A 57,671-nucleotide genomic window follows, 5' to 3' on the forward strand; every position below is an offset into this window, starting at 1 on the left:
TTCGCAAGAGATGCGATGGATGTCTGATGATTTGTAGTCATAAATTTTAGTCCCCACTTGTTTCTAAGTGGGGACTAAATTAAGGCTTATAGGATGAATTCAGAAGGTGTGTTCAGCGGACGCTTACGATATTACCTAGATGGTTTATTTCCTTCTGTTCCAAATGTACAAAATATAAAAATGCCCACAACATGTTACATGTGTGGGCTGAGGTCTTTTACTGCGTCATATTAACTTTGACGTTTTAATAAAAACTGCGTGATCTTGTGTAATTCTGCCGCATCTTCTGCAAAATAATCCAAAGCTTGAAGCGCTTGTGCATGTAATTCTTCTGCATAAGCTTGGGCTTGATCAAGACCCATTAGCGCAGGATATGTCGATTTATCCACTTGTTGATCTTTACCCGCTGTTTTACCCAATGCTTCAGTGTCAGCAATAATATCTAAAATATCATCTTGTACCTGAAAGGCTAAACCAATCGCAAGACCAAATTCACGGAGTTTAGGAATGGCTTGATCTGTGCCATTAAATATTGTCACTGCCGCCATCATGATTGCGGCAGAAATTAAAGCGCCGGTTTTATTTCGATGAATATTTTCCAGTTCATCCTGACTGACATGCTTGCCTTCCGCTTGTAAGTCTAGAACTTGTCCATTGACCATTTTTGAAGTTGCAGTCGCTAAAATTTGCATTTGCTTCAAGATGATCGGCGCTTCAACGGCTGGGCCTTGATCAAAGAGACGGCTGCCTAAAACTTCAAAAGCCATCGATTGTAAAATATCGCCAGCAAGTAAAGCCGTATCTTCACCAAAAGCCACATGACAGGTTGGTTGACCACGACGGAGTAAATCGTTGTCCATACACGGCAAATCATCGTGTGCCAATGAATAGCAATGAATAAATTCAATCGCCACAGCAGCACGGCGTACGGCTGCAAAATTGGTATTGGGTTTTAACGCTGCTGTTGCATAACAAAGTGCCGGTCGAACGCGTTTTCCACCCAACATCACAGCATGATACACCGCCCCTTTTAAGGGTTCTGGAATTGAAAATGCATCAAGCGCTGTCAGTAAATCCTGCTGAATACGCTGCTGCGCTTCTGTCAGGGCATGTGTGGAAACGTCTGTTAAAGAAGACACATTCACCTCAAATACTTTAAATATTTAACTGCTTCGTTCATTAGCAAATCGACTGCTAATGTTTTCTGTCATTTTGACCTGTTGCATCATACTGCTTTCTCAGATCTTTCTCTATGTTACGGCCTAAATCTATGTGTTTTTCCCACAGTCTGATGGTTTTTTAAATGTCGTTTCCTCAAATAGCGCCACATTTTGTCCATCATTAAAACAGGTACAATTTTTCGAGCCTTTCTTGGCTTGATATAAAGCCTGATCGGCACGTGTCAATGTTTCAAAAAATGACTCTGTACCATCCCACAAGGCCACTCCGCATGAAATACTCAGTTGTAAAGCCTTATCTGCATAATTCATCGAAGAAGCATAGATTTGCTCACAACATTGTTGTGCAATCGAACATGCAGTCGATATAGCCGTGCGTGGCAAAATCATTGCAAACTCTTCCCCACCCATGCGATATATTTGTGCATCTGCGTGTTGACTAATTTGCATCCTTAAAAGCTGCGCACTTTTTCTTAAAACTTCATCGCCAAACGCATGACCGTAGATATCATTGATTTGCTTAAAATTATCTAAGTCGAGCATCATCAAACAAATTTCATCGGCTTGTTCAACCGCGAAGCTTTTTTGCCACTGAGAAAGGTCTAAATCAAAACCTCGTTGATTTTTTATCCCTGTCAGATAATCAAAATAAACTTGTTGTTCGAGTTGTTGGTTATGTTTCAACAGCGATAATTCGAATTGCTTTAAATTTGTAATGTCCGCACAGCACAACAACACATGTTCCAAATCGCCACTTTGTTGAAACTTTGGTTTGAGCGTGAACCAATAATGCCGTTCGTTTTCACTATACATAAAGGGTTCAATGCTATCGTTCTCAAAACAGCGTAAATCAAACTCAGAACTTGTGGCTTTGGTCTTTTGCTGCATCTCAGACACGTGATTTAATACGATCTCTTGTAAGTCTGACTGAAATCGATGTTTAAATATTTGATTGGCGCATATCAGCTCAGCTGTCGCAGAAAATAACGCAGCAGGCATTGGCAACGCTTCTAATACAGCCAATTGTTCAGTAGGTATTTCCGATTTTATTAAGTCTTTTTTAAGCATGGTTTCGCTACTTTTTTCAGGGCAAAGCTACGCAAAATGCTAACAAAATTAATCTGACATAAATCACAGAAACTTCCTAATATTAAATGCAGTTCATATTATATAAAAATATATACCAATTCATGATTTGCTTATTCATATAAAAGATAAAGGCAAAAAAAAGCCCCTGCAAAGCAGAGGCTGATTTCAAATTAGATGTTAAATACTTAATCTAAACTATCCGCAGGAATACGCACCCAACCTTCCATTAAGACACGCGCACTTCGGCTCATTACGGCTTTTTTAACGACCCACTGACCATTTTCATAAATTGCTTGCGCACCTACACGTAGCGTCCCAGATGGATGTCCAAAACGTACAGCTTCTCGCTCCCCACCACCCGCGGCTAAGTTCACAAGTGTCCCCGGTATCGCAGCTGCTGTACCAATGGCAACTGCCGCTGTGCCCATCATGGCATGATGCAGTTTCCCCATCGACAAGGCACGAACCAATAAGTCCGTATCGTGTTCTGAAATTTGTTTAGAACTCGAAGATGTATAAGCTTTCGGTTTTGAAACAAATGCAATCTTTGGTGTATGTTGACGTTGCTCTGCTTCAGCAATATCTGAAATCAAACCCATTTGCTGCGCACCATAAGCACGGATTTTTTCAAAACGGGCCAATGCCTTAGCATCACCGTTGATCGCATCTTGCAGTTCAGTGCCGACATAACCAATATCTTCTGCATTTAAGAAAATCGTTGGAATACCTGCATTAATGAATGTTGCAGGGAAACTGCCTTCATCGGGTACGGTTAAGGTATCGACCAAATTCCCTGTAGGGAACATAGCGCCGCCATCTTCACCATCATCTGCGGGGTCTAAAAATTCAATTTGAACTTCGGCTGCTGGGAAGGTCACACCATCTAGTTCAAAATCACCGGTTTCTTGTACTGCACCATCAGTAATAGGTACATGCGCAATAATGGTTTTTTGAATATTGGCTTGCCAAATGCGAACCGTACACAAACCATTTTCAGGAATACGTGATGCCTCAACCAAACCATTTGAAATGGCAAATGCACCAACCGCTGCAGTTAAATTTCCGCAGTTACCACTCCAGTCGACAAATGCTTTATCAATTGACACTTGTCCAAATAGATAGTCGACATCATGCTCAGGCTGTGAACTTTTTGCCAAAATCACGGTTTTACTGGTACTTGAAGTCGCTCCACCCATCCCATCAATTTGTTTGCCATAAGGATCTGGACTGCCAATCACACGTAATAAAAGTTGGTCGCGAACTTTTCCAGCTTGTTGTGCTGCAAGGGGCAAATCATCTAGCTTGAAAAATACACCTTTACTTGTACCACCACGCATATAAGTCGCTGCAATTTTAATTTGGGGAGCAAAACTCATTTTTATTGAATCCTTAATCTTTATCATTGTGTTTTGGCAGAGCGTTCTTTTCTGCGCTTTTGCATCATACAATGTTTAATTGAAGTTTTAACAATCACATGACTTAAGTATAAAAAAACAACATTCGATACCTTTTCCATATAAAGCCAAGCATCAGAATTTCAATTAAAATAAAATTAATCTATTGATTCATAAATTTTTAATTCAGCATTTAAAACGAAAAATAGGTTATTAAACCTATAAATATTTTTCATAAATTTTGAGCTACTAGGCTATTCATTCTCTATACATTACAATTACCAAAATTAAACCATTCTCGGGAAGAGTAACTTGACTACCAATTCCTCCGAACTCAAGCGTGGCTTAAAGAATCGTCATATTCAATTGATTGCCATGGGTGGTGCAATTGGTACAGGCTTATTCTTGGGCTCAGCGCATGTGATTCAATCTGCTGGACCATCCATTATTCTTGGCTACGCCATTGGCGGTTTGATCGCCTTTCTAATTATGCGTCAGTTGGGTGAAATGATCGTCCATGAACCTGTAGCGGGTTCATTTAGCCATTTTGCATATAAATATTGGGGGAAATTTCCAGGTTTCTTAACAGGTTGGAACTACTGGATTCTCTATATTTTAGTGGCAATGACAGAACTCACCGCTGTTGCGAAATACATCAATTACTGGTGGCCTCATATTCCAGCGTGGGCATCTGTACTGTTCTTCTTCGTGATCATTACTTTAGTAAACTTAGGTAATGTGAAGTTTTATGGTGAATCTGAGTTTTGGCTGTCGATTATTAAAGTCACTGCAGTTATTTCGATGATCGTATTTGGTTTGTATTTGCTACTTACAGCAGATGCCAACTCTACAGCATCATTTACCAACTTATGGAGTCAGGGCGGCTTCTTCCCAAATGGTTTTGAAGGCTTATTCTTCATGCTAGCTTTCTTGATGTTCGCCTTCGGTGGTATTGAACTGATTGGTATGGCGGCAGCGGAAGCTGAAAATCCAAAAGAAACTATTCCTAAAGCGATTAACCAAGTTGTTTTTCGTATTTTGATTTTCTACGTGGGTTCTTTGACTATTCTATTATCACTTGTGCCATGGAATCAGCTTGAACTAGGTGGTTTAGACAAAAGTCCATTTGTGATGATCTTTAGCCAACTGGGTATTGATTGGGCTGCACATTTACTGAACTTCATTATTTTAACTGCAGCACTGTCTGTTTATAACAGCGGTATGTATGCCAATAGCCGTATGCTTTACAGCTTGGCGAAGCAAGGTAATGCTCCAAAAGTTTTCGCTAAAACCAACAAAAGTGGCGTGCCAATTCCAGCGGTATTACTTTCTGCAGTCCTGATTTTCGGTTGCGTACTCTTAAACTACTTCGTACCTGAAGATGCGCTGGGTCACTTAATGTATGTGGTGGTTGGTGCGCTTGTTCTGAACTGGGCGATGATTACCATGACTCACTTACAGTTCCGTCGTGCAAAACGTATTTTGAATTTTACAACGTCTTATCCTGCACTTTGGGCACCAGTCAGCAACTACATCGTTCTGATCTTTATTGCTTTAGTTCTCTTTATTATGTGGACTCAGGGCTTTATGGAATCTGTTCTAATGATCCCTGTTTGGATTACAGTCATGTTATTAATGTTTAACTATCTTAATCCCAAAGATTTGAGCGACATTGACCCCAATGAAGTTCATAAAGACTAAGTAATTTAAAAAGTTATTGTTTCGGCAATAACTTTTTTTTTAGCTAAAATAGGAGTACATTAGCCTCCGTCTTGCGCTCTTAGCTTAACTGGATAGAGCAGTTGCCTCCTAAGCGACCGACGTGGGTTCGAGTCCCGCAGAGCGCACAATTTCTGAGATATCCCTCCTCCCTGTATTTGTAATCCCCCATATACCAATAAATATAAAGAAAGAACCTTTCACACTAAAAACCCATCAATTACAGTTTTTAACTTAGTTATTGTTTTTACAAAGATTACTGTTCAAAGACTATTTTTAAGAACAGTTAAATAGCGCTTTAAAATGTGCTAACCACCTACCTCTCAATGCAAAAACGACACATAGTATGGTCCATAAGGCCAAAAAATCAATTTATGACTGCTCATATCAAAATTTTTTCAATTTTTTTCTAGGTTTAGAAAATAATGCGCTAAATGAAAATATTAAATAATAATCAAAATGTTATATATACTAATTAGTACTTTTACTCTAAAAATAGCAACTTTTAGCCATATTTTTCAATCTAGAGCATTTACTCTTATTTTAATTGTGCTATTTTTGTCACATGGAGTAACAATTAAGCCTAAGAGTATTAAGAAGTTTTCCATAACGAATATATGCAGTAACCATAAAAATCAAATTCGTATCTCAAGGAATGACGAAGAATGAAATTAAAAACTTTAGCTACAGCCATGATTCTTGCTTCAGTTCCAATGACAGGTGCTTTTGCAGCAGCACTAGATCGTTCAGGACAATCTATTTCTGCATTTTTACAACCAGGGAACTATTTTGAAGCAGGTATTTCGGTTTTAGATCCGAATGTTTCAGGGAAGATGAACAGCACTGCACCTGCTAGCAACCCAACATTAGGAGCTCTTGCTAATACATCACTAGATGACATGGCGGGTGATTACTATTTTCCACACGCAGCATTAAAATTACAGCTAACTGATAATTTTTCTTTTGGTTTACTATATGATCAACCTTTTGGTGCAGAAGCTAAATATAGTGCAACAGATCAAACACTACCAGTTGCAGGTAACCCTGGCGCATTCCAATTAATGGGCGAAACAACGGAAGTCGAAGTTAACACTCAAAATATCTCGATGATATTAGGTTTTCAACCAATTGAAAATTTTAACATATACGGCGGTGGTGTTTATCAAACAGTAAAAGGTGATGTTCAACTACGCGGTATTGCATATGGAGCAAACCAAGCTCTCGGTTTATATAATGCAAATATGAAAGAAGATAGTGCCGTTGGTTGGTTAGCAGGAGTAGCGTACCAAATCCCAGAAATTGCTTTAAAAGCATCTATTACTTACCGTTCTGAGATTGATCACGAAGCTGCAACCACTGAAACTGGAAGCAGTGCTCTACTAGGCGGTGCTTTTTCAACGCGTGCTGACACTAAGATCACCACACCGCAGTCTGTTAACCTTGATTTTCAAACTGGTATCATGGCCGACACTGTCGCATTTGCAAATGTACGTTGGGTAGATTGGTCAAATTTTGCAATTCGCCCAACCGCTTTTGGTAAAGCATCTGAAACATTAGGTGCCCTTGGTCGTGGTCCTGTTGGTGGATTTGACCTTGTTGCTTATTCTGACGATCAAATCAATGCTACAGTTGGTATAGGTCGTAAATTGAGTGAACAATGGGCTGGTAACGTTTCTGTAGGTTGGGATTCTGGTGCAGGCAACCCTGTATCAACACTTGGTCCTACTGAAGGCTACTGGAACGTTGGCTTAGGTTTACAATTCAGCCCAGCGCCTAACTACTTTATCGCAGGTGGTGTTAAATACTTCATGTTAGGTGATGCTGAAGCACAACCTGCATCAATGTTTGGTACAAATGAATCAGTAGCATCATTTGAAGATAACGATGCTTGGGCATACGGTTTAAAAATCGGTTACCGCTTCTAATTTAAATATGATTCGGGCCATAGTTCGCTATGGCCCTAACTTTTTATTCTTTCCCTATCTTGTTTGATCAAACAATAAACATTTAAATTTACTAAAACATTTATCAAAAACTAAGCTTTTTACTCTAATTTTTCATTTAAAAATCATAAAGATAATTATCAATCACTAGAATAAATACTCTAGTCATGCTCATTTTTTAACTTCCCTAGTTCAATTTTAGAGTAGCAACTCTTATTTACTGTTTTTCTATTTATGTTACTTTCCACACATTGAAATAACATCAAAAGTTACAAACAGGGAAAAGTATGCGCTTAAATCACCTTAGCTACGCAATTTTACTTACCGCTTTACCAACAGCATCATTATTTGCAGCGGGTCTAGATCGTTCAGGTCAGTCTATTTCAGCATTCTTACAACCTGGTAACTATGCAGAAGCAGGTATCACTGTTCTAGATGCAGAAGTAAAGTCAAATGAACTTAATGTCGATGACATGGCGAAGTCATATTACTTCCCTTCCGCTGCTGTCAAAGTACAAGCGACTGACAAAATTTCACTAGGTTTAATTTACGACCAACCATACGGTGCAGAAGCTGAATATGATGCTGCATCGCAAGTATTTGGTAATGGTGCTCAAGGTACATCTGTAGATGTTAAAACTGAAAGCTTAACTGCCCTAATTGGTTACCAACCAAACGAAAATTGGAACTTTTATGCAGGTCCAGTTTGGCAAACTGTAGAAGCCAATATCAAACTACGTGGTGCTGCTTATGGTGGTAATGCCAAACTTGGTACTTATAACATCGAAATGGAACGTGAAGAAGCTTATGGCTGGTTAGCAGGTGTTGCTTATTCGATTCCTGAAATTGCATTAAAAGCGGCTATTACCTACCGCTCTGAAATTGAACATAATACAAAATCCAATGAAACTACGCTTCTACCGTATCCATCTTTAAGTGCGCTGACATCATCTGTTGATGCAACAACACCTCAATCAGTTAACTTAGATTTCCAAACAGGTATTGCTAAAGATACGCTAGCATTTGCCAATGTTCGTTGGGTACATTGGAGCCAGTTTGCGGTTAAACCAACTTTACTTGGTAACGTAAGTTCAATTCCAGCACCTCATGTCCGTCAAAATCTTATTGATTACTCAGACGACCAATGGTCAGCTAATGTTGGTGTAGGCCATAAATTTAACAGCAAATGGTCTGGTTCTGCATCTGTAGGTTACGATTCGGGTGCTGGCAACCCTATTACGACTTTAGGCCCTGTTGAAGGGAATTGGAATGTTGGTCTAGGTGGTCAATATAGTCCTGCTGAAAACTATTTCATCCAAGCAGGTGTTAAATACTTCTGGTTAGGTGATGCTACTGCTCAAACTGGTGGTAATCCAGTAGGTGAATTTGAAGATAACCATGCGCTTGGCTATGGTTTGAAAATAGGCTATCGCTTCTAAGTTGTTAGAACAGCTTTGCATTAAACAAGAAAGGGCGCATAAGCGCCCTTTTCTATAACCAGCTATACAGAATTAAGCTGGAATATCACGAACTGAAGCATTACGAATCGCTTCTTTTAATGCAGCATAGCCATGAATTGGTGGGAATTGTGGAAATTCTGCAATCACATTGTCAGGCGCATCAAATAAGAAACCCGCATCTGCTTCACCAAGCATCGTCGTATCGTTATAAGAATCACCTGCTGCAATCACCCGGAAGTTTAACCCATGCAATGCTTGAACGGCTTTACGCTTTTGATCAGGTTGACGAAGCTTATAAGCTGAGATCATACCATTTTCATCAGTTTCTAATTTGTGGCAGAAAATCGTTGGCCAACCAAGTTGCTGCATTAATGGATGTGCAAACTCATAGAAAGTATCTGAAAGAATAATCAATTGAAAATGAGTACGCACCCACTCTACAAACTCTTTTGCACCTTCAAATGGCCCCATATCTGCGATTACGTCTTGAATATCGTTTAAACCCAAACCGTGTTGTTTTAGGATATTTAAACGCTGAGTCATCAACACATCGTAATCTGGAATGTCACGAGTCGTTGCTTCAAGTTCTTTAATGCCTGTTTTTTTCGCAAAATTAATCCAAATTTCAGGTACTAAAACCCCTTCTAGATCTAAACAAACGACTTCCATGCACTCTACCCTCTGTTATGTGAAAAAAATTTTTCATTATCATAGCGGAAGAATAAAAAAATGCATTGTTCTTTTTTAAATCTATTTTTTTCATAAGTATCTATTTTTTAGTGATAAGTGTGTTTTAGCATTTCCATTAAAATAGTTCTGAAATAAATTAATATAGGTTTTAACGTTCCAAGCCTATAGCCAGGACATTCATGATTACCATCCCTACTATTGACCTTGTCGATGCACTTGCATCTGAATATGCAGATAAATCACCTTCTGAGATTATGAAACTTGCGCTTAGCCAGCAAGGTGAAGTTGCGATTTCCTTTTCTGGTGCAGAAGATGTTGTACTGATTGATCTTGCATCGAACTTAGGGATTCCATTTCGTGTATTTAGTTTAGATACCGGTCGCTTACACCCTGAAACTTACCAATTTTTAGATACTGTCCGTAAACATTATAAAATTGATATTGAAATCTGTTTCCCAGAAAGTGATGCCGTACAAAAACTGGTAACAGAAAAGGGCTTTTTTAGCTTCTATCAAGATGAACATAAAGAATGCTGTGGTATCCGTAAAGTACAACCTTTGCGTAAAAAACTAGCCACTTTAGATGGCTGGATCACAGGTCAACGTAAGGACCAAAGCCCTGGCACACGTAATGAAATTCCTGTGGTACAAGCAGACCCCGGTTTTTCAGGTCCGGGCAAGCAATTGATTAAGTATAATCCTTTGGCAAACTGGTCTAGCGCTGATGTATGGAACTATATCCGTCTAATGGAAATTCCATATAATCCACTACACGAACGAGGCTTTATCTCGATTGGCTGTGAGCCATGCACTCGTCCTGTTTTACCGAATCAACACGAACGTGAAGGTCGCTGGTGGTGGGAAGATGCAACCCATAAAGAATGCGGCTTACACGCAGGCAACATGAAAAAATAAAGATCACAAAACCACTGTATAGCAGTGGTTTTTTTCAACGCATCGATACACATAATTCCGTATCATTTCAACGTAAAAACGCTATACTGCAAACGACAATTTAATAATTCTAACAATGCTACTCATACATGAGCAGCTGTAGAAATTGCAGTGAGGCAATCAACGCTATGCGTCCATTACATCCTATTGATTTCATATTCTTAAATTTAGAGAAACGGCAACAACCAATGCATGTAGGTGGTCTATTTTTATTTCAGATCCCTGACAATGCACCAGATACTTTTATTCAAGATTTAGTCGCAGATATTCGTAATTCAGAATCCATTCCTATTCCTCCTTTTAACAATAAACTTAACGGCTTCTTTTGGGATGAAGACGAAGAGTTTGATTTAGATCATCACTTCCGCCATATCGCACTGCCGCATCCTGGTCGTATCCGTGAACTTTTGACTTATATTTCACAGGAACACAGTGCGCTGATTGACCGTGCAAAACCGCTTTGGACCTGCCACATTATTGAAGGCATTGAAGGCAATCGTTTTGCTATGTACTTCAAAATCCACCACGCGATGGTCGATGGCATTGCAGGTATGCGTTTAGTTGAAAAATCGCTTTCGCATGACCCAGATGCTAAAAGAATTGTGCCACCATGGTGTGTAGAAGGCCCTCGTGCAAAACGTCTGAAGCAGCCTAAAGCCAGTCGTATGAAAGGTCTGTTATCGACCATTAAGGGACAACTTGACTCAACTCCACGAGTTTTGTACGAACTGTCACAAACAGTAATGAAAGATATGGGGCGTAACCCAGATTATGTATCTAGCTTCCAAGCGCCGAGTTCAATATTAAACCAACGGGTTAGTTCTTCACGTCGTTTCGCTGCTCAGTCTTTTGAGTTTTCACGTTTGTCACATATTGCCAAGTCACTCGGCGTAACAATTAACGATATTGTGCTCGCAATTTGTTCAGGCGCATTACGTGAGTATTTAATTACACAAAATGCTTTACCTAAAAAGCCATTGATTGCCATGGTGCCTGCATCAGTTCGTACCGATGATTCAGATATGTCTAACCGTATTACCATGATTTTGGCGAACCTTGGAACCCATAAAGAGGATCCGCTAGAGCGCTTAAAAATTGTGCGTCGTAGTGTGCTCAATGCCAAAGAGCGCTTTAAACGAATGAACTCGAATCAAATCTTAAACTACAGTGCTTTTGTCTACAGTGCAGCAGGTTTAAATATTGCATCAGGCTTCATGCCAAAACGTCAGGCCTTTAACTTGGTCATTTCGAATGTTCCCGGCCCACAAGAGCCGTTATATTGGAATGGTGCACGTTTAGAAGCACTCTACCCAGCATCCATTGTTTTGGATGGTCAAGCGCTTAATATCACCATGACCAGCTATTTAGATAAGCTTGAAGTGGGTTTAACGGCATGTCGTAATGCGCTGCCAAAAATGCAAAATTTACTGACGCATTTGGAAGAAGAAATCCAACGATTTGAAACTATTGTGAACCAAGATTCCCCCAAAGTTACAGGCGGTTAGCTAACCGCCTGCTTCAAGATTTGGTATCAGTTCTGCATCAGATTGAACCATTCAAAAAGATAAAAACCCGTCTACATTGCAAAATCTAGACGGGTTTTTAGTATTTGAACTTTGATTGATTTTTTGGAGCAATTTATGTGTATAAGCTAAAATTTAGGTGAACAAATCCGTTGTTATTGTTTAATTATGACTTGTAGATACGAACTGATAATTAAGTTTATTTTCCATTATTTATAAAATTTTAGCGCATTAAAAAATTTTAGAATCGCGCGTTAGTGCTTTAACCCTCTAGATTACATTATTTATATTTCAATATTTAAGCTTTGATAGCTCGGCACTGTTTAAGTAACTGATGACAAGCAGAACGAATCATAGACGCTGTAATTTGAACTTCATTACCACGCTCATCCACGATATAACCTGAATGGATCGCTTTTGCTTCAACAACAGTTTTAAGACCACTTTTCATTACTGTTTTACTAACACCCATAGTACACCTCTTTTTGCTAAGCCATTTTCAAGTCCAATGCAGGAAAATGGCTTTGGCTATTTGATGTGTCTAGTATTCAAAATAACAGTTCAAAAGTAAAATCTCAGTTGTAACAAGTGTTTAACGATATTCTGTTACAATTTCAGCTCAGAATGATATCGTATTGCTCTTGCGTATATAAATTTTCCACTTGGAACTTGATCACACGGCTAATAAAGTGCTCTAAATCAGCTACCGCAGGTGCTTCAGCAGTTAACAATCGGTCAATCACCGACGGATGTGCCACCACGGTAAAACCACTTTGTGACTCATAAGCACGTGCATATCTCAAGATTTCACGGAAAATTTCATAGCAAACTGTTTCAGCCGTTTTCACATAACCACGCCCCTGACAGGTCGGGCAAGAATCACAAAGTAGATGCTCTAAAGATTCACGGGTGCGTTTCCGAGTCATTTCCACCAAACCCAGCTCAGAAACTTGAGTGATCTTGGTTTTTGCATGATCGCGCTCGAGCATTTTCTCAAACTGGCTCATCACTTCTTCTCGATGATGTGCTTCTTGCATATCAATGAAGTCAATAATGATAATCCCGCCCAAGTTACGTAGTCGAAGCTGACGTGCAATGACCTGTGTGGCTTCCATATTGGTTTTAAACACAGTGTCTTCAAGCGAACGACCACCTACGTAGGAGCCAGTATTGACATCAATCGTGGTCATGGCTTCAGTTTGATCGATCATCAGATAGCCGCCAGACTTAAGTGCTACACGTGTCTGTAAGGCTTTCTGAATATCTTCTTCGACATTGTACAAGTCAAAAATTGGACGCTCACCTGGATAATGCAGTAAGCGATTTTGCATACTCGGTACAAATTCTTGGACAAACTCTTGCAATTTGCCATGTACTTCGCGTGAGTCGACCTGAATTTTAGACGTTTCTTCGTTGGCTAAATCACGGATGACGCGTTGCGGTAAAGGTAGCTCTTCAAAAATCAAAGATGGTACGACAATACTGCGTTGTTTACGTTGTATGTATTCCCACAGTTTTGCTAAATAGGCCATGTCCTGCGCAATTTCACATTCAGGAATACCTTCGGCAGCAGTACGAACGATGACTGAACCCGGTAAGTTGTGTTCCTTTTGAATGCGTTCAATCATGCTACGCAAGCGATCTCGTTCTTCTTCAGACTCAATGCGCTGAGAAACACCGGTATGACTGCCATATGGCATTAAAACAAGGTAACGAGAAGGAATAGAAAGATCAGTTGATAGTCGTGCACCTTTGGTACCCAACATATCTTTCATGACTTGTACGGTGAGTACTTGCCCTGGTTGTAACAGCTCAAAAACATTCGGGGTTGGTTGATTGCGCTGCCAGACCATATCATTGATATGTAAAAAAGCCGTTCTCGACAATCCAATATCAATAAAAGCAGCCTGCATACCCGGAAGCACGCGAACAACTTTCCCTTTATAAATATTGCCCACTAACCCACGCTTCACGGTGCGCTCAACAAATAATTCATTGACCGTACCGTTTTGAATCAACGCCACCCGACATTCCATCGGTGTGACGTTAATCAACAACTCGTCAGACATATCAAAACTCAAAACATTATAAAAATTCTTGTGTTGCAGCAGTTAATTTAATGCCTTAACTGTCTGTAATAACTGTACGGTTTCATGCAAAGGCAGCCCAACAACATTGCTGTAGCTCCCTTCAATACAAGGAATATAGCGCGCAGCAATTCCTTGAATAGCATAGGCTCCCGCCTTGCCGATTGGTTCACCTGTTGCCCAATAGCTTTCCATGTCAGCTAGACTCAGCGTTTGAAATTCAACCTGTGTACGCACTACTATACTGTATATTTGATCTTTTGTACTGACACAAACACCTGAAAACACATCATGTTTTCTTCCAGAGATCATTTCCCACATAGAAAAAGCATGTGCTTTCGACGCTGGTTTTCCTAAAATGTGCTCATCTACGCCTAAACTAGTATCCGCGGCAATAACGATAGCATCAGGGAATTGTTGTTGTACTGCGCAAGCTTTGGCACGTGCTAAACGCTCTACATAATCCGCTATAGGTTCTCCTTCCAACACGGACTCATCAATATCTGGACTGAAAATTTCAAATTCCAGACCTAATTGTTGCATTAGTTCGCGTCGTCGAGGAGAACTCGAAGCTAAAATTATATGCGCCATTTTCTCAGGAAGTAATACATGATTGGCCAAATGATTAAGCTAGTAACAATTGGCTGCCAATGGCGAGCAAATGAAAACTGTGCCCCACCCATCACTTGAACAATCCACACAAACAGTAAATGCGCGAAAATTGCCATTGCAGCAATAATCCATAAATTACCAAATGTGAGGATACGACGTTCACGGGTCAAAAAGCGTGTCACAAATGCAATGACCACAAAACTCAGTGCGTTCATGCCAAATGGCGCATCAGTCAATAAGTCCGTAAAGAGACCTGTGGCAAATGCAAACCAAACACCGCACCATGTCGGCTGACAGAGGACCCAAAATAGCATGATCATCATCATGAATAATGGGCGCCAACCCGATAGGTCATAAGAAAGCGGATACACCATCAGCACGGATGCCAAAATGATGGAAAAGATAATTGGAAATAATGGGTCGCGCTCTGTATGACGACTAAGCTTAGCGAGTGACATGCGGTTGCTCCATCGCTAAAGAATCGGAAAATAGCACAACCACATGATGACCACCTGCCAATTGGGCAGCAGGATTGATATCAATTTGGGCAAATTCACCACTATTGTGACGACTGACTTTCGAGACTGTACCCACCAAATATCCTGCTGGGAAATGTGCCCCTAGCCCTGAGCTATAGACTTTTTCACCGACTTTGATATTGGCACTGGTTGGTACGTATTCCATTTTAAGTCGACCTAAGTCACCTGTACCCGTAACGATTGCGCGCATACCGGTATGCTCCATCCGCACGGATAAAGAGTGCTCTTTGTCTGAGAGCAACATGACACGACTACTATGCGGGTAAACATTGATAATTTGCCCCATAATACCCTTGTCATCGAGTACAGTTTGTCCCACTTTAAGCTGACTGCTGGCTCCACGATTAATCACAATAATATGACGTAAGGGATCAGCATCGGTACCAATGACTTCGGCAATCTCCATACGACCATCAATAATGAGTGGTGTATCGAGCAGGCCACGCAGTCGAGTATTTTCAGCAGAAAGTTCAGATAGTTTCTGTAAACGGACTTGAGCCTGAATTAACTCTGCTTGCATCGCGGTATTTTCACGACGTAATTGAGCTTCAGACTTGGTTTGTTGATTCAGCCATTCTCGCGATAACACTGGATAGCTTGCAAGGGCATAAATTGGATTATATGCCGCATACAAGACGTCTCTGGCCGGTTGGATTACATGTGGCATGCGCCAATCAAAGAAAAGCACCACCAAGCATGTAATCACCGCAATGATAAATGAGCGAAAAGATGGCGGTTGTCTTGAAAACAGTTGCGTTTGCACCCGCCGAGTCCTTTTCTTAGCCTACAAATAACATGTCATGATTAGGGTTATCGAAGAATTCGAGAACCTTACCGCCACCACGTGTAACACATGATAGTGGATCTTCTGCAACCACCACAGGAAGACCTGTCTCTTTTGCAAGAAGCTTATCAAGATTGCGAAGTAATGCACCACCACCAGTCAACACAATACCGCGTTCTGCGATGTCTGAAGACAACTCAGGTGGCGTTTGCTCTAGTGCAGATTTAACCGCAGCCACGATGTTTTGCAGTGGATCAGAAATCGCTTGAGTCACTTCATCAGAAGTGACAGTAATCGCACGAGGTACACCTTCAGCCAAGTTCCGACCACGGACTTCGATTTCCAAAGGTTTTGCACCTTCTTCTGGAAGCGCCATACCAACTTCTTTTTTGATGTTTTCTGCAGTGGTTTCACCAATCACACAACCATGTGCTTTACGCACGTAGTTTATGATTTGCTCATCAAATACATCACCACCGATACGTAGTGAGTCTGCATAGACACAACCTTGAAGTGAAATGATCGCGATTTCAGTTGTACCACCACCAACATCGACAACCATCGAACCACAAGCTTGCTCAACAGGCATACCTGCACCAATTGCAGCAGCCATTGGCTCTTCAATTAAGCGAACTTCACGTGCACCTGCATTGTATACAGCTTCACGGATTGCACGGCGTTCCACCAACGTCGATTTACATGGCACACACACCACGACACGTGGTGCAGGTTGGAATAAACGCTTTTCATACCCTTTGGTAATAAAACGATTCAACATGGTTTCAGTGACTTCAAAGTCTGCAATCACCCCATCTTTCATCGGACGGATGGCAGAAATATTGGCTGGTGTACGACCTAGCATTTGCTTCGCGTCAAGACCGACCGCAGCAACGATTTTTTCTGAGCCACTATGACGGATCGCCACAACCGTCGGCTCATTTAAAATGATGCCTCGTCCTGGCGCATAAATAAGTGTATTTGCAGTGCCTAAATCAATGGCAAGATCCGGCGAAAACAAGCCAATTAGTCGTTTTAGAATCACGGGGACGTTCTCAGTTAAACTTTTATATGGACGCAAGGTGGCAACTTTAACTAAATGTGATGATTTGAACAAGTCAATCGCTTATTATAAGCCACGATATTTTGAATTTTTTTAATACTGATTAGGTAATGTTATGTCTACATCGGATGCACAGCATTCTGCAGATCTAAATGCACAAACAGTTTCAGCGATTGCCCATCTGGCTCGATTGTCGCTAGATGAAGCGCAATCTGCTGACTATGCTCAAAGTTTAAATAAAATTTTAGGCATGATGGAAACCCTGAAAGGCATCGATACTGACGGTGTTGAACCACTAAAAAGTCCATTCGACAATCCACAGCCCTTACGTGAAGACGTGGTATCTGAGACCAATCATCGCGAAGCATATCAAGCAGTTGCTCCTGCAGTACAGGATGGCTTGTACCTTGTTCCGCGTGTGATTGAATAATTTTTATTCAGATCAACATTTTTTCAAATTAAACGTAAAGAAATATTTCTCATGACAGATTTACATCGCTTATCAATTCGTGAATTGTCTGAAGGTTTGGCTGGCGCTAAATTTTCTTCACGCGAATTGACTGAACACTATTTAAAACGCATTGAAAAAATCGATGCTCAAGTCAAGTCATACGTGACCGTGACAGCTGAACAAGCACTTGCGCAAGCAGATGCGGCTGATGCTGCAATTAAAGCAGGCAATGCAACTGCGTTGACCGGTGTACCAATTGCACATAAAGATATTTTCTGTACCCAAGGCATTAAAACCACGGCTGGTTCTAAAATGCTGGACAATTTTATCTCTCCTTACGACGCAACCGTTGTAGCGAAAGGTAAAGCTGCGGGCCTCGTGACACTTGGTAAAGTGAACATGGACGAATTCGCCATGGGTTCGACCTCTGAAAACTCTTACTACGGCGCAACTGCAAACCCTTGGAATTTATCGCACGTTCCGGGCGGTTCTTCAGGCGGTTCTGCGGCAGCAGTAGCAGCTGACCTTGCTCCATTTGCAACAGGTACAGATACAGGCGGTTCAATCCGTCAGCCTGCATCTTTCTGTGGTTTGACAGGTCTTAAACCAACGTATGGTCGTGTTTCTCGTTTCGGTATGATTGCGTATGCATCTTCTTTAGACCAAGGCGGCCCGATGGCACGTTCGGCTGAAGACTGTGCTTACCTCATGAACGTGATGGCAGGTCATGATGCGAAAGATTCAACTTCGGTTGAAAAAGACGTCGATAACTATGTAGCGAACCTCAACAACACTTCAGTAAAAGGCTTACGCATTGGTATTCCTAAACAGTACTTTAACGTTGCTGGTTTAGATGCAGACGTAAAAGCACGCGTTGAAGAGTCACTGAAAAAGTTAGAAGAAATGGGCGCAATCTTGGTTGAGATTGATTTGACCATGACTGATGCCTATGTTCCAACGTATTACCTGATTGCTCCTGCTGAAGCATCTTCAAACTTACAGCGTTTTGATGGTGTACGTTATGGTTACCGCTGTGAAAATCCTGTGGACTTAATGGACTTGTATAAACGTTCACGTTCAGAAGGTTTTGGTAAAGAAGTGCAGCAACGTATCTTGATTGGTACTTACGCGCTGTCTGCGGGTTACTACGATGCTTATTATGTGAAAGCACAAAAAGTACGTCGTTTAATTCAACAAGATTTCTTAAAAGCATTTGAGTCTGTAGACGTGATTGCTGCCCCTGCTGCACCTACAACGGCGTATAAGATTGGTGCAAACCTGTCTCCAGTTGAAATGTACTTGGGTGACATCTACACCATCGCGGTAAACCTTGCAGGCTTGCCTGCGATTAACGCGCCTGTTGGTTTTGACAAAGACAACTTACCTGTTGGCTTACAGTTGATTGGTAACTACTGGTCAGAATCTCAATTGTTGTCTGTGGTGCATCAGTACCAACAAGCAACCGATTGGCATACACAACGCGCTGCAATTGCTGAGGAGAATGCATAATGGCTAAGAACGCTGCGAAACCAAAATCTAACCTGATTGATGGTTGGGAAGTCGTTATTGGTATCGAGATTCACACTCAGCTTGCGACCAATACCAAAATTTTCTCAGGTTCATCTACCACATTTGGTCAAGACCCAAATACACAAGCTAGCCTTGTAGATTTGGCAATGCCGGGCGTATTGCCAGTATTGAACAAAGAAGTAGTTGATCTTGCGATTCGCTTTGGTTTGGGTATCGATGCTTACATCGACCAAGCTTCTGTATTTGCACGTAAAAACTATTTCTACCCTGACTCTCCAAAAGGCTACCAAATCAGCCAAATGGACAACCCGATTGTGGGCTTGGGTCATATCGACATCCAACTTGAAGATGGTACGGCTAAGCGCATTGGCGTAACCCGTGCTCACCTTGAGGAAGATGCAGGTAAATCGATCCATGACCAATTTGAAGGTCAATCTGGTATCGATTTAAACCGTGCAGGCACACCTTTACTTGAGATTGTCTCTGAACCTGATATGCGTTCGGTTGAAGAAGCAGTTGCCTACATTAAAGCGATTCACACTTTAGTGCGTTGGTTAGGCATTTCTGACGGTAACATGGCAGAAGGTTCGTTCCGTGCGGACTGTAACGTGTCACTACGTCGTCCGGGTCAACCATTTGGTACACGTTGTGAGCTTAAAAACCTCAACTCATTCCGTTTCATTGAACAAGCGATTAACGTTGAAATTGAACGTCAAATGGAAATCTTGGAATGGGATGGCACCATCGACCAAGAAACACGTTTGTTCGACCCTGTGAAGATGGAAACGCGTTCTATGCGTTCTAAAGAAGAAGCGAACGATTACCGCTACTTCCCAGACCCTGACTTGTTGCCTGTTGTGATTGCAGATGCGCAAATTGAAGCGGCACGTGCTGCCCTTCCTGAGCTTCCTGCTGCACGCCGTGCGCGCTTTGTGGCTGACTTTGGTGTAACTGAGTACGATGCTCACGTGCTTACGCTTACTCGTGAAATGTCAGAGTTTTATGAAGACGTGGTAAAAGCTGCGGGCGGTGCTGCACAAGGCAAAGTGGCTGCTAACTGGGTCATGGGCGAATTCTCAGGCGCTTTAAACAAAGCGGGCTTCGAGCTTCATGACTCTCCTGTATCTGCTGAAAAACTTGGCGGTATGATCGCGCGTATTGTGGACAACACCATTAACGGTAAGATTGCAAAGCAAGTGTTCGGCTTTATGTGGGAAGAAGGCAAAACTGCGGACGAGATTATTGCTGAAAAAGGCTTGAAACAGGAAACTGATACAGGCGCGATTGAAGCGATTATTAAAGACGTACTTGCTGCTAACGAGAAGATGGTTGAAGAGTATAAATCTGGTAAAGAGAAAGCCTTTAACGGTCTTGTTGGTCAAGTGATGAAAGCAGCAAAAGGTAAAGCAAACCCTGCGCAAGTAAATGAATTAATGAAGAAGTTGATTGGTTGATTTATTCGCTAATTAATTGATTTCATGTTATAAAAACCTCACTTAATGTGGGGTTTTTCATTTAGAGAATATAATGGCTGTAAAAACAATTTTTAATATTTCAGAAGAAAAAACAACAAAATTAGCAGTTTTAATTGATGCCGATAATGCTTCGGCAAAAGATATTGAAAATATTTTGAATGAACTGACAAAATACGGAGAAGCTACAGTTAAAAGAATTTATGGTAACTTCGTTAATCAAAATGGAAACTGGAAACAGGCCATTAATAGTCTAGCGATTAAACCCATGCAGCAATTTGCTTATACCACAGGTAAAAATGCGACCGATGGTTTTATGATTATTGACGCAATGGATTTACTATACACAGGAAGATTTGATGGGTTTTGTTTAGTATCAAGTGATAGTGATTTCACAGCTTTAGCTATTCGTATTAAAGAACAAGGAGCAACTGTTTACGGTTTTGGCAAGAAACAAACACCCGAAGCCTTTAGAAATGCTTGTTCACATTTCACCTATGTTGAAAACTTAAGTAATTACGAAGAACCACCTGTCAAAGAAACTCCAACCCAAGAAGTTAAAAAAGAAAATATCGCTAAAGAAGTACCAAAACAGCAGCTTAAAACAGAATCACAAACTCCCCTGCCTTTAAATATTATTAAGCAAGTTTTTGATAACCATGATACTGAATGGATTCCTGCATCTTCATTTACATCACAATGGAAATTACTACAAAATGATTTTGACCCAAGAAATTATGGATTTAAAAAAGTTGTAGACTTAATAAAAGATCATTCTGATATTTTTGAATATGAAGAACGAATTTTGGAAAATGGCCACAAGCAAATATATATTAAACTTAAATGAAAAAAGTATCCTCCATCGCAAAACTCGAAGACTTAGGACGCATTCAACTTTCCAAGTCCTTCTTTATGCGCGACTTTCTCTATAGTGAAATCGCCAATTGGTACGGTGTACCCAACGTCCCTGACCATCCTGATATTGCCATTCGTACGGGCTCGAAACTCTGCGAAGAACTACTTGAACCACTGCAAGAAAAGTTTGGACGTATTGCCACTCGTTCAGCTTACCGTTCACCAAGCGTGAACCAACTCGGCAATGAAAAAGGACATAATTGCGCAAGTAATGAGAAAAACTTTGCCAGTCATATTTGGGACTATCCCGATGCTAAAGGCTACGGTGCAACGGCATGTATCGTCATTCCATCATTTTTAAAACTTTATGAAAAAGACCAAAGCAATTGGCAACAACTCGCCTATTGGATTCATAACCATCTGAACTATAGCCATTTGCAATTTTTCCCAAAACTCTGTGCTTTTAACATTGGCTGGCATGAACAACCCGCACGGGAAATTTATAGTTATATCCAACCGAAAGGCTATTTGCTGCGAGGTGAAGCGGTGAATGAGGGATTTGAGAAATTTTATCCTGATCTGATTTAATTTTTTAAGTTTCCCTCTACCCCCGCCTTCTCCCAGTGGGAGAAGGTGCTTCCATTGCTAATTTAATACCGTTATGGATTGTTACTTACCTCTCCATTTAGTAGATGAACAGCACTGCTGCACAAGGGAGAGGTAAATATTTAACTTTTTAAAGCTATGTGAAAAACACCAAAGTCATTAATAATTGATAGCATCTAGCCTACTAAACTCATCATAATTTGAACTATAACCATCTATAACTTTTATAAATCCAGATAAAAATATACAACTAAAGAATTTACAGCCTGCTTAAAACTGTCATTTCAATATGCTAAGGTAAATGAAAAATTGATATAAATCATATTTCAACAGAGGGTTACATCATGTCAAAACAAATTCTTATGCTCGTGGGCGACTATGCTGAAGACTACGAAACAATGGTACCTTTTCAATTTTTAGTTGGTCTTGGTTATACCGTTCATGCCGTTTGCCCTGACAAAAAAGCCGGTGACAACATTGCCACAGCGATTCATGATTTTGAAGGTGAACAAACCTATAGCGAAAAACGCGGTCATAACTTTGCCATTAACTATGACTTTGATGCAGTTAACTCAGATAACTATGTCGGCTTAGTGATTCCGGGTGGTCGTGCACCTGAATATTTACGTATGAATACACGTGTGATTGAAATCGTACGCGAATTTGACGCAGCGAAAAAACCGATTGCAGCGGTTTGTCATGGTGCGCAAATTTTGGCAGCAGCCGATGTACTGAAAGGCCGTACATGTTCCGCTTATCCTGCATGTGCCGCCGAAGTTAAACTGGCTGGTGGTCAATATGCAGATATTGCAGTCACGGATGCAGTGACCGATGGTCATTTAGTTACTGCACCTGCATGGCCTGCTCATCCTGCATGGATGGCCCAGTTTGTTAAAGCATTAGGCGCAACGATTACCATTTAATGCTCTAGCCACCAAACTAAAGCAAATTGGATCATCATCCATTTAAGTTGAATCCATAAAAATGCTCCTTGTATAAAAGGAGCATTTTTTATTTACTCAAAATAAAATTAACGAACCACGCCCAACTTGTTCCAAAGCTCTGGCGTTAAAAATTTGGTCACCAATTTATTTAAATCTACATAACGCAGTATGCCCTGTAACTGTTGTTTAATTTCAGGTTTTTTTAAAATTTCATCGCCTGTAATACTACCAAGTTCTTGAAAACTTTCGCCTACAGCCTGTAGACCGTCGGCTTTAATTACAGCCTGCGTTTGCGTAGAACATTGCTCCACCAAAATTCGCTGCATCACTTGAGCTAGATTTTTATCGAGTTGCGTTTTTTGCGCATCACTGACATTACTGTATTGTTTTAAATCTGGATGCGCTGCCAATGCTGAAAAAGTCCATTGTAAAACTGCTGTTTTATCCGCCGCAGTGGTCGATTTCACTAAACATTGACTGAGCTGATCGACCGTCGGACTCGCCAAACTCACCTGAGTCGTCCCGAGCATCATGAGCGTCAATACAGCCAAACCTGCTGGTCGGGAAAAACGTAGATGTATTTTTTTAGATAAACCGTAAGCCATAGACCAAACTCCCAAAACTTAAGTCACCTTTGTATCATGAAGTGCTGTATTTGCTGTTTGGTCTGTGTAACTCAACTATTCATTTTTGCTAGTCGGTGCATAGATGAGAGGATGAATCGTTGGCCTTCTATTCCAATACCAATAAAAATGTCCATGGGTATCGAGCAAACTATGGGTGGTCAATGTCGATTTATTGCTATCCCCTCGCCAACATGCAAGTGCTGCATTACGGTTATTATGTAGGTCAATAAACTCAGGATTCAAATATTTTGGTTTCGCAGGAATGTATAAAGCATCTCCCGGATTGACCCATAAATCTGCCAAGTAGATCTTGCCTAGATTTGGAAAATAGCGTCCTACTGAGATGACGAGTGGCAATTGATCCCGATCGGTCGCGCTAAATATATGCGGAAAATCATGGTGTTCTAAATCAGTAGCCACATAAGGAAATAAGGTTTTTCCACTACAGTCAGGCTTACCGCCATCTAGATAGGCAAAACAATGACCTGCCATCATGCCGTATTCATATTGAATCTCTGACAGTCGTTTTTGATTTGAATGAATCTGAATCGCTTCACCTGCCTGAACTAAGGTGATACCAAAAGCTGCAGCGGTTTCTCTGGTCGCAACCAATGGCATAAACTCGAAGTGTTGCCCTTCAAATTCAAGCTCCGTTTGCTCCCCCCAATTGGTAATTTTAGTCGAAATTTCGGAAGGCACATCGTAGGGATTTCCCATCGTCATTTTCGCATTGGTGGCTGACTCGGTAATTAAATGAATTCCTGCCCCAAGTGATGCTAAATATGTTGGATGCCCACGATCATTCAAAAAGAAGGGTGTTTGCTCGATATTGACTGTAATCTCTGTTAATTCTCGGTCAAATAATGGTGCATTAAAATAAGTTTCATTTACTGAACTCATGGTTTTTCCTTATTATTTTTTAAAATTTTATCTGAGTACATCATTGGATCAGGATAAAAGCTTATTTCCCCAAATGGCTTTTATCCTGTTGAAGTTTATTTCATACGATTCAACATATTTTTTGCCCCTGCGTGGTTATAGTTGGTCGCTAAGTTTTGTAGGATGCCTTTTGCTCTTGCATTGGCGTTTGGATAACTTTTGCTATATGCAGGCACTGAGGTTAAGCATTTTGCAACGAGCATACCTGATTCAGCATAGGCTCTATTGGCATTTGCACCATTTAATTTGCCATAGCTATAAGCGCGCTGTGCATTATTACAAGCGGTGACTTGGTTTTTTCCGGCATTCAGATCGCGTCGTGCATTCACATATAAGCGCATTTGTATCTGCTGAGATGTTTCAGCAACTGGTTTCACTATAGGTTTGTTTTCAGGCTCTTTGGCTTTGGTTTCTTTTTTAGTCTCTACTTCTTTTTTTGCTTCATCTTTCGCATTGCTTTTTGTTGTCGTTACTTTTGCTTTGCTTGGTGTGGCTTTTTTAGCTACAGTTTCTTCTTGTTTATTATAGTTTTTGCGACGTTCTTCGGGTCCAATAATTGCTGTATACAAACTCACTAAGCGGGTTTCAGAACGGTCATTTGATTTACGCTCTGAAACGGGTTCAATAGCAACCATCCAACGTTGTCCATCTGCCTGACTACACTGAAACACACCTGTGCTCTGTTTTATACTGCTATAGGTCGCTAATAATTTACGACTCCATGCATTTTTGACTTGGTTCAAATTGCTTTTATTCAGTTGAATAAATTTGCCATTTTTGGCTTGGCAGTAACTGCTCATATTTTGCTTGGGTATGAGCGATTCTGCTTCCATATTTTTCTTTTGTGGTCCCCAATCATAGACGTATTCTTTCGCCTTGCCATTTGCGCTATTAAGCCCTTTTTGATTGATCACTTCTTGTGGTGATGCATAATGATTAAATGAATTTGGGTTTAAACTCTGCATGGTGGTACAACCATGTAATGCAAATCCAATACTCCCCACCCATAAAATTGCCTTTAAATTCACAGCAAAAATCTCAAAAATTTCACCCTTAAAAAATAGCGTAATTTAGTGCCTTTCACAATTTTATAATCTTGATTTTATTTATTATTTTTAAAAATTTAATCACTAAAATCGCATACGTTTGAGATCTATACATATGTTGTTCATTTTAATTTGATGAATTTCACATTTTATTTAAGTGTATTTGTTTATCCTTGGTGAACGGTCATCATCGTTCCCTTTTAGGTTATTTCGCAAGCATTTATGTATCGCTATGTGCTTATCAAATCTGTCATCAGAACAAGCCTCTATTATTAATCATGATATAAAACTAGGCTTATCTAGGATTCGAGCGACAATATGGAATCGAGTAAAAAAAACAGCTCATCTAAAAATGTTAATCTATTGATTTTATTTGAATATATTAACTTAAAATTAAAGCCATAAAAAAACCTGCATTTTATTGCAGGTTTTTTTATGACTTTATAAACTCAATTGTTAATTTTTTCTTCAAATGCTCTTAAGCGCTTATAAATAGACATTAATTCGATAATGGTTGTCCATGAGGAAATCAGGTATTGGAAAGAATCACGTACACGCCCAAAGACATTTAAAATTTGCATTAATATACCGAGCGTAATTGTTCCCGCAGCAATACTTGGAAACAAAATAAAATATCCATAAATATTATCCAGTTGCATGTACCAAATACGAACCAGATTGAAATAAGCGTAGTGGAAATACAGTCTAAAATAATTAAAACGAACTTTAGTAAATAATTCTTTTAATGTGAAAGGGTCTGCTCGATCTGCATGATCTTCACCATAAACTAACTCTTTACGATATGCCGCTTCGACTTTTTGATTATTAAACTCCAAACCCGGTAGTTTATAACCCACCAGCATTAAAATAACCGTCCCTAAAACCGCCCAAAGGACTGCCGCCCAAACCAATGCATAGGCGATTTCCCCCACGACAGGTAATTTCTTTACATGTGTTGATAAAGTTAGCAGCACAGGTAGAAATGCAATTAAGGTCATCACCGATTCAACTAAGCTAACCCCAAGTCCTTCTGTGGTTTTTGCAAAGCGCATCGTGTCTTCTTGAATACGCTGTGAGGCACCTTCGATGGTTCTCAGTTTTTCCCAATGCGCAGTATAAAAGTCATTCATTGCAGTACGCCAACGAAAAACATAATGACTGACGAAAAACAGGTTCAATACAGCCAGTGTGACATACACCATGGCCACATAGAGAAAAGTCAGTATCTCAGAATATAGCATCGTCACTTCGCCCCCACCACCTGAAAGCATTTTCTGGATCAGGTCATAGAATGGGTTATACCAAGCATTGATCACGACATTACATTCCACACTAAACCAAACATTAAATAGAATAAGTGCGGTTCCCCACACTGACCATCGCTGCCAAGGATTATCTGATTTGATCTTCCAAAAGGCTGCAAAAAGCGCCGTTGCTACAAAAAACCAAACATAGAACCATAAAAATTTGGGACTCCAAAATCGGCTGACAGCAATTGGCAACTCTGCAAGATGATAATTTGCAGGTAAACCGAACATCGTCCCCCAACTATGACCACCGCTATACCATAAGGCGATATTAATTATGAACCATATAAGGAATGATCCAAAAAACCATTTTGGATTTGGAAAAAAAGATTTAAACATTAGTCCTACATTTCCCTGAATCTTTGTTTTTAGTTTGAGTTGCTGATGATAAGTTTTATTTCATTAATTTTCTTGTTCAGATTGAATATTTAACGCTGTTTAATCTGAAATTTAACAATCAAATACAAGACGACACATCATTCTGTTAGCTTAAGCATGAAAACTGAAGTTCACCTTAAATTCATTATTAATCATGCCCTTTTGATGATCTGGTCATTGTTTGTGGAACAAAAGACGCATCTTAGGACATATAATTACAGTTAAAAAGTTTGTCATATTTTAAAATTATTTTTTGATATCAATAGATTAAAAACCATAATTTATTTAACCATTATTTAAACTTAAGTTATGGAATTCTCTAAAATATTTTCTGCGATGTAGCTCACGTCATTTACAAAACATGTTTCTTCACCAATAATATGCTAAGTTCAATTAACAACCTATGCTTGGGGAAGTAAAATGGAAAGTGCAATTGTTGAATTACTCAAACCAATTACATTAAATAAAGAAAATTGCAGTCCTTTGGTTTTTGAAACTGGTACCGTTCTAAAAGTGATTATGCAAACGCCAGAAGGCCTTTTGGTAAGTAATGATGACAAATTTAACTTTGTGATTTCATTGAAAGATAAGAATGAAGTTTGGCGCGAAATTTAATTTTCGCCTCACTTTGTGATTTGTTTTTAAATCATATTTATTCTAAGAAATTTAATCATACAATTATTGAATAAACAGGATAAGGTTCTTAAATTCCATAAAAAAAGAATCCTCCTTTTAAGCAAATATTTTTCATAACTTAGCTTAACGTTTAAATCCGTAAATCATATTTTTCTAAAATCGCATTGGTTTTCTGATGCAATCCCTCAAAATAGACTTTACTCACCAGTGCTGAAGGCTTGTTTTTTGGCAATGGACGAATTTCATGTGCGTGCGGAAAACGTTCAGTAAAATCAAATCGTTTAACCACTTTTTTAAACTCATCCATCACAAGATTTTCATCTTTACAAAAAACATCGTAGGCTTGCTGTTTTTCTGCATCCCAAAACTGCTTAAATGCATCTTGAACACTTTGACCATTCAGCATTCGTGGCATTTGTTCATCAATAAACTTCTGAATCAAATCCATTTTTTTATACATTTTTCGGTCATTACTGAGTAAAGATTGGAGTTGTTGCTGCTGTTTAGCCCTTTGAATCGAGGATGGTGGCGCAGCAGCAATCATATTTAATAATGTATAAATATAATCCTGATTTACATAATCACTAATAATAAAATCTAAAGCAAAATTCACGTCACGTAGCACTGAATTTTTTTCAACTGCTGTACCTTTATTTATTCTGTCATACAAATCTTTATATTTAGATTTATAGTCTTCAAGTTCTTGCGGCACTATAACTGCTTTATCAACATCAAAGTCTGTATACATTTTCAGTTGTGAATGTAGACGAATCACATCACGAAAAGCTTGAATAAACTGCAACTGCTGACTTTCGAGTTTTAGATCATCTACTGACTGACACTCAGGTGTTATTTTTCTTAATTCACTAACACACTTATTAAATTCTGCTAATTGTTGATCCAACGGTGGCACAATCACTTGCTCAAAATTTTGGTCGTCTGCAAAAGTAGAAAGAGCTTTATCTGTTGCCTGCTTTAAATTTCTAAAACACACGACATTGCCAAAAGCTTTTGTTGGCTTATAAATACGGTTTGTACGCGAAAAAGCCTGAATTAAACCGTGATATTTTAAGTTCTTGTCGACATAAATCGTATTAAGTGGCAATGAGTCAAAACCTGTCAGGAACATATTCACCACCAACAGCAAATCAATTGGCGGACCTTTCAACTCCCCAACTTCTTTAGGTGGTTTAGGGACTTTGAAGTACTTAACGCGATCACCTAGATTTTTATAATATTCATAAAATCCTTCGTCACAGTTATAGCTAGTCAGATGGCGCGTATTAAATTCTGCAATGATCCGTTCAAGTTGCGCTTTACGCCCCATATCAACTTGACTCGGCTGTTCAAGTTCGTCTTCAGAAATCGTACCTGTTGTGGAGTCATTGGCGTCGTTTGTCGTGTCCTGCGCTCCAAAAGAAAAAATCGTACCAATCACTAAAGGGGTATAAATTTCTTCCTTCTTGTCCGCTTCTGCAACCAACTCTGCTTGGACTTTGGCAAATATTGCATAATATTGAAGCAGGACATCTACTGAGCTGACACAAAACATTGAACAAAATTCGCGTTTTGCCGTTTTTTTGTCATGATTTTTTAAAATATAACGTACAATTTTTTCTAAGCGCTCAGGGTTGTCATACAGCTCTTTAGTATCGATGCCTTGTATTTTTTCATCACCTGCATTCACCTGATGAGCGGTAAATTGTCCTACGTAATCAATTTGAAATGGTAAAACATTTTTATCTGCTATCGCATCGACAATCACATATTTATGCAATCGTTTAGGGAATAGATATTCTGTGGTGTATTTCACGCCACCAATGCTTTGACAGTTCACAGGAAAAATAGGCGTGCCTGTAAAACCGAACATTTGCGCCTGTTTAAAGAAGCGTTTGATATTTTGGTGAGTATCACCAAATTGACTGCGGTGGCATTCATCAAAAATAAATACGACTTTTTTATCTGCCAAATCAGCGATCAATTCTCTGAATTTAGGGAGTGTAATTGCGTTATTCAGCTTTTGAATGGTCGTCACGACCAATTTATCTGTGAGTATATTGCTTTCATTTTTTCGTGAGTTCAGCCGTTTACCGATGAGCTGCTCAACCAATGTTTTGGTGTTGGTCGTTTGGTCTACGCAGTCGGGAACAAAGGCATTGAACTCTTTAGTGGTTTGATTATCGAGGTCTTTTCGGTCCACGACAAAGATAACTTTTTCTATTTCAGGCAACTGACGCATGATTTCACTGGCTTTAAATGCCGTGAGGGTTTTACCCGAACCCGTTGTATGCCAAATATAAGCATGATCGGTTGAGGTTTTCACATGCTGAATCATGTTTTCAACTGCATAGACTTGATAAGGTCGTAGCACCATTAAGCATTCATTGGTTTGATGCTGAACGATGTATTTACTGATCATTTTCGTAATATGTGCTGCGTTTAAAAATACTTCGGTAAATTTACTCAAATCATTAATTGCTTTGTTGTTTTCATCTGCCCACGGAAATGTAAAATCAAACAATGGAGTGCCATGTGAATAATATAAGCAATTTACGCTGTTACTAATGACAAAGAGCTGGATGTATCCAAACAGACCTTGTCCAGATGTATAGGCGTCTTTACTGTAGTTATGCACTTGGTGAAACGCCTGTGCGATTTCTACGCCACTGCGTTTGAGTTCAACTTGTACTAAGGGAAAGCCGTTGATCAATAGCGTGACATCAAAACGGCTGGTTTCTGTACCGCTCTCACCGTATTGAACCGTCACTTGGTTAGTCACTTGAAAAATATTTTTTTCTGCATCATCACTTAAAAATCGCAGTGTTTGGGTCGTACCGTCATCATGTTTAAGCTGGTATGAACCACGCAATAGTTTGGCTTTGCCGAAAATCGTATGTTCACTGCTCAGGTAATTCCACACCTGTTCCCATTGCTCATGTGTGAGTGGTGCAGTCAGTGCATTAAATTTTTCTATTTGATTTTTTAAGTTTGCGAGTAAGGCTGCCTCGTTTCTGTACTGAACACGCTCGTACCCTAACGTTGTTAAGTGCGCTATAAATTGGTTTTCGAGTTCGAGTTCTTTTTGGGTCGACATTTATAATACTGCTCAGTTTTTAACTATTGGTATGTATATCTTTTGATTCTAATAGATTTATTATATTTTTCAATCTTTTAAATTCATCAAATAAACATCTAAACTGATGATACAGATCACTGTTTTTTCTTTTAGGAATCCTTCAGTACTTTCTTAAATAACTGATGTTACGCAGTAACATCAGAAGCGCCATTTGATTCAAATAAATGAACGATACGCGGTAACGTCATCCGCAAGTGTTTGAGACAGGACTACTTCTAATCAAAAATGTTTTTGCGATATTTATTGAATAATTTGACGGTAGTGAACGAGTTTTGCGGATGACAATGGTTTTGGGTACTTTTGCCGAAACAAAAGTACCTCCAGCCGAAGGCTAATCCCTTTATTCAAACCCTAGATGCAAGACTCCGTCGAATAGGCTTAAAAATCATTTTAAAAATGCGAAATTACTTTTATGTGCGTAACATCAGTTAAATAAAAAAATTCCCGCATTTGGATAAATGCAGGAATTTTATAAAACCATATAACAATCAGACAAACATTTGCTGTAATAAGCCTTTTTTCCACTGTTTAGTTTGTTCAATTTGCTGTGCTACACCTGCAATTTTTTGGTCAATAGCTGATAGGAAATTAGCGATTTTAGTTTGTTCTTCTAGGCAAGGAAATTTAATTTCCATTTTTGAAATCATATCCATTCGTACAGAATCGACAGAGTTCTTTGCTGACAACCTTTTGACCCGATCATAAAAATAATTAGAAAAATAAATGTAGAGATATTTACCAATCATCTTTTCAGAAAATCCATATAAACAATAAACTCGCTGATGAAAATCAAATTTTCCGTCAATATAATGGAAGTTTTTCCCAACTCCCACACCGTCACCAGATGTCAAAATTGCTTCCGTATCCATGCTAAATGAATTAATTCTTTCAACTGTTTGAGAGCGCACAAAAAAAGGATAACTACCGTCATCTACTTTATTCTGAGTATCTTTATTACCTGTAGTAATCTTACATACATCGCCAATACATGTACTCCCCCACTCCCCAAACTCACTCCCATCATCCGCTTTAAAACGAATCTGCTGGCTAAACAGCTTTTGCATCATGCCTTGTTTATATTGGCTCAGTAGTTCATGTTTTTGGCTCAGTTGACCAATCCTTTCATCCACCACGGAAAGGAAAGAAGCGATTTTGGTTTGTTCTTCAGCAGTTGGTAAATCAATCTTTAATTCTGCAAAATTTGATTGCCCAAGAGTTTTGTTTCGACCTGCACCACCTGGTGAAGCAAATTCTAAATAACTTTGCCCTTTATCTGTTATAAACATATAGCGTAAAAAATTAACATCAGATAAGCCATCTTTGGGTGCATACATTGGAAAACGATGTGAAGCAATTAATCCATTTTCTTTATCTGATGTAACAGCGATAGCTCTTTCCCAAGCGAATACAATGTTTACTACAAGAGCATTTGGCACTACCCAAAAAACTCTTTTATTACCAAGTTCTTTACCTGTTACTGACTCTTTATGAAAAATACCTTTACCATGGGAGCGAATTCCGATTTGTACATAATTTTGAGTACCTACCACATTAACTGGATTAGATATACGCTCAAGAAAAGAATCTAATCTTTTCTTGCTCCAATTCCCCTCAAACTCTTTAAACCGCAATTTAGGCGAAGCCATTACTTCACCTCCGCAAAAGGTGAATCAATGCCGAGTTCTGCACAAAACTTAGAAATTTCTGCATCAGTTTTTAGACTTTCAACCTCTAAGGCTTGAAGCTGTTTCGCTATTGCATCTAAATCAATTTCAGCTTCCGCTTCAAAAGTATCGACATAACGAGGAATATTCAAATTGAAATCATTGTCAGCAACTTCTTGCAGACTCGCTACATATGCATATTTTTCAATATTCTGACGGTTTTCAAATGCACCAACGATATTATCTAAATGCTCAGGTAAGAGCTTGTTTTGATTCTTTTGCTTTTCAAACTCATTGCTCGCATCAATAAATAAAATATTGTCGCTATGCTCACGGTTTTTCTTCAACACCAACACACAGGTTGGAATAGTCGTGCCATAGAAAATATTGGCAGGCAAACCAATAATCGTATCAATCACATTTAACTTTTCAATTAGATGCTTACGAATATGCCCTTCACTCGAACCACGGAACAAAACTCCATGCGGCAGTACAATCGCCAAAGTCCCATTTTCATCTAACTGATAAAGCATGTGCTGTAAAAACGCCATATCGGCCTTAGAACTTGGAGCTAACTTGCCAAAATCACGGAAACGCGGATCGCTTAAGTATGACTCACTCGCAGACCACTTTGCCGAAAATGGTGGATTCGCTACAATCGCATCAAATTTCAGTTCCATATGCTGTGGACGTTTTAAAGTATCCTCCTGCTTAATTTCAAACTTTGAATAATGCACATCATGCAAAATCATGTTCATACGTGCCAAGTTATATGTCGTACGATTCATTTCTTGACCGTAAATCGCGTCCACATCGCCGACTTCACGCTTTACACGTAGCAATAAAGATCCTGAACCACAAGTCGGGTCATATACACTGCGTAGACGTTCTTTACCTAAGGTGACAAGTTTTGCAAGCAAAGTCGAAACCATTTGCGGTGTATAAAACTCACCTGCTTTTTTACCAGCACCTGAAGCAAATTCACCAATGAGAAATTCATAAGCATCGCCTAAAATATCAGACTCAGTATTCGACAGATCAAAATTAATATCGTCTAAATGTACGATCACACGGCTAATCAACTCATTACGGTCATCAGGCGTATTTCCTAACTTGGTCGAACTTAAATCCATGTCTTCAAACAAATGCGAAAAATCATCGGCCGCATCTGTACGCAATGTACTTTGCTCAATTGCCTTAAGGGTTTTAATTACATCATCCAAAATGTATTTTTTTGCTCGAGCCAATGTTGCCATACTATGGAACAATTCTTGTGGTGCTAAGAAATAGCCCATACTGGCAAGACATTCTTCACGAACAGCACTCAAATATGCTTGATTAATTTCAGTATCTTCAACCAATTCTGCAAACTTAATTTGATCAGGTGATAAAATTTCGTTGGCATTATTTTGAATTTTTTCAGACAAATATTTGTAGAAGATCAAGCCCAAAATGTAATCGCGGAATTCATCTGCCCCCATTTTACCACGCAAAGTATTGGCAATATTCCAGAGTTGTTTTTGCAGTTCTTGAAGCTGGACTTGAGTCATTGTTGTACCAAAAAATGTTTTTAATTAATCATAAAAAAAGCCGAACCCGAAGGTTCGACTTTTTTGAATTTTGGTGGAGATGGCGGGAGTTGAACCCGCGTCCGCCAGCACTACGCTCGAGAATACTACATGCTTAGATATCGTCTATTGATTTAGCTCTTTGTGACCCGACGAACAGGGTACAAATCGCGATCCTTTAAGATTTAGTACAAGACCCCAAGGCTTGATCTTATACGGACTTGTGTGCGTTCGCTTCAGTCGGGACCCCTAACCACAAGTATTCAGGGATGCGGACAAACTGCCCTTAGGCAGCTAGAGCGTAAGTTTCGTCGTTTGCGACTAAAATATGCAAATTTGATTTACGAGAGAAAATGCGCTCTCGACATGCATCTATGAGTTTCATCACCAGCGTCGAAGCCAGAAACATCCCCAAAGTAGCGTCATCATAGCATAACTGCAAAAAATTGCGATGCAATTTCGAAACAATTACACATTGATCTGCGCTTAATTACATAATTGCGTTAATATTTTATTTTTCAAGACCGCAAAAGAAAAATATATGAGCTATTTATTGGCACTCGATCAAGGAACGACTTCAAGTCGTGCGATCATTTTCAACGAACATGGACAAGTTCAAGCTACAGCTCAACGGGAAACCCACATTCAAACTCCACATTCAGGCTGGGTGGAACAAGATGCTCAAGAAATTTGGAGCTCTCAAATTGCCGTCGTGCAACAAGCGCTCGCCTCTGCTCGTATCCTTGCCAAAGACATCAAAGCCATTGGCCTGACCAATCAACGTGAGACCACTGTGGTTTGGGATAAACGCACAGGTCAACCACTTGCTCCTGCAATTGTTTGGCAAGACCGCCGTGCAACCGAGTGGTGTGGGCAACTAACTCAACAAAACCTCAATGACCTCATTCACAAAAAGACCGGTTTACGTATCGACCCCTATTTTAGTGCTGGGAAATTGGTCTGGTTATTAGAACACACTCAAGGTCTACGTGAACTCGCAGAGCAAGGTCATGTGGCTTTCGGCACGATTGACAGTTGGTTGGTGTGGAACCTGACACAAGGTGCAGAGCATGTGATTGAAGCCAGCAATGCCTCACGAACCATGCTAATGAACTTGCAGCAACAAGCTTGGGATGAAGAACTCTTAGAATTATTTGATATTCCTCTGTCAGTCCTTCCTAAAATCATTAGTTCAGATGAATATATTGCAGATACCGCTACAGGTTTACTTGGCGCAAACATTCCCATTACCGGCATTTTAGGTGATCAGCAATCTGCGCTATTTGGACAGTCATGCTTTGAAGCAGGAACAGCAAAAAACACCTATGGTACAGGCTGTTTCATGTTGTTTAATACCGGCACTGAAGTTCAATATAGCCATAATAAATTACTCTCAACACTTGCATGGCAAGCTCAAGGTCAAACCCATTATGCACTTGAAGGTAGTGTGTTTATGGCTGGCGCAATCGTGCAATGGCTGCGAGACGGTTTAGGGATTATTCAAAAAAGCAGTGATGTTGAAAAACTCGCGTGCCAAGTTGAACACACCGATGGCGTGGTTCTGGTTCCTGCCTTTACTGGGCTAGGCGCTCCGCATTGGGATAGTGATGCCCGTGCCCTCCTCTGTGGAATGTCACGTGGTACAAATAAATCCCACATAGCTCGTGCCGCCTTAGAGGCCATTGCCTTTCAAGTGTCGGATGTATTGACCGCCATGCAGTCAGACCTGTCTAGTCCACTTAAAGAACTCCGGGTCGATGGCGGTGCCAGTAGCAATGATATGCTGATGCAATTTCAGGCCGATATCTTAAATGTGCCTGTACTGCGTCCTAAACTTTTAGAATCAACTGCATGGGGTGCTGCCGCGATGGCTGGACTCAAAGCGGGTGTGTTTTCAAATCTTGATGAAATTGCCGCTTCATGGCAATTAGAACGTGCTTTTGAACCAAAAATGAATGCCGATCAACGTGAATTTCATTTGGCTCAGTGGCAATCTGCACTCAAACGGGCGCGCTCGGATCTTTGATTTTTTTCAATCAACGCCGTATGCAATAAAAAACCGCTCATTCGAGCGGTTTTTTTATGCTTGATGTTATTTAGTGTGCATGACCACCACCCACACCTGCTTTAGGTCGTGGACAGAGCCAAATGATCAGTGCAGCGAATATAAATATACCCGCCAGTACTAAAAACACATGATTGGCTGAAAGCGTTAAGGCTTCTTTATCCACCAAACTGGAGATATATCCCAAAGCAGCTTCTGAGCTCATTCCATTATTCACCAAGGTGTTTTGTACCTCAGTAACATGTAAATTACTGACCATTTCACTGCGTGCGACTTTGGTGTGATCATCCCAAATGGTTACTGCAATCGAGGCTCCAATTGCCCCTGCCATGGTTCTTAAGAAGTTCATCAAACCTGCCGCAGATGCCATGTCTTGTGGCAGTACAGATGCCAAGGCCATATTGGACAAAGGAATGAAGAAAAATGGAACGGCAAAACCTTGCAATATTTGCGGTAAAGCCAAAGCCATAAAGTCCGCATCCGTGGTCCAAAAGGCCCGCATAAGAGTTACTCCGCCCAAGATACTTAAACCAAAACTCGCCAAAGCACGTTGGTCGTATTTGGTTGCAAGCTTCGCAACAATTGGCGACATGGTCAGACTACCGACGCCCATCGTTGCGGTGAGATAGCCTGCCCACGTTGCGGTATAGCCCAAGTTGATCTGTAACCACTGCGGAATCAGGACAATACTGCCGAAGAAGGCACCAAAACCAAAGGCCAAAGCCAAGACCGAAATGGTAAAACTTCGGTACTTAAACAGCAGTATATTCACCACTGGATGCCGTTCAGTCAACTCCCAAATCGTGAAAACGATCAACCCGACAAATGCCGTCAGTGCCAACACCACGATAAATGGATGATTAAACCAATCTCGCTCATGGCCTAAGTCCAACATCAATTGCAAGGCACCGATCCACAACACCAACAGCAGTAAGCCACCGCGGTCTATTTTCAATTTCTGCGTTGGAGTTTCAGCCGTTTTCAGTAAGCGCATCGCTGCGATAGCACAACCGATCCCGACAGGAATATTGATAAAGAAAATCCAATGCCAAGATAAATTATCACTGATCGTACCACCCAAAATTGGACCTAAAATGGGACCAACGACGGTAGTCATTGCCCACATCCCCATGGCTTGGGATTGCTTTTCAGGAGGGAAAATGCGCATTAACAACGTTTGGCTCAGTGGCATAATCGGGCCACCAAACAAGCCTTGCCCAATTCGGCAAAACACCAACATTTCCAAACTGGTCGATAAACCACACAGTATCGAAAATACTGTAAAGCCAAACAGGCTGATCACAAAAACCCGTACAGAACCAAAGCGTCCAGCGAGCCAACCGGTTAATGGCACACAAATCGCTTCTGCCACAGCATAGGAGGTAATGACCCATGTCCCTTGGGATGCCGATACTGCAAGGCTACCGGTAATATGCGGCACAGATACATTGGCAATGGTCATGTCGAGCACAACCATAAAGTTCGCCAATGCCAAGACCAAGGCAGCGATAATCAGACGACCACCTTTTAGGTCAGTCATTTGCATTTGCTGATTCATAGGGAATTACTTCGATTTCAGGTCAATCGTCGCTTCCATAGACAGCCCCACACGGAGTGGGTGTTCTGCCAACTCTTTTGGATCTAAACGTATCCTCACAGGTAAACGCTGAACCACTTTAATCCAGTTTCCTGTGGCATTTTGTGCTGGAATCAAGGCAAATGCTGAACCTGTGCCACCAGAAAAACCAGTGACTATGCCATTAAATTTAACTTTGTCACCATACAGATCAGATGTCAGTTCAACTTTTTGACCCGCTTGCACCCCTGCCAATTGGCTTTCTTTAAAGTTGGCATCGACATATAACTGAGAGACTGGCACCACCATCATTAATGACGTTCCCGGTCCAATGCGTTGCCCAACTTGAATATTGCGACGTGTCACCACACCATCAAAGGGTGCTTTGATTTGTGTACGTTCTAAGTCCAACTGAGCTTGTTGTAGACGTGCTTGCGCAACTAAAACATCTGGGGTTGAATTTTCATTGCTGTCTTGAATTAATGCATCATTCGCCGCTTTATTACTTTGTGCCGCTTTTTGACTAGATTTGGCTTGAGCAAGTCCTGCTTGAGCCACATCAAAACTGGCTTTAGCCGTATTCACAGCACTCTGCGCTGTGCTTAATTCTTCTTTAGAAATCGCACCTGAAGCTGCCAATTGTTGACGACGTTGTAATTCATCTTGTGCTTTATTCAGATCGGCTTGTGCCTTCGCCACTTGTGCGCTTGCACTATGAATTGCATCATCACTGACAAAAATTTGTGAGTTTAAAGAACTACTATTCGCCGCAGTTTGTTTGTATTGGCGTTTTGCTTTAAGTAATTCAGCCTGTGCCTGAGCTAAGGCAATTTCAGCATCGCGCGCATCAATGCGAACAAGCACATCGCCTTTTTTCACTTGCTGCGTATCACTCACCAAAACATCTGCCACTTGCCCCGTGACCATCGAGGTAATCGACGCTGTTTCTGCACCGACATAGGCATTATCGGTACTGACGGAATGATTTAGAAATATTGACCAAATCAAATACATCACCAAAGCAATCACGATCAATACAGCCACTATACCAAGGCCTTTTTTTCTGCGTGCTTTTAATTCCTGATCGGTGGGCTGCTTTGTAGATGGGGTTTCTGGCAGGTTACTAACGGTATCTGTCATAGATTTGTCCTAAATCTAGCAGACTTGGTCATGGCATCATGAGCTTTGCAAAGCATGTCAACTTTGCTGTCAGATAATGGTGTCGTGAGAAAGTCTATCTTCTTCAATTTTCCGGCATTTTAAAGCTAAAAAATCATATCCTGAGAATAGAAAATGTAACTCGTCAGTCTTTTTTTCGTCGGCAACAGGATAAAATCATGCCCTGCTGCCAATACTGGACTTTATTTTTTCATTATTTTGAATGTGTTAACTTAAGAATGGCTTAATAGGCATACGATGCAATCGCTGTTGCAATCGCTTTACCTTCATCATTGACCATGGTCATACGCATGGTGCAGCCCTTACGACCTAAACGTAAGGTTTCAGCTCGTGCAACGAAATACTGTCCGCGTCCTGGCGCTAAATAATCCACACGCATATCGACGGTCGCTAAGCGAGATACCTTTTTACTCGTTTCTGCTAGATCTTCAGCTGTGGCCTTTTTATACAATTCTGCCATTGCAGAGATACCACCGATACTGTCGAGTAAAGTTGCCGCAACACCACCATGTAAAATTTGGAATGCGACATTTCCTATTAGATTACTGGCCATGTCCACACGTGCTTCGATCTGACCATCGATCACCGTCATTTTCATTGCATTGTGTACAAAAAATGGGGAGCTGTTAAATGCTTGAGCAATGTTATTTAATAAAGTATCGATTTCAATCTTCGAGTTTAGGTCAATATTACCGGTCCAACTCTTATTTACATCTGTCATAGCCTACTCGAATCGCTGTCATTGAATAAAAAAATAATACAGGGTGCGCCAAACCCTCATTATGCGTCTACAATAGTCAAAGTTTAATACTGATCAATGAGATTGTTATGACCTATACGTTCAATCGTCCAGCTTTTCCTGCCACTCGCATGCGTCGCATTCGTAAAAATGACCAGCTTCGCGCTATGGTGCGTGAAACTCAACTGACGACTGATCATCTCATTTATCCAGTATTTGTGTTGCCAGGCCAGCAACAAACTCAAGATATTCCAAGCATGCCAAACGTACAGCGTCTATCTGCTGACTTGTTACTAAAAAAGGCAGAACGTTTACTCGAATTGGGTGTTTCAAAATTAGCTTTGTTCCCAGTTACACCACAGGAAGATAAAAGTTTAACGGCTGAAGCAGCTTGGCATGAAGATGGCTTAGTCCAAAGCACCATCCGCTTATTAAAAAAAGAACTACCAGAAATGGTTCTCATCACTGATGGTGCGCTCGACCCATACACCACACATGGTCAAGACGGTATCATTGATGATACCGGCTATGTACTGAATGATGAAACCGTTGAATGCTTAATTAAACAAGCACTCAGCCATGCCGAAGCGGGTGCAGATGTGGTTGCACCCAGTGACATGATGGATGGTCGTATCGGTGCGATTCGCCAAGCGCTTGAAGCCAATGGCCATATCTATACCAATATCATGGCCTATTCTGCAAAATATGCGTCTAGCTTTTACGGTCCATTCCGTGATGCGGTAGGTTCTTCAAGCAACCTCAAAGGTGGCAATAAATACAATTACCAAATGGACATCGGTAACCGTGCAGAAGCTCTACATGAAATCGCACTCGATATTCAAGAAGGCGCCGACATGGTGATTGTAAAACCAGGTATGCCGTATTTAGACATCGTCCGTGAAGTTAAAGATAACTTCGGTGTTCCAACCTTTGTCTATCAAGTAAGTGGTGAATACGCCATGTTGGCAGGTGCCATTCAAAACGGTTGGTTGTCTGATAGCGTGATTATCGAGTCGCTTATGAGCTGCCGCCGTGCAGGTGCAGATGGGATCTGGACTTACTTTGCTGAAGATGCAGCACTCATGTTGAAAGACATGAAATAACCTGCAAAGCCTTCCTGAAATGGTGACGTTCAGGAAGGCTTTTTATATCTGTAAAAGTCAAAAACAGTCATGGAAGAAAAACTTCGGCATAGCTGAAGTTTAGATCAAACTTATACATTCATCGGTTAAAAGAACATGAATATTGCCATTATTGGGGCGGGTGTAAGTGGTTTACTCAGCGCATTGGAATTGGTTGAACGTGGTTGTACGGTGACGATTTTCGACCAACAACGCACAGGTTCTGCTGCATCATGGGCCGGTGGTGGCATCCTCTCCCCGATGTATCCTTGGCGATATCCCAATGAAGTCAATGCGCTCGCACGTTATGGCAAGCAGAGCTACCAAAAATGGAATGAAAAATTAAAACCTATGACTGGGATTGATTTTGAAATTCATGAAACTGGCATGTTGATTTTTGATGAAGATGATTTTGAAATCGGCTTAGATTATGCCTGTTTGCACCAAGATCCCATGCAACAGGCGGAATATTTACAATCCGAGCAAATTGAGCAGATTAATCCTCACATTTCAGCACGCTTTGCACATGGCATTTATTTTTCGCAATTAGCCAACATCCGTAATCCGCGACTTTTGCAGTCATTAACAGCTTATTTACAGCAGCATCCTAAAGTTCAGATTTATGAACATTGCCTGATCCACCAATTAAACCGTTCGGACAATCGTATCCAGTCCATCACCACCGCAGATGGCAAACAACATACAGCAGATCAATTCGTTATTGCCACAGGCGCTTGGTCAGCCGCGTGGAGTGAACAACTGGGCATTGAGATACCCGTACAACCTGTGCAGGGACAAATGCTTCTCTTTAAAACCCCGCAAAATTGGTTGCCGACCATGTGCATGAATAAAGTCATGTACTTGATTCCACGCCAAGACGGTCATGTGGTTTGCGGCTCAAGTATGCGCCAATGTGGCTTTGATACTCAGACCACAGATGCAACCTTGCAGCATATTCAAGAATCATGCTTTGACATGGTGCCAGAGCTTGCCAACTTTCCGATTGTGAAGTCTTGGGCTGGCCTGCGTCCATCTTCCCCTGAAGGGATTCCGTATATTGGGCAGATGCCAAATTACGACAATCTATGGGTAAATTTTGGGCATTTTAGAAATGGTTTATGCATGGGACCAGCTTCAGCTCAGTTATTGGCTGAACTTATGACTGGGGAAACGCCTTCATTCAATGCAGACCACTATAGTCCGAGTCGCCTTTTTCAAGATGCATTGTTAAGCGTCGAATAATGGTCAATCCGTCAAATTCAACTAAGCCAATAAATCCTGCAAGGCTTCTTTTAACGTCGGAAATTTAAACTCAAAGCCTTGCTGTAATAATGCGGCTGGCTGAACCAATTGACCATTTAAAATTAATTGCGATTGCTCACCCAATAAAATTTTAAAGATAGTTGCAGGCACATTGAGCCACGGCTTTTTGGCTAATTGACGTGCTGCAATCTGCGCAAACTGAGCCTGCGTCGTTTTTTCCGGCGCAACCAAATTGAAAATATGCGGATCGATTGGCGTGGGTTCAAGCAATGCATGTTTTTTCTCTGCTTGTTTCATTAAAAACAGCATACTTCGGATCACATCTTGTATATGTATCCACACAAAAGGCTGCCGACCGGAACCTATTTTGTTGACCAAATTGAGCTGAATCGGTCGCAGCATTTGCGGTAAGATTCCGCCACCTTCAGCCAAGACCACACCTAGTCGTGTGATAATGGTATTTTGTTCAGGAAATTGGCGTGTGACTTGCTCCCAACTTTGGCATAGCTCTGACATAAAAATGGCTTGTGGTGCAGCATTTTCATCGCACACTTTTGTCCATTGTTCTTCAATATCAATACCATAATAGCCAACAGCCGAACCTGAAATAATGCATTTCGGAAAAATTTTACGTTTACGTAAATATTGATACAGCGCTTCTGTGGTTTTGACCCGACTTTCTAATAATTGCTGTTTACGCGTCTCTGTCCAGCGACCTTTGCCGATACTTTCACCTGCAAGATTAATCACATAATCAATTCTGTCATGAGGAATTTGATCGAGCTGCTGTACCCAAGTTAAATGTGGTGATTTAGAAATACGCCCAGCCTTACGACTGAGCCCAATCACTTTATAATCCGCAGCTAAAAGTGCCTTGATGAGATGTGTGCCAATAAAACCGCTGCCACCCGTCAGCAGTACTGTGGGCTGATGCATAATTTGTTCTTATCTATATGAAATAATACTGTTATCTATAGAACAAGATCACCAGATGATCAAGCTTTATGCGCCAAACTTTTGAGAAGCCATCCGCTGTGCTTGCGGACCATAAAACCAATAGGTGATTAAATACAAAGGGATAGCCATCAGTAATAACATGATCACCATTAAACTCATAAACTGAGGATGTTGAACATAGAGCATTAAATTTTGCCAAATTTCAGGATCTTTTCTTGAAAAAATTGCGATACCCAAAAGTACAAAACCAAAATTATATAACCAAAAAATCAGGCTAAAACCTAGGGTAAATTTTTTACGTTCTGCCTGTGTCGGTGCTCTCTGATTTTTATTTAAAAACCGAAATAACACCACGATCATGGCAATCAGATAGGGTACGACCGTTAAAATACCACCCACACCCTGTGGCAATAATGCTGCGATCACACCGCAAATACAGGTCATGATTAAACAAATGAAAAAAAACAAGAAAAAATAACGTGTTAAAGACACCATGACCCTAACCCAAGAAGAAGTTGACACCTAGTATAAAAAAAAATGCATTTTTTTTCATTTTCATGTCAACCAATCTGTAATCAGCTACGTTATATAGGGTACAAGGTCTGTAGCAACCGATGATTTGGACGGCATCCACAATGTTTCGGTGACCTTTTTAAAAGCAATAAGTTTCATTTTGAATTTAAGTATGAACAGCAGCCATCACTTAAATTTGAAATCGATTTTTTGACCGACGATTTCATCATCACTCGAATCGTCGGTCTTTTATTTTGTGCCTTATGTATTCAGCATTTAATTTTTATATTCTACACCAAAAAAAATCAGCCGATAAAATATCGACTGACTAAAAACTTGCTGCAACTTTAAAATAAGTCACAACAGCAAAGCCATGTTATGCAGCACAATAGCGATTACGCCCCTGTCTTTTCGCTACATAAAGGTTTTTATCGACCTGATCCAAAAATTGCATTCGATTATCTAGATCTGATGGAATAATGGTTTTTACCCCCATGCTGAGTGTGACGAGTTCAGACACCGCTGAAGCTTTATGCGGTAATCGTGCAGCACGCACGGCCTCCATAATTCTATCGGCCATCACTGCTGCTGCTGCCTCATTGGTTTCTGGTAAAATCCAAGCAAATTCCTCACCACCAAAACGCGCGACTAAATCACGAGGTCGTGTACAACAAGATTCCAAACTTTTCGCAATTTGACGCAGACATGTATCCCCAATCACATGACCATTCAAGTCGTTGTATTGTTTAAAATAATCCAAATCGATCAGAATTAAACTCAGTGGCTTTTGTGTGCGTATCGCGTTCAACCATTCGCGTTGATAAAAGTCATCAAACAAACGTCGATTGGCAATACCGGTTAAGCCATCTTTATATGAATATTCTTCGAGCTGACGTTGCAATTTTTGTAACTGTTCTTCTTGTTTTTTACGTTCGGAAATATCAAACATAAATCCTACGAGGCAATCTACATCACCATTTGGTTTACGCACGACATGAACAACATCACGTATCCAAAGATATGAACCATCTTCTTTAAGTGCACGATAATCTGCTTCATGATCTATACCAGCCATCGACTGCGAAACACAATAATTCAGCACAAAATCACGGTCTTCCTCATGCATACGTGATGCCCAGTCCTGAACGGTGCGCCAAGTATTTTGCTTCCAACCGAGCAACTTTTCAATTTGCGGTCCAATATAGCTGAATGTTTTACTGTCCCAATCAATACACCAAGGAATGGCTAATGTAGACTCTAATAAAGTCTTATACACCATACTATTTGCAAGTTTTTCTTCATCAAAAGGATTATTTGGCATGTTGCATCTCCTGCTACCCCAAATGCAGGTAATACACCTGCTGTACAACAATTGATCTATATACAGGATTAGAACAACATTTTATATTCCTAGTTCTTGGTATTTTTTAGCCTAATTTCAAATCTCTGCTATTTGAAATGTGCAATCCATCAAACAAAGAGTAATAACAATGAACCAGCTCTGCTATTTTGAAATTCAAAGCTCCGATCCAAAGCGTGAAGTTGCCTTTTATTCTGCGGTTTTCGGTTGGTCATTTATCCCAGTTGAAGGGCTACCGATTCAATACTTCCGTATTGAAACTCAAGGCATTCATGGTGGCCTCTTAGAGCGCCCTGCTCAGACTCCACCAACGCACTGCGGCACCAATGCATTTACCTGTAGTTTTGAAGTTGAAGATTTCGACCATATCGCTGAGAAAATTTTGGCGCAGGGTGGTCAAATTGCCATGGAAAAATTTGCGATTCCTGGTCAATGTTGGCAAGGCTATTTCTTAGACCCAGACCACAATACCTTTGGCCTCGTACAAGTCGATTCAAATGCACAGTAACAGCTTAGATTGATGACCTTGTAACTGTCGAGAACGACTTAGTTTGACGTATGAATGATTAATCACCCTCGAAAATGTGAACATCTGTGATACTTTAGACCCCAATCAATTTTTTTGATTTTTGGGGGCTTGCATGACTGTTCGTTTTTTTCATACTTCTGATTGGCATTTAGGACAATTCTTCTATAACCACTCACGTGACTACGAACACGAACAGTTTCTTCATTGGTTACTCGAACAAATAGAACAAAAGCAGCCGCATGCCCTGCTGATAGCTGGCGATATTTTTGATGTCATCAACCCAGCTTCCAAAGCGCAAAAACAGCTCTATCAATTTTTAGCCGATGCGCATGTGCGTGCCCCGCACATGCAAACCCTGATGATCGCAGGCAATCATGACTCAGGTTACCGTATTGAACAAGTTGAGCCATTATTAGAAAAATACCATGCCAAAGCTGTTGGCGTGGTCCATAAAAATACTGAAGGTCAGCTCGATTTAGACCGATTACTCGTGCCTATTTATGATGAACACAAAAATATTGTGGCATGGTGTCTAACCTTACCTTTTTTACGGGCTGCCGAGATCACCGGATTCAATGATCAAACCACCAATAGCCAAAACGCTATTACCTATGTGCATCAGCAATTAATTGCGGAAGCCAAAGCACGTAAAACTTCAGATCAAGCCTTAATTTTAATGTCACATGCCCACATGCAAGGCGGTGAAACGTCGGACTCAGAGCGCCCGATTATTATTGGCAATGAAGAAGCGCTTTCGACTGCCCTATTTGATGATGTAATTGACTATGTCGCACTTGGGCATTTGCATAAACCGCAAAAAGTCGCACAGACCCATATCCGTTATAGCGGCTCACCGATTCCCCTGTCATTTAGTGAAATTAATTATAAGCACCAAGTGCTTGAGATCAGTATTGATCCAACTCAAACAGATGAATCACGCTTTCAAATGGGGTCCTTAGCAATTCCGCGCAGTGTGCAATTGCATCGCATCAAAGGCACAATTCCAGAAGTTTTGGCACAATTATCTGCTTTGGCGAGCGGTGAAATTGAAGATATTGATCAGCGTGAATATGTCGAAATTGAATACCATACCGACACCCCGCCTGCACCTAATTTAAGACAGCAGTTTGAAGAGGCTTTAGCGCCGAACCGTTATCGGTTGGTGCGCATCAGCCGCCGTTATTTAAACTCAGATCAAAATAATCAGCAACAAGCCGCAATCAACCTTGATCCACCTACGCCTGAAAAATTATTCCAAAACCTTTGGGAAAAACAAGGCTATGGTGCTGATGACACCGTAATGAAAGATTTTTTAAGTTTGGTCGATGAAGCACAAAAATCACTTGAAGATGATGTGAACGCTTAAGGAATTGCCATGAAAATTTTATCTATACGTATTAAAAACTTGGCATCTTTAGCGGGTGAACATTTTATTGATTTTGAATCTGAGCCTTTAGCCAGTGCAGGCTTAGTAGCAATTATTGGCAAAACTGGTGCAGGTAAATCAACCATTTTAGATGCCATGTGTTTGGCGCTGTTTAATCGTGTGCCACGTTTAAAAGACAGCGATGGTAAACTGATCGATATCGATGGTTCAGAGTTGCCAACCAACTCACCGCAAACCGTATTACGCCGTGGCACAGGTCAAGGCTTTGCCGAGCTCAGCTTTGTTGCCCAAGACCAAAAAGTCTATTCAGCGCGTTGGGAAATTAAACGTGCCCGTGAAAACCCAAATGGCAAATTGCAAAGCGTACAGCGTTCACTGAAATGCTTAACGGATGGCAGTGTCGTTGCAGATAAAACTAAAGCGGTTGAGAGCCAAATTTTACGCATTACTCAACTCAGTTTTGAGCAATTTACTCGTGCTGTTTTACTGGCTCAGTCAGAAGTGACCGCTTTTTTAAAAGCGCGTGATAATGAACGTGGCGAGCTATTGGAATATCTGACCAATTCCAGTATTTTCGGAAAAATTGGTCAATTGGCCTTTGAAAAAACTAAACAAATTGCCAATCAGCGTAAAGAGCTGGAAAATGTTTTAGGACATATTGAAATATTGTCTGATGAAGATCTAATAACAACCACGAATCAATTCAATACGGTTTCTACAGAATATAAAAAGCTGGAAATAGAAAAATCAGCGTTCGAAAAAAATCAACAGTGGTATGAACAAAAGCAAAAATACGAAACTGATGTGCAAGCACGTCAGCAACAACTACAAAATCAGCAACAACAACTTGATGCACTTGCGCCTGAAAAGCTACAACTGCAACAACTTGAACGCTTTTCATCTATACGCCCAAGTGTAATTCAACAAAAAAATATCAAGCTTGAAATTGCACAATTACAGCCGCAATTGACACATGCACAACAGCATTTTTCAGAGATTGAACAACAATTCAATGCTGAAAAAACCATCTTTGAAAAAATAGATACAGAACAAAAACAACAGCATCAATTTGAGATTCAACATCAAGACAAAATTAAACTGGTGCGTGACCGGATTGCTGAACGTCTTGTATTGGTAGATCAATTACGCAAAGCGCAAGGTGATTTTAAAGAGATTGAAAACCAACTTGTTCCGCATATCAACAATGAAAAACAGATGAAGGAACAGCTTGAGCAACTGCAAACCAATATTGCTCAACACACGGCACAGCTAGAAAGTTCAAATCACTTTGCCTCACTCGATGATGCACTTTCAGCGCATATCACACAGACTCAACGATTTATTCAAAGTTATGCACAATTTGAAAAAAATTATGGCAATGTGCAACAAGCCAATACACAATTACAGACACAACAAAAACAACTTGAAAAATTAACGCAAACATTTGGGCAAGAAGATGCGCTCAATCAGAAAATTTCATCACTACGTTACGAACGTGACCAGCTTTTACAAAAATTAAATCAGCTCAATGTTGTTCAGCAACAATGGCAAAGCTTCCAAAATATTGATGCTGAAAACACCAATCTCATGACGGTGAAACGTACACTAGCTCAGCAAATTAAACAAAGTCATACGCAGCTAAAAACGGCCGAACTTACCTATCAAACGCAGAAAAATGAGCGTGAAAAACTGCAACACATGTTGCAACAACAGCGCTTACTGAATACGGAAAATATTGAAAAATTGCGTGCAGATTTGGTCGATGGCGAAGCGTGTTTAGTCTGTGGAAGTACCCATCATCCTTATTCAGAAAAAGAAGCTTTTTCTGATGAATTACTGAAACTACAAACGCAACAAGAACAACAAGCACTTGCATTGGAAAAAGTGGCTTTCGAAGCTTGGCAAAAATTACAAACCACCTCCACTCAGCAAACCGCGTTAATGGATGCCAATGCGCAACAGCTAGCGACCTTAAAAATACAACTTGATCAGGCAAAAAATGCGCTTCAACAACAATTAAATATTCTAAATATTTCTTTTGATTTTTCACATCAGCATGAAGCCTTGGCGCAACTGATTCAGACAAGAATCAATGAATCACAACAAGCGCAAAAACAAACTGAAGATGCCTTAATTTCACATGAAAATGCTCAAAAACAAAGTCATGCACTCATAACTTCAATTCAACAAACCACACAGCACTTATCCAGTGTGCAACAAGCTGAAATCAATATTCAGCATATTCTCATTGTGTTGAATGACGTAGAAAAAAAATTATGGGAACAGTCGACTTTAAGCGCGGCTGAACAGATTTATCACACACTACAACAACGTCAAAATTACTTAAAGCAACGCCACGAGTTAAATACTCAATATAATCAAACTTCACAACAGCTTGAGCACTATCAGCAACAAATTAAATTTAGTCAGGAAAAAATTCAAACGGCTCAAAATCTAATTGAAAATTTAACAATTGAGGGCAAAAAAAATAGTGATATTGCGATTCAAACTATTTTTGAGATGACCCAAACACAAGTTGAAAAACCACATGATTGGTTAAATGATTTTGACCAAAACAGACAACTGTTACAGACGAGATTCAATCAGGCTCGTCAAACATTCGATCAAGTACGTCAAGCCTTTGAAACCAGTCAAAGTCGCTTAAAAGAATACCTCACCCAGCAAACACAATTAGTCACTCAAATGAGGCATGTTGAAAATACGCTTCAACAATGGATGAGCCAAAATTCAGAATTTAGTGAAACGCTGTTAGCGCAACTTAGTGCAATTTCATATGAACAAGAACAGCAGCTTAAACAGCGTGTTTTAAATGCAGAACGTGCCTATTCAGATGCTCAAGCAGGTATTCAGGCTATTCAAGAAACGTTGAAACAGCATTTAAAAACACAGCCTGAAATACAAATTTTACAAATCGAGCGTGTCATTGCACTAAATCTTAAAGCCCTTGCAGAACAGCAAGAACTTAGAGATCAACTTAAAAGTAAGTTAGATGTTCATTTTTCTAACCTCAGCAAACAAAAACAATTTGCCGATCAGATTCAACAGATCCAATCTGAAGAACATCGTTGGAATAAAATTTCGAGCTTAATGGGCGATGCAACGGGCAAGAAGTTCCGTGATTTGGCGCAGCAATATAACCTTGATATTTTAATCGAGTATGCTAACCAGCAATTGGCGATACTTTCACAGCGCTATACCTTAAAGCGCCTTGAAAATTCCTTAAGTCTAGCCATTATCGATCATGACATGGATGGCGAAACTCGCTCTGTCTCTTCGCTTTCAGGTGGTGAGTCGTTCTTAACAGCACTCGCTTTATCCTTAGCCATTGCAAGCATGGCATCAGGAACAACGAAAATCGAAAGCCTATTTATTGACGAAGGATTTGGCACGCTAGATGCCTCAAGTCTACACATGGTCATGAATGCTCTAGATCAGTTGCAAAACCAAGGCCGTAAAGTAGTATTGATCTCGCATATTCAAGAAATGCACGAACGAATCCCTGTGCAAATTCAAGTCAATCCTGTCGGAGCAGGTGCAAGCACCATCCAAATCGTATCTTAAAAAAAGCCTGCTTAAAGCAGGCTTTATAATTTTTGATTCTCTAGATCATTACGTCCCGAGTGGACGTAGCGTTAAAATCTGTTCACTACGCCCAAATGGGCCATGGACATCATGCAATACAGAACTACTCAAACCAACACCATCCGCTCCATACTGCTGCACGGTTTCCAGACCTAACCACTGTCCCTGTGGTAAACGGTGCAAATGGATTTGTAGATCCAGATTTGGAAAGCCCCAGCCAAATGGCCAATCCTGACGCGGAACAATACCATTGGCGGTATCAACCATGCCCATTAAACGGACAAAATCAGCAGTCGGCTCACCTTCAACCATGTCATGCTGTGTTCTCAGCCACACAATGCCTTGACCTGCACGGCGCCCATGGCTTCTTGCTTCAATCGACTGAATATATCCCCCCGGCCACTGACGGATACCGTCCCAAATCGGCGCAGTTTCTGGCCCAGTCACATCAGCATCCTCCAAACCTTTCACGGACTGGCTATTTTGCGTCATCATGCGCCAAGTGCGTGCCACAATGCAGGTTTTGCCCTGAGCCCGCATTTCAGATTCAATCAGTTCAATGGTTTTTCCCGGACGAATCACTTGCGTGATTATTTCAAACTCGCCAGCAGGAATTAAGCCCAAAATATCGAGGCTAATGCGCCCGATACGCATATCATGACGTGGTGAAAAACGGTCTAATTCAGCACAAATAATGCCTGTAGCTGGTGCCATGTGTTGCTCATGTGCATTCCATGCACCTTGTGCTAAATTGGTCGAATGGTAATGTGCCGTGACACAGCCTTGCGCATCTACGTCGCGTTGAATCAACTGATAATATGCCGTCATGAACTTCCCTATTTGTCCAAGTGTGAATTACTTCAATATCAAAAACATCCTGATTATTTTGTACTCAACTTTAATGGAAAGTTCAAATTAAAAGGCTCACTTTGAACCCATAGGTTTCATCTATTGTGAAAATTTATCTGCTGTGCTTACACTTTATAAGCCTAGTTTTTGAAAGCAGGCTGAATCTTCTGTCCTATTTTGAATAATCACGTGCGCCAAACAATGCTGTCCCCACGCGAACCATCGTTGAACCCGCAGCAATCGCATCAGTCATATCGCCTGACATCCCCATACTTAATGTATCCCAATCTTCAGGTTTCGCATGCTGTGCTTTGACGTGTTCAAAGAGCATTTTGGCATCAGCAAACGCTTGCGGATTGTTTGGAGCAGGAATCACCATCAGTCCACGTAAGCGTAAATTCGGTAGTGCAGAAATCTGAGCGACCAAATCTGCAACTTCATTCGGCTGACAGCCATCCTTCGTATCTTGCGCATCAATATTGACTTGTAGGCAAATATTCAAAGGTGCTTGGCTTGCGTCTCGCTGACTCGATAAACGCTCCGCAATAATTAAACGGTCTACCCCATGCACCCACGCAAATTTTTCAGCCAAATGTTTGGTTTTATTGCGCTGCACATGGCCTATAAAATGCCACTCAATTTCTAAATCCGCCAAAGCCTCAATTTTTTCAAGTGCTTCTTGCAGATAGTTTTCACCAAATGATCGTTGCCCCGTTGCATACATTTCTCTTAGCATTTCAGCAGGATGCGTCTTAGATACAGCCAACAATTCAACCGACTGCTGTGGTCGACCCGCAAGTTGGCAAGCCTGCTCAATTTGCTGCAAGACTTGATTTCGTGCTTCTTGAAGTTTATTCATTGACGGGGTTCTCATTTCATTCATCTTTTTTTGCATTGCCCTGCAACTAAGTGTTGGTTAAGCTGTGGGAAAGCCTTATTATTCTATCAAAATAATTAAGATTTAATTTTTATCTCGGGGATTTTATGGACATTACAGAACTATTGGCCTTTGCTGCCAAAAATAACGCTTCGGATTTACATTTATCTTCTGGTATGCCACCAATGATTCGTGTGGATGGTGAAGTTCGTCGTATCAACCTTCCTGCTCTTGAACATAAAGAAGTGCACAAATTGGTTTACGACATCATGAACGATAAACAGCGTCGTGATTACGAAGAAAAATTAGAAACTGACTTTTCATTTGAAGTACCTGGTGTGGCTCGTTTCCGTGTGAACGCATTTAACCAAAACCGTGGTGCTGGTGCCGTATTCCGTACCATTCCTTCAAAAGTACTAACCATTGAAGATCTTGGCATGGGCCAAATCTTCAAAGATATTTGTGAATATCCACGTGGCATCGTACTGGTGACCGGTCCAACGGGTTCGGGTAAATCAACCACGCTTGCTGCGATGGTCGATTACATTAACGACAACCGATATGACCATATTCTAACGGTCGAAGACCCGATAGAATTTGTACACGAATCTAAAAAATGTTTGGTCAACCAACGTGAAGTACACCGTGATACCCACGGCTTTAACGAAGCACTTCGTTCCGCACTGCGTGAAGACCCGGATATTATCTTAGTCGGTGAGATGCGTGACCTTGAAACCATTCGTTTGGCACTGACAGCTGCTGAAACCGGTCACTTGGTCTTCGGTACTCTACATACCACCTCTGCGGCAAAAACCATTGACCGTGTGATTGACGTATTCCCTGCTGAAGAAAAAGATATGGTTCGTGCCATGTTATCCGAATCACTTCAAGCCGTAATTTCACAAACCCTACTCAAGAAAAATGGCGGTGGTCGTGTGGCTGCCCATGAAATTATGATTGGTATTCCTGCGATCCGTAACTTGATTCGTGAAAACAAAGTTGCGCAAATGTATTCAGCGATTCAAACGGGTGCCAACTACGGTATGACCACACTCGATCAAAGCCTAAAAAATCTTGTCGCAAAAGGCATTATTAGTACGCAGACTGCACGGACTGCAGCGAAGCAACCCGAATCTTTCTTGTAATTTTTTTATTTTTTTGGGGCGATCGTTATGGATTTTAACGGCTTACTTGATTATATGGTGGAGAAAAAAGCATCGGATTTGTTTATTACAGCCGATGTTGAACCCTCGATTAAGATCAATGGGCAAATTTTGCCAATTGGCTCGACTAAGTTACCGGGCCCGACTGTCGGTCAAATCTTACATTCGATTATGTCTGACAAACAGCGTAAGGAATTTGCCGATACGCGAGAATGTAACTTTGCCATTAGTAATACCAGTAAATCTGCTCGTTTTCGTGTCAGCGCCTTTCAACAACGTGACCAGCCAGGTATGGTTCTGCGTCGTATCGAAACCGTTATTCCAACGATGGATGAGTTGAAATTACCGCCGATTTTAAAAGAATTAGCGATGACCAAGCGTGGCATTATCATTTTCGTAGGTGCAACGGGTACAGGTAAATCAACCTCTTTGGCATCTTTGATTGGCTATCGTAATGAAAATAGCAAAGGTCATATCATTACAATTGAAGACCCGATTGAATTTGTACACCAACACCGAGGCTGTATCATTACCCAACGTGAAGTGGGTATTGATACCGACTCTTTCGAAGTTGCCTTAAAGAATACGCTACGTCAGGCACCTGACGTGATTCTGATTGGTGAGATTCGTTCACGAGAAACTATGGACTATGCGATTGCCTTTGCTGAAACCGGTCACTTGGTTTTTGCAACACTGCATGCCAACAACGCCAACCAGGCCATCGATCGTATCATTCACTTCTTTGAAGCAGATCGTCATAGTCAGCTATTCATGGACTTGTCTTTGAACTTAAAAGCAATGGTTGCGCAGCAGTTGATTCCAACCATTGATGGTAATTCACGTCGTGCTGCCATTGAGATTTTGATCAACTCACCTTTAATTTCAGACTTAATCCGTAAGGGTGAAGTGCATGAAATTAAAGACCTGATGAAGCGTTCTCGTGAACTAGGTATGCAAACCTTTGACCAAGCCTTATATGACCTTTATAAAGCCAAGCAAATTAGCTACAAAGATGCGCTCAAACATGCCGACTCACCGAACGACCTGCGTCTACAAATTAAATTGTCTGAAGAAGGCGGTGAGCATTTACTGCGTGCAAATTCAAATATTACCTTTGATGGTCAACATTAATTTTGCTTAAACGCTTTCGGAAATAAAAAACAGACTTCACATGAAGTCTGTTTTTTATTCATTCTCATCCGCATCGGATTATTTTTTACGATATGCTTCTTGGCATTCAGGCGCATCACAATAGCCATAAAGATTTAATGAGTGACCTGTAAGTTGGAAACCAAATTTTTCTGCCACTTGATGTTGCTCATGCTCAATCACATCATTAGTAAATTCCACCACTTTATTGCAGTTTTGACACACAATATGGTCATGGTGATCTTCTTGCATAATCTCAAAAACAGAATGATTGTTTTCAAAATGATGGCGTTGAATAATACCTGCAGCTTCAAACTGTGTTAACACGCGATACACAGTTGCTAAACCCACATCTTCACCCTGTTCAAGTAAAGTCTTATAAATATCTTCTGCGCTTAAGTGATGTTGTCTTGAATTTTCAAGCAATTCCAATATTTTAATTCGTGGAAGTGTAACTTTAAGTCCAGCTTTACGTAAATCTTGATTTGAAATAGGCATGAAAAAAGGTCTCTCAACAAAATTAAAGTTGGAATATGCAACAAAGTTTAGATGCAGTATGATCTATCCTTGGATCAAATGCATCATAATTAATTTGGGATAGTTTAGCAAAATGCAAAAAATCATGCTGACGTTATTTGTCACTTCATTGCTCGTAGGCTGTTCAACCTTGGGCGTTTATAAAGTTGATATTCCACAAGGTACACCTTTAACTCAAGCACAAGCGGCTAAAATTCAAGTGGGAATGAGCCACCAACAAGTTCGCTTTTTGCTAGGTAGTCCAACTGTTGCCGATCCAATGAATCCGTTACGTTGGGACTACATTTATAAGTATACCCCAGGAACATATGCTAAAAAAGCCAAGATTCCTGCTGCACATGGTCAACACTTAAAAATCTTCTTTGACCAAAACGGTATCGTTCAAAAAATTGAAGGCTTAGAAACCATTCCAGAGTCTCAACCTGGCTTACCAGGTTCTAAAGAAGCGATTTTAACTGCGCCACCACTATAGTCGCTTTCAGATAAAAATAAACCCCTAAATTTAGGGGTTTTTTTTATAAGTACAATTGTTTGAAACGATTGCCTCGACAATAACGACCAACGGGATTTTTCTTGGCGCGATTACGACGAATATCTTTCGGATTAATGGTTAATGCACGATAGATTTCGACACGATCACCTGCTTCAAGTAACTGAGATGAATCGCTTACACGCGCCCCGAAGATTCCTAGTGTTAATACTTCTGGTAAATCTACTTGTTTTCGAATGCCACTTTGCACAATAGCATCTTCAACCGTCATACCGGGATTAAAGATTAGAGGAATTAATATCTGCTGTTCCACGCTCGCATAAGCCACCCACACTTGTAACTGAGCTGTCATTAGAATAACTGCCCAATCACAGCCACCAATGCCAATATTATTGACAAGGGCACTACGATACGTACAGCAATACGCCAAATATTATAAAAGGTTTCATGACTGAAGTTCATTGACTTACGTAGATGACTAATCTTCATAATCCAACCTGCGAAAATCGCATAAATCAGACAAATAATTAAGCCCCAAATCAACAAGGCAATATTAAATACTGGAACAACAGTGCTCAGTGCCCATACAAAAACCGCAACCAATAAAATCGCCCATTGCACCACTATGGCCAATTGGCGTTGTTGTAATTGTTCACGTGCCATTTGAATCAGCAATGCTGAAGCTGCGACTAAACCCACAACCAGTGCTAAAGCAGATACTTGTGCTTTTGCTGCGAAAAAGGCAAAAGCAACCACTGCCAAAAGTTGAGCGATCCAAATCGGAAATACCGTTTTGCTTGCAATCTCTTGTTGCTTCACGGCTGGTAAACTTGACTGCCAATACAAGCCCATCCCCAAACCACTTGCTACGAGCGCCAAGACAGTTGCATTGCCCCACTCACTAAATTCGAGCGCAGTCATTTTCCACTCTGGTAAGGCAGTTCCCATAACATTCGCTAAAACTACTGCAGCAATCACACCAATAGCGGTCAAAATCACTAAAAATTGGCGTGGTACAAACGACAATGCAAATGCAATGACCGCAAGGACAGCCAAAATAATGCTATAGGCAAAGCCATTAGCTGTAAAAATTGCCACATATTGCGACGCGGCTGAAAGCATGGCACCTGCTAAAAATGGAATAAATACTACGGCAAGCCAACCGACTATACGCCATTTGGGTGAAGCATCCGCATCACGTGTTAGCGAAGACAGTGCTTGAACTGCTGTAATTTTTGAACGTTTTGCTAAAGCAATTTCCAAATAACATAGCGGTAAAGCTAAAATAAGCATTGTACCTAGCCACAACAGCCAGAAATCTAGCTGACGTTCAATTTGAATACCTGTTACCGGTGCTAAAGTTGCAATAATGATAAAAGATAAACAGAACGCCATCAGTGGCGATAACCATTTCGACATCGCATTGTCCTGCATGACAAATTCCTTTGAAAATTCTAGCGCTATTTTGCCTTGCTGTGCCTTGAAAATCAAAAACAAAAAGCAAATCACCTTAAAGGTGATTTGCTGCGCAAATGATATTATTAGAATTTAATTGTTTTTATTTCATTTTTTGAGGTTATGAAAAGAAACGTGCAAACCAATTTTTGCCTTTTTTCTTTTCTTTTTCTTTGATGATACCCATCATATTTTCTTTAACCGCACCGACATAATCAGCATCATCGTGCTGAATATGGTTAATCAGCCATTTTGAAAGCACTTCATGTAATTCATTTTCAATCGCATGCCCCATTTCAAAACGGTCACGGTAAGATTCAATTTTTTTAATAAATAAATCATGTACGCGTTTATGTGGCACACGATATTTATAACCCGCTTCTTCTTGTAAAGATTCTTCGAAGGTAAAATGTGATTGCGTGTAATCAATAATGTTTTCCAGAATTTGTTTTACACGATCACGATCTGTATTTGCGTCAATGCCATCAATTTCATTGATGTAGTCAAGAATCCGTTTGTGTTGATCGTCAATCACATCGATACCAGTATTGTATTCTGGAACCCATTTCATTTTCATTACGACCACCTATAAATATGAAGGACTTATCACGTAAATTTCATCATATAATTAAAGAACTTAAATAAAAATGAAGTAAAAAGGTTGGTTTTA

At 40.5% G+C, this 57,671-nt stretch carries 50 protein-coding genes, 1 tRNA gene and 1 other RNA gene; 22 read left to right on the forward strand and 30 right to left on the reverse strand.

The features are described from left to right. Positions 1–230: 230 nt before the first annotated feature. The 3 genes from FTT88_RS08365 to prpF form a co-directional block, all read right to left on the reverse strand. Positions 231–1,139 (reverse strand): polyprenyl synthetase family protein, encoded by a 909-nt coding sequence (locus FTT88_RS08365; RefSeq protein WP_180004317.1) that lies wholly within the window; start codon positions 1,137–1,139, stop codon positions 231–233. A 129-nt stretch (positions 1,140–1,268) separates the two neighbouring features. Next, on the reverse strand, positions 1,269–2,246 hold the full coding sequence (locus FTT88_RS08370; RefSeq protein WP_180173866.1) for a GGDEF domain-containing protein: 978 nt from the start codon (positions 2,244–2,246) through the stop codon (positions 1,269–1,271). Positions 2,247–2,452: 206 nt separating this feature from the next. Continuing rightward, complete coding sequence (gene prpF, locus FTT88_RS08375; RefSeq protein WP_180004315.1) at positions 2,453–3,643, reverse strand: 2-methylaconitate cis-trans isomerase PrpF; 1,191 nt, start codon at positions 3,641–3,643, stop codon at positions 2,453–2,455. A gap of 330 nt (positions 3,644–3,973) precedes the next feature. Between prpF and FTT88_RS08380 the strand changes: the two genes are divergently transcribed. The 4 genes from FTT88_RS08380 (at position 3,974) to FTT88_RS08395 (ending at position 8,762) form a co-directional block, all read left to right on the forward strand. Beyond that, the gene (locus FTT88_RS08380; RefSeq protein ID WP_078189974.1) at positions 3,974–5,362 is read left to right on the forward strand and encodes an amino acid permease; all 1,389 of its coding nucleotides are present in this window, start codon (positions 3,974–3,976) and stop codon (positions 5,360–5,362) included. A 73-nt stretch (positions 5,363–5,435) separates the two neighbouring features. Next, positions 5,436–5,508 (forward strand) — tRNA-Arg (locus FTT88_RS08385). 537 nt (positions 5,509–6,045) lie between these two features. After that, positions 6,046–7,305 carry an OmpP1/FadL family transporter gene (locus FTT88_RS08390; protein WP_180004314.1) on the forward strand — a complete coding sequence of 420 codons (1,260 nt, stop codon included), beginning with the start codon at positions 6,046–6,048 and terminating at the stop codon, positions 7,303–7,305. 305 nt (positions 7,306–7,610) lie between these two features. Continuing rightward, a complete protein-coding gene (locus FTT88_RS08395; protein ID WP_180004312.1) occupies positions 7,611–8,762 on the forward strand; it encodes an OmpP1/FadL family transporter in 1,152 nt (383 codons plus the stop codon). A 72-nt stretch (positions 8,763–8,834) separates the two neighbouring features. Here the strand turns inward: FTT88_RS08395 and thrH are convergent, their stop codons facing one another. Next, complete coding sequence (gene thrH / locus FTT88_RS08400; RefSeq protein ID WP_078189978.1) at positions 8,835–9,452, reverse strand: bifunctional phosphoserine phosphatase/homoserine phosphotransferase ThrH; 618 nt, start codon at positions 9,450–9,452, stop codon at positions 8,835–8,837. Positions 9,453–9,652: 200 nt separating this feature from the next. On the opposite strand from thrH, the gene FTT88_RS08405 reads away from it, so the two are divergent. Together FTT88_RS08405 and FTT88_RS08410 are read left to right on the forward strand one after the other, a co-directional pair. Next, entirely contained in the window at positions 9,653–10,387 is a 735-nt protein-coding gene (locus FTT88_RS08405; protein ID WP_180004309.1) for a phosphoadenylyl-sulfate reductase, read from the forward strand. Positions 10,388–10,554: 167 nt separating this feature from the next. Further along, the gene (locus FTT88_RS08410) at positions 10,555–11,931 is read left to right on the forward strand and encodes a wax ester/triacylglycerol synthase family O-acyltransferase (RefSeq protein ID WP_180004307.1); all 1,377 of its coding nucleotides are present in this window, start codon (positions 10,555–10,557) and stop codon (positions 11,929–11,931) included. A gap of 316 nt (positions 11,932–12,247) precedes the next feature. Here FTT88_RS08410 and FTT88_RS08415 read toward each other — a convergent pair whose 3' ends face one another. The 6 genes from FTT88_RS08415 to FTT88_RS08440 all read right to left on the reverse strand — a co-directional run bounded on the left by FTT88_RS08415 (position 12,248) and on the right by FTT88_RS08440 (position 17,013). Then, positions 12,248–12,421: a PA1571 family protein gene (locus FTT88_RS08415; RefSeq protein ID WP_168379036.1), complete on the reverse strand. Its 174-nt coding sequence runs from the start codon at positions 12,419–12,421 to the stop codon at positions 12,248–12,250. Positions 12,422–12,563: 142 nt separating this feature from the next. Next, positions 12,564–14,018, reverse strand: a complete 1,455-nt coding sequence (gene rng, locus FTT88_RS08420) for a ribonuclease G (RefSeq protein WP_111885603.1) — start codon at positions 14,016–14,018, stop codon at positions 12,564–12,566. A 42-nt stretch (positions 14,019–14,060) separates the two neighbouring features. Beyond that, positions 14,061–14,627 carry a Maf-like protein gene (locus FTT88_RS08425; protein ID WP_180004322.1) on the reverse strand — a complete coding sequence of 189 codons (567 nt, stop codon included), beginning with the start codon at positions 14,625–14,627 and terminating at the stop codon, positions 14,061–14,063. Beyond that, the gene (mreD, locus tag FTT88_RS08430) at positions 14,615–15,106 is read right to left on the reverse strand and encodes a rod shape-determining protein MreD (RefSeq protein ID WP_180004304.1); all 492 of its coding nucleotides are present in this window, start codon (positions 15,104–15,106) and stop codon (positions 14,615–14,617) included. The genes FTT88_RS08425 and mreD overlap by 13 nt, the downstream gene beginning before the upstream one ends. Continuing rightward, positions 15,093–15,950, reverse strand: coding sequence for a rod shape-determining protein MreC (gene mreC / locus FTT88_RS08435; protein WP_078189984.1), 858 nt, complete (start codon positions 15,948–15,950; stop codon positions 15,093–15,095). The genes mreD and mreC overlap by 14 nt, the downstream gene beginning before the upstream one ends. Positions 15,951–15,966: 16 nt before the next feature. Continuing rightward, positions 15,967–17,013, reverse strand: coding sequence for a rod shape-determining protein (locus FTT88_RS08440; RefSeq protein ID WP_180004320.1), 1,047 nt, complete (start codon positions 17,011–17,013; stop codon positions 15,967–15,969). Positions 17,014–17,146: 133 nt separating this feature from the next. Between FTT88_RS08440 and gatC the strand changes: the two genes are divergently transcribed. The 6 genes from gatC (at position 17,147) to FTT88_RS08470 (ending at position 22,868) form a co-directional block, all read left to right on the forward strand. Then, positions 17,147–17,461, forward strand: coding sequence for an Asp-tRNA(Asn)/Glu-tRNA(Gln) amidotransferase subunit GatC (gatC, locus tag FTT88_RS08445; protein ID WP_078189985.1), 315 nt, complete (start codon positions 17,147–17,149; stop codon positions 17,459–17,461). A gap of 51 nt (positions 17,462–17,512) precedes the next feature. After that, positions 17,513–18,991 carry an Asp-tRNA(Asn)/Glu-tRNA(Gln) amidotransferase subunit GatA gene (gene gatA, locus FTT88_RS08450; RefSeq protein WP_180004302.1) on the forward strand — a complete coding sequence of 493 codons (1,479 nt, stop codon included), beginning with the start codon at positions 17,513–17,515 and terminating at the stop codon, positions 18,989–18,991. Next, the gene (gene gatB, locus FTT88_RS08455) at positions 18,991–20,466 is read left to right on the forward strand and encodes an Asp-tRNA(Asn)/Glu-tRNA(Gln) amidotransferase subunit GatB (protein ID WP_180004300.1); all 1,476 of its coding nucleotides are present in this window, start codon (positions 18,991–18,993) and stop codon (positions 20,464–20,466) included. Before gatA ends, gatB begins: the two co-directional genes overlap by 1 nt. A 73-nt stretch (positions 20,467–20,539) precedes the next feature. Continuing rightward, a complete protein-coding gene (locus tag FTT88_RS08460; protein ID WP_180004297.1) occupies positions 20,540–21,331 on the forward strand; it encodes an NYN domain-containing protein in 792 nt (263 codons plus the stop codon). Next, positions 21,328–21,927, forward strand: coding sequence for a hypothetical protein (locus tag FTT88_RS08465; protein ID WP_180004295.1), 600 nt, complete (start codon positions 21,328–21,330; stop codon positions 21,925–21,927). The genes FTT88_RS08460 and FTT88_RS08465 overlap by 4 nt, the downstream gene beginning before the upstream one ends. A gap of 362 nt (positions 21,928–22,289) precedes the next feature. Further along, the gene (locus tag FTT88_RS08470; protein WP_180004293.1) at positions 22,290–22,868 is read left to right on the forward strand and encodes a DJ-1/PfpI family protein; all 579 of its coding nucleotides are present in this window, start codon (positions 22,290–22,292) and stop codon (positions 22,866–22,868) included. A gap of 107 nt (positions 22,869–22,975) precedes the next feature. Here the strand turns inward: FTT88_RS08470 and FTT88_RS08475 are convergent, their stop codons facing one another. From FTT88_RS08475 to sbmA, 4 genes are all read right to left on the reverse strand, one after another. Further along, entirely contained in the window at positions 22,976–23,422 is a 447-nt protein-coding gene (locus FTT88_RS08475; RefSeq protein WP_257223052.1) for a hypothetical protein, read from the reverse strand. A 147-nt stretch (positions 23,423–23,569) separates the two neighbouring features. Beyond that, the gene (locus FTT88_RS08480; protein ID WP_180004289.1) at positions 23,570–24,415 is read right to left on the reverse strand and encodes a hypothetical protein; all 846 of its coding nucleotides are present in this window, start codon (positions 24,413–24,415) and stop codon (positions 23,570–23,572) included. A 95-nt stretch (positions 24,416–24,510) separates the two neighbouring features. Next, on the reverse strand, positions 24,511–25,482 hold the full coding sequence (locus FTT88_RS08485) for a hypothetical protein (protein WP_180173867.1): 972 nt from the start codon (positions 25,480–25,482) through the stop codon (positions 24,511–24,513). A gap of 467 nt (positions 25,483–25,949) precedes the next feature. Further along, positions 25,950–27,146: a peptide antibiotic transporter SbmA gene (sbmA, locus tag FTT88_RS08490; protein WP_180004285.1), complete on the reverse strand. Its 1,197-nt coding sequence runs from the start codon at positions 27,144–27,146 to the stop codon at positions 25,950–25,952. A 459-nt stretch (positions 27,147–27,605) separates the two neighbouring features. On the opposite strand from sbmA, the gene FTT88_RS08495 reads away from it, so the two are divergent. Next, positions 27,606–27,800 (forward strand): hypothetical protein, encoded by a 195-nt coding sequence (locus tag FTT88_RS08495; RefSeq protein WP_180004283.1) that lies wholly within the window; start codon positions 27,606–27,608, stop codon positions 27,798–27,800. Positions 27,801–27,951: 151 nt separating this feature from the next. Here the strand turns inward: FTT88_RS08495 and FTT88_RS08500 are convergent, their stop codons facing one another. From FTT88_RS08500 to ssrA, 4 genes are all read right to left on the reverse strand, one after another. Beyond that, complete coding sequence (locus FTT88_RS08500) at positions 27,952–30,915, reverse strand: type I restriction endonuclease subunit R (RefSeq protein ID WP_180004281.1); 2,964 nt, start codon at positions 30,913–30,915, stop codon at positions 27,952–27,954. Between the two features lie 530 nt (positions 30,916–31,445). Beyond that, positions 31,446–32,603: a restriction endonuclease subunit S gene (locus tag FTT88_RS08505; protein WP_180004279.1), complete on the reverse strand. Its 1,158-nt coding sequence runs from the start codon at positions 32,601–32,603 to the stop codon at positions 31,446–31,448. Further along, on the reverse strand, positions 32,603–34,171 hold the full coding sequence (locus tag FTT88_RS08510; RefSeq protein WP_180004277.1) for a type I restriction-modification system subunit M: 1,569 nt from the start codon (positions 34,169–34,171) through the stop codon (positions 32,603–32,605). The genes FTT88_RS08505 and FTT88_RS08510 overlap by 1 nt, the downstream gene beginning before the upstream one ends. Positions 34,172–34,242: 71 nt before the next feature. After that, positions 34,243–34,602, reverse strand: a transfer-messenger RNA (tmRNA) gene (gene ssrA, locus FTT88_RS08515). A gap of 128 nt (positions 34,603–34,730) precedes the next feature. Here ssrA and glpK point away from each other — a divergent pair. Then, a complete protein-coding gene (gene glpK / locus FTT88_RS08520) occupies positions 34,731–36,215 on the forward strand; it encodes a glycerol kinase GlpK (protein ID WP_180004275.1) in 1,485 nt (494 codons plus the stop codon). A 70-nt stretch (positions 36,216–36,285) separates the two neighbouring features. Here the strand turns inward: glpK and FTT88_RS08525 are convergent, their stop codons facing one another. The 3 genes from FTT88_RS08525 to FTT88_RS08535 form a co-directional block, all read right to left on the reverse strand. Further along, entirely contained in the window at positions 36,286–37,812 is a 1,527-nt protein-coding gene (locus FTT88_RS08525) for a DHA2 family efflux MFS transporter permease subunit (RefSeq protein WP_180004273.1), read from the reverse strand. 6 nt (positions 37,813–37,818) lie between these two features. Continuing rightward, positions 37,819–38,970 (reverse strand): efflux RND transporter periplasmic adaptor subunit, encoded by a 1,152-nt coding sequence (locus FTT88_RS08530; RefSeq protein ID WP_180004271.1) that lies wholly within the window; start codon positions 38,968–38,970, stop codon positions 37,819–37,821. Positions 38,971–39,232: 262 nt separating this feature from the next. Beyond that, the gene (locus FTT88_RS08535) at positions 39,233–39,730 is read right to left on the reverse strand and encodes a thioesterase family protein (RefSeq protein ID WP_180004269.1); all 498 of its coding nucleotides are present in this window, start codon (positions 39,728–39,730) and stop codon (positions 39,233–39,235) included. Positions 39,731–39,837: 107 nt separating this feature from the next. On the opposite strand from FTT88_RS08535, the gene hemB reads away from it, so the two are divergent. After that, complete coding sequence (gene hemB / locus FTT88_RS08540; RefSeq protein ID WP_078193091.1) at positions 39,838–40,851, forward strand: porphobilinogen synthase; 1,014 nt, start codon at positions 39,838–39,840, stop codon at positions 40,849–40,851. Between the two features lie 135 nt (positions 40,852–40,986). Further along, positions 40,987–42,111 (forward strand): glycine oxidase ThiO, encoded by a 1,125-nt coding sequence (gene thiO, locus FTT88_RS08545; RefSeq protein WP_180173868.1) that lies wholly within the window; start codon positions 40,987–40,989, stop codon positions 42,109–42,111. 21 nt (positions 42,112–42,132) lie between these two features. Here thiO and FTT88_RS08550 read toward each other — a convergent pair whose 3' ends face one another. From FTT88_RS08550 to FTT88_RS08560, 3 genes are all read right to left on the reverse strand, one after another. Next, positions 42,133–43,068 (reverse strand): TIGR01777 family oxidoreductase, encoded by a 936-nt coding sequence (locus FTT88_RS08550; RefSeq protein WP_180022278.1) that lies wholly within the window; start codon positions 43,066–43,068, stop codon positions 42,133–42,135. A gap of 66 nt (positions 43,069–43,134) precedes the next feature. Next, positions 43,135–43,584 (reverse strand): ABZJ_00895 family protein, encoded by a 450-nt coding sequence (locus tag FTT88_RS08555; RefSeq protein ID WP_168379056.1) that lies wholly within the window; start codon positions 43,582–43,584, stop codon positions 43,135–43,137. A 394-nt stretch (positions 43,585–43,978) separates the two neighbouring features. After that, positions 43,979–44,923, reverse strand: a complete 945-nt coding sequence (locus FTT88_RS08560) for a GGDEF domain-containing protein (protein WP_180004261.1) — start codon at positions 44,921–44,923, stop codon at positions 43,979–43,981. A 169-nt stretch (positions 44,924–45,092) separates the two neighbouring features. Here FTT88_RS08560 and FTT88_RS08565 point away from each other — a divergent pair, with 169 nt between their 5' ends. From FTT88_RS08565 to FTT88_RS08575, 3 genes are all read left to right on the forward strand, one after another. Next, the gene (locus FTT88_RS08565) at positions 45,093–45,470 is read left to right on the forward strand and encodes a VOC family protein (RefSeq protein WP_180004259.1); all 378 of its coding nucleotides are present in this window, start codon (positions 45,093–45,095) and stop codon (positions 45,468–45,470) included. 133 nt (positions 45,471–45,603) lie between these two features. Further along, a complete protein-coding gene (locus FTT88_RS08570; protein WP_168379059.1) occupies positions 45,604–46,857 on the forward strand; it encodes an exonuclease SbcCD subunit D C-terminal domain-containing protein in 1,254 nt (417 codons plus the stop codon). Positions 46,858–46,866: 9 nt separating this feature from the next. Next, on the forward strand, positions 46,867–50,460 hold the full coding sequence (locus FTT88_RS08575) for an AAA family ATPase (protein WP_180004256.1): 3,594 nt from the start codon (positions 46,867–46,869) through the stop codon (positions 50,458–50,460). A 48-nt stretch (positions 50,461–50,508) separates the two neighbouring features. Here FTT88_RS08575 and FTT88_RS08580 read toward each other — a convergent pair whose 3' ends face one another. Further along, positions 50,509–51,309: a thioesterase family protein gene (locus FTT88_RS08580; RefSeq protein WP_078193098.1), complete on the reverse strand. Its 801-nt coding sequence runs from the start codon at positions 51,307–51,309 to the stop codon at positions 50,509–50,511. Positions 51,310–51,502: 193 nt separating this feature from the next. Beyond that, on the reverse strand, positions 51,503–52,189 hold the full coding sequence (locus FTT88_RS08585) for a YggS family pyridoxal phosphate-dependent enzyme (RefSeq protein ID WP_180004254.1): 687 nt from the start codon (positions 52,187–52,189) through the stop codon (positions 51,503–51,505). A gap of 125 nt (positions 52,190–52,314) precedes the next feature. On the opposite strand from FTT88_RS08585, the gene FTT88_RS08590 reads away from it, so the two are divergent. Together FTT88_RS08590 and FTT88_RS08595 are read left to right on the forward strand one after the other, a co-directional pair. Beyond that, entirely contained in the window at positions 52,315–53,352 is a 1,038-nt protein-coding gene (locus FTT88_RS08590; RefSeq protein WP_078190026.1) for a type IV pilus twitching motility protein PilT, read from the forward strand. A 27-nt stretch (positions 53,353–53,379) separates the two neighbouring features. Continuing rightward, a complete protein-coding gene (locus tag FTT88_RS08595) occupies positions 53,380–54,501 on the forward strand; it encodes a PilT/PilU family type 4a pilus ATPase (RefSeq protein ID WP_168379063.1) in 1,122 nt (373 codons plus the stop codon). A gap of 78 nt (positions 54,502–54,579) precedes the next feature. On the opposite strand, the gene fur is transcribed toward FTT88_RS08595, so the two are convergent. After that, entirely contained in the window at positions 54,580–55,017 is a 438-nt protein-coding gene (gene fur, locus FTT88_RS08600; protein WP_078193101.1) for a ferric iron uptake transcriptional regulator, read from the reverse strand. Between the two features lie 112 nt (positions 55,018–55,129). Between fur and FTT88_RS08605 the strand changes: the two genes are divergently transcribed. Then, positions 55,130–55,528, forward strand: coding sequence for an outer membrane protein assembly factor BamE (locus tag FTT88_RS08605; RefSeq protein WP_078193102.1), 399 nt, complete (start codon positions 55,130–55,132; stop codon positions 55,526–55,528). Between the two features lie 43 nt (positions 55,529–55,571). Here the strand turns inward: FTT88_RS08605 and FTT88_RS08610 are convergent, their stop codons facing one another. From FTT88_RS08610 to FTT88_RS08620, 3 genes are all read right to left on the reverse strand, one after another. Beyond that, positions 55,572–55,898, reverse strand: a complete 327-nt coding sequence (locus FTT88_RS08610) for an RnfH family protein (protein WP_180004252.1) — start codon at positions 55,896–55,898, stop codon at positions 55,572–55,574. Continuing rightward, positions 55,898–56,980: a hypothetical protein gene (locus tag FTT88_RS08615; protein ID WP_180004250.1), complete on the reverse strand. Its 1,083-nt coding sequence runs from the start codon at positions 56,978–56,980 to the stop codon at positions 55,898–55,900. The genes FTT88_RS08610 and FTT88_RS08615 overlap by 1 nt, the downstream gene beginning before the upstream one ends. A gap of 142 nt (positions 56,981–57,122) precedes the next feature. Continuing rightward, entirely contained in the window at positions 57,123–57,578 is a 456-nt protein-coding gene (locus FTT88_RS08620) for a bacteriohemerythrin (protein ID WP_078190032.1), read from the reverse strand. Positions 57,579–57,671: the final 93 nt, after the last annotated feature.

The sequence above is a fragment of the Acinetobacter sp. YH01024 genome (assembly GCF_013420195.1).
Lineage (GTDB): Bacteria > Pseudomonadota > Gammaproteobacteria > Pseudomonadales > Moraxellaceae > Acinetobacter > Acinetobacter amyesii.

Excerpts from the sequence above, each read along its gene's own strand:
- FTT88_RS08370 (WP_180173866.1), bottom strand. The coding sequence starts at position 2,246 with ATGCTTAAAAAAGACTTAATAAAATCGGAAATACCTACTGAACAATTG.
- prpF (WP_180004315.1), bottom strand. The coding sequence starts at position 3,643 with ATGAGTTTTGCTCCCCAAATTAAAATTGCAGCGACTTATATGCGTGGT.
- FTT88_RS08390 (WP_180004314.1), top strand. The coding sequence starts at position 6,046 with ATGAAATTAAAAACTTTAGCTACAGCCATGATTCTTGCTTCAGTTCCA.
- FTT88_RS08395 (WP_180004312.1), top strand. The coding sequence starts at position 7,611 with ATGCGCTTAAATCACCTTAGCTACGCAATTTTACTTACCGCTTTACCA.
- thrH (WP_078189978.1), bottom strand. The coding sequence starts at position 9,452 with ATGGAAGTCGTTTGTTTAGATCTAGAAGGGGTTTTAGTACCTGAAATT.
- FTT88_RS08405 (WP_180004309.1), top strand. The coding sequence starts at position 9,653 with ATGATTACCATCCCTACTATTGACCTTGTCGATGCACTTGCATCTGAA.
- FTT88_RS08410 (WP_180004307.1), top strand. The coding sequence starts at position 10,555 with ATGCGTCCATTACATCCTATTGATTTCATATTCTTAAATTTAGAGAAA.
- FTT88_RS08415 (WP_168379036.1), bottom strand. The coding sequence starts at position 12,421 with ATGGGTGTTAGTAAAACAGTAATGAAAAGTGGTCTTAAAACTGTTGTT.
- rng (WP_111885603.1), bottom strand. The coding sequence starts at position 14,018 with ATGTCTGACGAGTTGTTGATTAACGTCACACCGATGGAATGTCGGGTG.
- FTT88_RS08425 (WP_180004322.1), bottom strand. The coding sequence starts at position 14,627 with ATGGCGCATATAATTTTAGCTTCGAGTTCTCCTCGACGACGCGAACTA.
- mreD (WP_180004304.1), bottom strand. The coding sequence starts at position 15,106 with ATGTCACTCGCTAAGCTTAGTCGTCATACAGAGCGCGACCCATTATTT.
- gatC (WP_078189985.1), top strand. The coding sequence starts at position 17,147 with ATGTCTACATCGGATGCACAGCATTCTGCAGATCTAAATGCACAAACA.
- gatA (WP_180004302.1), top strand. The coding sequence starts at position 17,513 with ATGACAGATTTACATCGCTTATCAATTCGTGAATTGTCTGAAGGTTTG.
- gatB (WP_180004300.1), top strand. The coding sequence starts at position 18,991 with ATGGCTAAGAACGCTGCGAAACCAAAATCTAACCTGATTGATGGTTGG.
- FTT88_RS08460 (WP_180004297.1), top strand. The coding sequence starts at position 20,540 with ATGGCTGTAAAAACAATTTTTAATATTTCAGAAGAAAAAACAACAAAA.
- FTT88_RS08465 (WP_180004295.1), top strand. The coding sequence starts at position 21,328 with ATGAAAAAAGTATCCTCCATCGCAAAACTCGAAGACTTAGGACGCATT.
- FTT88_RS08470 (WP_180004293.1), top strand. The coding sequence starts at position 22,290 with ATGTCAAAACAAATTCTTATGCTCGTGGGCGACTATGCTGAAGACTAC.
- FTT88_RS08475 (WP_257223052.1), bottom strand. The coding sequence starts at position 23,422 with ATGATGCTCGGGACGACTCAGGTGAGTTTGGCGAGTCCGACGGTCGAT.
- FTT88_RS08480 (WP_180004289.1), bottom strand. The coding sequence starts at position 24,415 with ATGAGTTCAGTAAATGAAACTTATTTTAATGCACCATTATTTGACCGA.
- sbmA (WP_180004285.1), bottom strand. The coding sequence starts at position 27,146 with ATGTTTAAATCTTTTTTTCCAAATCCAAAATGGTTTTTTGGATCATTC.
- FTT88_RS08495 (WP_180004283.1), top strand. The coding sequence starts at position 27,606 with ATGGAAAGTGCAATTGTTGAATTACTCAAACCAATTACATTAAATAAA.
- FTT88_RS08500 (WP_180004281.1), bottom strand. The coding sequence starts at position 30,915 with ATGTCGACCCAAAAAGAACTCGAACTCGAAAACCAATTTATAGCGCAC.
- FTT88_RS08505 (WP_180004279.1), bottom strand. The coding sequence starts at position 32,603 with ATGGCTTCGCCTAAATTGCGGTTTAAAGAGTTTGAGGGGAATTGGAGC.
- FTT88_RS08510 (WP_180004277.1), bottom strand. The coding sequence starts at position 34,171 with ATGACTCAAGTCCAGCTTCAAGAACTGCAAAAACAACTCTGGAATATT.
- glpK (WP_180004275.1), top strand. The coding sequence starts at position 34,731 with ATGAGCTATTTATTGGCACTCGATCAAGGAACGACTTCAAGTCGTGCG.
- FTT88_RS08525 (WP_180004273.1), bottom strand. The coding sequence starts at position 37,812 with ATGAATCAGCAAATGCAAATGACTGACCTAAAAGGTGGTCGTCTGATT.
- FTT88_RS08530 (WP_180004271.1), bottom strand. The coding sequence starts at position 38,970 with ATGACAGATACCGTTAGTAACCTGCCAGAAACCCCATCTACAAAGCAG.
- FTT88_RS08535 (WP_180004269.1), bottom strand. The coding sequence starts at position 39,730 with ATGACAGATGTAAATAAGAGTTGGACCGGTAATATTGACCTAAACTCG.
- hemB (WP_078193091.1), top strand. The coding sequence starts at position 39,838 with ATGACCTATACGTTCAATCGTCCAGCTTTTCCTGCCACTCGCATGCGT.
- thiO (WP_180173868.1), top strand. The coding sequence starts at position 40,987 with ATGAATATTGCCATTATTGGGGCGGGTGTAAGTGGTTTACTCAGCGCA.
- FTT88_RS08550 (WP_180022278.1), bottom strand. The coding sequence starts at position 43,068 with ATGCATCAGCCCACAGTACTGCTGACGGGTGGCAGCGGTTTTATTGGC.
- FTT88_RS08555 (WP_168379056.1), bottom strand. The coding sequence starts at position 43,584 with ATGGTGTCTTTAACACGTTATTTTTTCTTGTTTTTTTTCATTTGTTTA.
- FTT88_RS08560 (WP_180004261.1), bottom strand. The coding sequence starts at position 44,923 with ATGCCAAATAATCCTTTTGATGAAGAAAAACTTGCAAATAGTATGGTG.
- FTT88_RS08565 (WP_180004259.1), top strand. The coding sequence starts at position 45,093 with ATGAACCAGCTCTGCTATTTTGAAATTCAAAGCTCCGATCCAAAGCGT.
- FTT88_RS08570 (WP_168379059.1), top strand. The coding sequence starts at position 45,604 with ATGACTGTTCGTTTTTTTCATACTTCTGATTGGCATTTAGGACAATTC.
- FTT88_RS08575 (WP_180004256.1), top strand. The coding sequence starts at position 46,867 with ATGAAAATTTTATCTATACGTATTAAAAACTTGGCATCTTTAGCGGGT.
- FTT88_RS08580 (WP_078193098.1), bottom strand. The coding sequence starts at position 51,309 with ATGACGGCATATTATCAGTTGATTCAACGCGACGTAGATGCGCAAGGC.
- FTT88_RS08585 (WP_180004254.1), bottom strand. The coding sequence starts at position 52,189 with ATGAATAAACTTCAAGAAGCACGAAATCAAGTCTTGCAGCAAATTGAG.
- FTT88_RS08590 (WP_078190026.1), top strand. The coding sequence starts at position 52,315 with ATGGACATTACAGAACTATTGGCCTTTGCTGCCAAAAATAACGCTTCG.
- FTT88_RS08595 (WP_168379063.1), top strand. The coding sequence starts at position 53,380 with ATGGATTTTAACGGCTTACTTGATTATATGGTGGAGAAAAAAGCATCG.
- fur (WP_078193101.1), bottom strand. The coding sequence starts at position 55,017 with ATGCCTATTTCAAATCAAGATTTACGTAAAGCTGGACTTAAAGTTACA.
- FTT88_RS08605 (WP_078193102.1), top strand. The coding sequence starts at position 55,130 with ATGCAAAAAATCATGCTGACGTTATTTGTCACTTCATTGCTCGTAGGC.
- FTT88_RS08610 (WP_180004252.1), bottom strand. The coding sequence starts at position 55,898 with ATGACAGCTCAGTTACAAGTGTGGGTGGCTTATGCGAGCGTGGAACAG.
- FTT88_RS08615 (WP_180004250.1), bottom strand. The coding sequence starts at position 56,980 with ATGCAGGACAATGCGATGTCGAAATGGTTATCGCCACTGATGGCGTTC.
- FTT88_RS08620 (WP_078190032.1), bottom strand. The coding sequence starts at position 57,578 with ATGAAAATGAAATGGGTTCCAGAATACAATACTGGTATCGATGTGATT.